This is a genomic window from Sorangium sp. So ce887 (assembly GCF_051521455.1).
Lineage (GTDB): Bacteria > Myxococcota_A > Polyangia > Polyangiales > Polyangiaceae > Sorangium.
In genome coordinates, this window is the sequence record NZ_CP150354.1 from 3457672 (window position 1) to 3515342 (window position 57671).

Sequence of the window (57671 nt, forward strand, 5' to 3'; positions counted from 1 at the left end):
CGGCGCCGCCCGCTCGCTCCTCTATCCTTCTCGCGGCTCCGATCGCCAGCGCGTCCGGCTTCACCAGGTCTTCCCGGCGGAGCCCGGCCACCTCGCAGGCGTCGACCTCGCGCAGCAGGCCGTCGGCCGTGACGTCCCGCGCCGCGATCTCCTCGGCCGTCGCCCGTCGCAAGAGGGGGCCGAGCGGGTGCTCGAGGAGCGCTCGAGGCATCCTCACGGGCTCACGGCCATCTCGCTGGAGAGCCGCTCCTTCCGGCGGCCCGCCGCGGCCTGCACGCCTGCCCGTGAGGCACTCGAGAAACACGAGACCCCAGGCGTACAGGTCCGAGCGCGCCGTCGGCGGGAACCCCCGGCGCTGCTCGGGCGCCAGGTAAGCCTGCGAGCCCACGAGCTCGCGGCCGGACACGGGCGCTTCCTCCTGGCCTGCTCGCGCGACGGCGGCGACCGCGCTGAAGCCAAAGCCGAGCACCAGGGCGCTCCGCTGTGCTTCCGAGGGCACGACCATCACGTGCGCCGGCCTGAGATCCCCGTGGACGACACCCTGCCGGTGCGCGCAGCCCAGCGCGTCGAGGACCTGCCTCATCAGGTGCCGCGCCTCCGGCGGCTCGATCGGGCCTTGGGCCGACAGCAGCTCGGCCAGGCTCTGTCCGGGCACGCGCTCGAAGACAGCATAGAGCTGACCCTCGTCGGCCTGCCCCGCGTCGATGGGCCGGACGATGCCGGGATGGTGAAGCCGCGCGCAGCGGCGCATCTCCCGCAGAAATCGCGTGCTGCGACGGCGCGCCAGATCCGCGGGGCCGTCGTCCCGGGAGAGGCGCATGATCTTGAGGACGACCGGCTGCCCGCTCGCGATCTGCCGCCCCTCGTAGACGACGGCGAGCCGGCTCTCCCGGAGCAACGAGAGGATCTCGTATCGGCCCTGGAACACCGTCCGTGGAGCGAGGGTCTCCTGGTTCATCACAGCCCTTCTCGTCGCTGCCTCCTCGCGGGGCAGCCTCGGGCGAGAGATCACGCGCCGCCAGATGGCCGCGGCGATCTCGGCTGCTCAGCTCGCCCTGCGCCTCCGCCGGGGGGGGCTCGACGAGGTGGTCGGCCCGATGCCCGGGTCGACGAACCTCTGCTCCTGGCCGAGGCATCGTTCGGATGACCGAATGCCGTATTCTCCCGCGGCATCTCGGCTATCCTGGACGCCGCCCGGCCGATGTCGACCCCACGCGACCGCAAGCGAACGCGCCCCGGCCCCGGCTCGCCGGCGCTCGTCCTGCTCGCCGTGCTCCTCGCGGGGTGCGCCGCCAGCCCGAGCAGCGCCCCCGGCCATCCGGACCGCGCGGCGCTCGCCGGGAGCAGGCCCGCGGCGCAGCGAGGCCAGGTGCCGGTGACGGTCACGGCCGACCGCGGCGCCCTGCGCGACGGCATCGTCTCCCTCGGCGCGCCGTTCCCGCGCGGCTTCCTGAAGTACATGGGCTACCGCGCAGAAGGCCGTTCTCCCCAGCCATGCTGAACACCCTTCTCCGCCTCTCCCCGCTCCGCCCCGCCGTTCGCTTCGAGACCGTCCAGCGGCGCGACTTCACCGAGCAGCGCCTGCGCGAGCTCCACACCCTCGCCAACGCGCTCATGGCCGAGGACTTCGATCACTTCCGCGTCCACGCCGAGACCAACGATGTCGTCCATGTCTTCCGCCGCGCCGACTCGGGCGCGATCGTCGGATTCCAGTTCTGGAAGACCGCGCCCCTCGCCCTGCCGCGCAGCCGGGCCATCGTCGGCGGGAAGCTGCGGATCTCGCCCGAATTCCGGACCCGCGGGCTGCACCTCGCCTCCGGACTCCTGTTCTTGATCGAGACGAAGCGCCGCGCGCCGCGGACTCGCCTGTACCGGCTCTCGCTCGCCAGCCTCTTCGGGTTCGTCTCCATCACCGAGGCGCTCGCGCGCTACGAGCTCTTCGATCCGAAGCGCCGGGGTACCGCCGAGGACGAGGCCGTGCGCGAGGCGCTCCTCACGCTGGCCAGGGAGAGCGACTACCGCGTGGACGACGAGACCGGCCTCGTCTTCGTCGACATCTTCATGACCGAGGAGACGCTGCGCCGCTATCCAGCGCGCTACTTCGACCGCCCTGCCGCGAGGCGCTACGCCGCGGTCAACCCCGGCTTCCGCACGAACGGCTGCTACGTCGGCTTCTGGTTCCGCTTCACCAGTGATAACCTCCTCGCCATGACCCGCGCGGTCGTGAGGAAGCTCTTCCGCCGAGTCGCCCCCGGCCATCCGCCGCCCGACGCTCGATAGCGTATCGCGATGGCGGCGCGATGGCCCTGCGGAACAGGCGATCCTCCAATCCGGCCACCCTCGCGCTGTACGGGATCGGCCATCCGGCGCGAAAATCCCCGGGACCTCCTCCGATCCGCCACATCTCGCGCGCGGCCCGGCCACGGCGCCGCGCCACGCTCCGTCTCATGACCGACCTCTCTCCCACCGGCGTCGTGGTCCGCCCGGGGGCCGCTGGCCGCCTGCGCCGGCTCGGCGCCGCCGCGCTGTCCCTGCTCGTCGCGACGGCCGTCTGGCTTCCCAGTCTCCAGCTCTTCTTCCGGCACGAGCCGGGCGAGCACCGCGCTTCCGGCGCGCTCTCGCCGCGCGGAGAGGCGCTGCTCGCGCATCAGCTCTCGCTCTGGGACGAGGACGGCGCCGCGCAGCACGCGGCGCTCGCGCGGATGCGGGCCACGAACGCCGAGTGGGATTTCATGGGACGGACCTTCCTCGTCCTCGGCCTCGCCAACGCCGCGCTGCGGGATCCAGGCGCCGAGGCGCGCCACCTCGCCGTCATCGACCGGATCGTCGACGAGACCCTCGCGCTCGAGCGCGAGCGGGGGATGCTGCACTTCATGATGCCCTACGCCACGCGGGGGCCGTTCGTGCAGCAGCCTGCGCGCAGCCTCTTCGTGGACGGCGAGATCGCGCTCATGCTGGGCGCCCGCGCGCTGGTCGCGCGCCGCGCCGATCACGAGGCCGAGCTCGACGCGCGCGTCGCCGAGATGCGGTCGCGCATGGAGCGGAGCCCCATGCTGTCGGCCGAGAGCTACCCCGACGAGTGCTGGACCTTCTGCAACACGCTCGCCCTCGGCGCGATGCGCATGGCCGACGCGCTGCGCGGCGAGCGCCGAGGCCTGGATCTCGGCCGCCGCTGGCTCGCGGTGGCGCGCGCCCGCCTGGTGGACCCGACGACGGGGCTGCTCGTGTCGAGCTACACCCACGACGGCAGGATCCTGGACGGCCCGGAGGGATCGTCCCTCTGGCCTGTCGCGCACGCGCTGCTCCTGATCGACCCTGATTTCGCGCGCGATCAGTACGCGCGGGCGCGCCGTGAGCTCGGCGCGGAGCTCCTCGGCTTCGGCTGGGCGCGCGAGTGGCCGCGGTCCTGGTCCGGCCCGGAGGACGTGGACTCGGGCCCGATCGTGCCCCTCGTCGGGGCCAGCGCCGGCTCGAGCGGCCTCGCGCTGCTCGGCGCAGCGGCCTTCGGCGACGCGCCGTACCTCGGGGCGCTGCTCACCTCGCTCGACCTGGCCGCGTTCCCGATCCGCGAGGGCGGCCGGCTGCGCTACGCCGCGAGCAACCAGGTCGGCGACGCGGCGCTGCTCTATGCGCTGAGCTTCGGCCCGCTCTGGCAGCGGATCGCCGCCGCGGGAGGCGCCCCGTGAGCCGCCTGCTCGCCCTCGGCGCCGCGCTGCTCGTGGCCGCCTTCGCCGCCTGCCACCTGCTCGGCCTGCGCGAGCACGTCTCCGTGCTGAGCGGCACCGCCCCGCCCGGCAGCGGGGGCGACGCCTCGCTCGGCGTCGCCTACGCGCTCTCGTGGTTCGGCGGCGTGGTCTTCGCGCCGATCCTCGCGATCGCGGCGGGCGTGCTCGCGGCCGTCGATCGGCTCCGATCGCGATAGGCGGGCTGCTCTGCCCGCAGCACAGCGGCAGCAGCCTGCTGCCTGCGAAACAGGCGAGCCGCCGGGCGGGCTTGCATGGCGCGACGCCGCCCGGAGGCGCGCCGCGCGCAGGACGACAGGGCGACGCGCAGGCCGGCGTGCGCCATTCCACCTGCGGAGGTGGGGAGAAGAGCATGGAATGAAACGTGCTCTGCCGCGACTCCCGCGACGCGCGAAGACCCATGCGTCGTGTCTGCGGATGAAAGGGAGCTGATCTTGGACCTCGAACTCACCGGCAAGCGGGCCATCGTCACCGGCGGTAGCCGTGGCATCGGCAAGTCCATCGCGCGGGAGCTGGCGCGCGAGGGCGCGGACGTCGTGATCGCCGCGCGCGGCAAGGACAAGCTGGAGGCGACCGCCGCCGAGCTCTCGGCGGAGACGGGCCGCCGCGTCGTCCCGCTGGTGGTCGACACAGGCAACGAGACCTCGGTCAACGCGCTCGTCGAGCGCGCCGTCGCCGCGCTGGGCGGCGTGGACATCCTGGTCAACAACGCCGCCTTGCCGGGCGGGATCTCGCCCGCCACCCGCCTCGACCAGATCCTCGACGCGCAGGTGATCGAGGACATCAACATCAAGGTCGTGGGCTATCTGCGGACCGCGCGCGCCGTCGCGCCGCACCTCATCGCGAACGGCTGGGGCCGCATCATCAACATCGGCGGGCTGGCCGTGCGCAAGACCGGCCGTCCGGTCGCCACCCTGCGCAACGTCGGCGTGGCGGCGATCACGAAGAACCTCGCGGATGAGCTGGGCCCGAAGGGGATCAACGTCACGGTCGTGCACCCCGGCGCGACGCGCACCGAGCGCACCCGGTCCGAGTCCGAGAAGGATCTCGCCGCCTCGGTGAGCATCGGTCGCATCGTGGACGCCCGCGAGGTCGCGTGGGTCGTCACGTTCCTCGCCTCGCCGAGGAGCGTCGCGATCAACGGCGATGCCGTCGTCGCCGGCGGCGGGAGCGTCGGGCCGATCTATTACTGATCTGCCGCCGCTCGGCCATCGAGGGGACCGTGACGCCGAGCGGCACGGAGCCCCGGCGGAACAACTACAGAGGCACGGAGAGCACAGGTCTCGGCATCTCTCCCTCTCTCCCTCTGAGCTCTCCGTGTCTCTATGGTTGAATCTGTCTCTCTCCTTTCTTCCCAAGACGCTTCACTCCGCTCGGCGTGCCCGGTTGACATCCCGAGCCACCCTGCCCGAAACTCCACGGGCAACTCCCGAAGAAATCACGGAACACCATGACCCTCCCGACCACCCGCCTCGGCCGTACCGGCCTCACCGTTTCTCGCCTGTGTCTCGGCACGATGACGTTCGGCTTCCAGACGGACGAGGAGACCTCCCGCGCCATCCTCGACAAGGCCGCCGGCGCCGGCGTCAACTTCCTCGACACGGCCGACGTCTATCCGCTGGGCGGCGGCCTGGAGGCCGCCGGGCGCACCGAGGAGATCGTCGGCCGCTGGCTCAAGGGCAAGCGCGACCGCTTCATCCTCGCCACCAAGTGCGTCGGCCGCGTCGGCCCGAACGAGTGGGATCAGGGCGCCTCGCGCAAGCACATCCTGGACGCCATCGACGCCTCCCTGCGCCGGCTCGGCACCGACTACGTGGATCTCTATCAGCTCCACTCCGACGACCGCAACACGCCCATCGACGAGACGCTGGAGGCGCTCGACACCGTGGTTCGCTCGGGCAAGGCGCGGTACATCGGCGTATCCAACTACCTGGCGTACCGCCTGGCGCGCGCGCTCGGCCGCTCCGAGGCGCGCGGGCTCGCGCAGCTCGTGTCCGTGCAGCCGCGCTATGCGCTGCTGTTCCGGGAGATCGAGCGCGAGCTGCTCCCGCTCGCGCAGGAGGAGGGCCTCGGCGTGATCCCGTACAACCCGCTCGCCGGCGGGTTCCTCACGGGCAAGCACCGCCGCGGCGAGCCGACGCCGGGCACGCGCTTCACGCTCGGCGTGGCGGCGACGAACTACCAGCAACGCTACTGGAACGAGCGCGCGTTCGCGACCGTGGAGAAGCTGCAGGGCATCGTCGCCGAAGCAGGCCAGTCGCTCACGACCGTCGCCGTCGCGTGGGTGCTCGCGAACCCGGTCATCACCTCGGCCATCATCGGCGCCAGCCGGCCCGACCAGCTGGACGCCACGCTCGCCGCGGCCGAGCTCGCGCTCGATCCGCAGCTCAAGGCCCGGCTCGACGAGGCGACGGCGGAGTTCCGCCGCGGCGACGCGCAGCGCTGAGCCCAGTCGCCGAAGTGCTCCCCGCCATGGCGCCGCCAGGGCCCGCAGCCAAGCCTGGCCCACTCCTGAGCAAGCTGGCAGTCGCCGCCGGCGCCGTGCAGCCCCCGCGCCGAGCGGCTGGTCGGTCCGGTCCCGCTGTTCGACGGCGCGGAGCCCCTCCCCATCGCAAGCACGCTGCACCAGGCTCTGGGTGGGTAAGGGCCAAACGACCGCAGTCATAGAGCTTGGCCGGAGGGCGCGAATGGCTGACACGACCGACATCAACAAGGCGGGCGCGGATGAGTTTCAACGGGTGAGCCAGGTGAGCGAGCAAGGCGCGCAGATCATCGTTCAGAAGCGCGAGGAGCTGGGGGGGTTCAGCAGCTGGGAGCAAATCCAACAGGTGACCGGCATCAGCAATATGATGATAGAGAGTCTGAAGGACGCGGGCTTCTACGTGGAGCACGCGAGCACGCCGGCGCGCCGTACACAGCGTCGGTGATGCAGCGAACGAGCAGCCTGAGGCTGCTCTTGAGGCTGGGCGCGTCGAGACACCCGACGAGGCCTTGAGCGGCATGGGTCAGCCCCGCCGGGGAGAGAGCGCGGTGGGGCTGTTGTTCGCCGCGGCGAAGCGGCTTCGTTCGACACGGTCGCGACGCGGCTTCGTCCATGCCGCCCCGTCCGCCCTGGTCGCTTGACGCGCGCAGGCACGCAGGTTGGCATCGCGGACCTGCCGGGGGTAGGCTCGTCGAGCGCGCACACAGGATCCGTGGCAAGGTGCTTGCCCGCCCGGCTCGCACGAAGCGGCGTACTGGGAGGCCAGGCAGCTTGATGACGGGAGGGCTCATGACCGATTCCATCGTTGCCACGCCGTGTCTGGAGATAGCGGGGCCGTCAGCGACCCCCGGACCGGATGCCGAGGCCGAACCATCCGCTGAACAAGGCACGATTCAGAGGATGTTGCGGGTGGACCCGGCGATGCGCGAGCCCGACGCCGAGGCGACGCTCATCCTGTCCCTGGCATCGGCGTGGATGTACTCGGATCTGGACACGCTGGAGAAGGCGATGGCCGTCTACGGCGACTGGGACCTCGCGAGGATCAGCGTGCGGAACGATGCGCTCTTCCTGGCGAGCGACGTGTGCTTCATCCAGAGCAGGTGCAGGCGGCTTCTCATCCTGTGCGTCAAGGGGACCGACCCGGGGAACCTCTTCAACTGGCTCACGGACGCGAGCGTCGCGTCGCAGCGATTTTATTCGCTCGGACACGTCCACGGCGGCTTCGCCCGCAACGTCGATGTGATGTGGTCGATCATCGAGAAGCATCTCGGCGCGGCGCTGCGCGGCGAGCACATCCGTGATGTCCTCCCGGGCACCGAGGTATCCCCGCGCCCCGACGTCGCGTCGACGCCTGCTGCCGGGCCTGCGCCCGAGGCCCAGGGCAAGCTGGAGGCGCTTTTCATCACCGGTCACAGCCTGGGCGCAGCGATGGCGGCCCTCATCGCCGCGCGCCTGTTCACGGACAGCAGGTACGGGGAGCTCCGGCAGCGGCTCCGCGGTGTCTACACCTTCGGGCAGCCCATGATCGGCGACGCGGGCTTCGCTGCCAAGGCCGGAGAGCTCTTCGGGGACAGGCTGTTTCGATTCGTGTATGCCAACGACATCGTGCCGCGCCTGCCGCCGCTCTCGACGGGGTACTTCGTGCACTTCGGGAGGGCGTACCGCTCGAGGGGGCAAGGGTGGACGTACGAGGGCAAGATCGCGGGCCAGACGCGCACGCTCCTCGTGAGCGCGGCGGTCGGCATCTTCGCCTGGGTGAAGGATCAGCTGCCCATCATCCGATGGGTGCCGGTGCCGTTCTCGTGGGGCGATCACTCTCCGGCCAACTACGTGGAGGCGTCGCAGCTAGGTACGGCCCAGCCAGCCATCTTCCGATTCAGGCTTGAGTAGGCGGGCACCGCGCCAGAGCACGGGAGCGCCCGCGTCCGTCGCCTCCACCAGCGCGCGAGGCGGCAGCGACCGGAGGGGCTGTGATGAACCAGGAGACCCTCGCTCCAAGGACGGTTTTCCAGGGCCGATACGAGATCCTCTCCCTGTTCCGGGAGAGCAGGCTCGCGGTCGTCTAACCTACTGCATGCCCGTCGAGCGGAGGGTAGAGCTCCTTCGCGTGCCCGAACCCATGGCCCGAGCCGACCGGGAGGCCTGCCTGCGCCGCGTCGAGGAGGCCCGCGCGGCTGCCCTGGAATCCCAGCCGGACTCCACTGGCTCCCGTTCCCCGCATTAGAAGACCAATGCAGGTGCCCGACGAGGCGCTTGACCTGTGTGAGAGCTCTATGATTTCCCAAGCCGCACGAGCGCAGGATCAGGCGCCGGTGTCCGGCGGGGCGACCCGGGCACGCCCGTGGATCACGCCGCGAGGCGCAGCATGGCCACGGTCGTCGGCGCCGCGGTGGTCAGGTGGATGCCCACGGCCGGCTGCCCTGGCTATGCGTAGTGGTGCCCCGCGCCCTCGGTCGACAGCGGCAGCTCGACGCAGAAGGTCGAGCCCAGGCCGACCTCGCTCGACAGGCGAATTCGTCCGCCGTGCGCCTCGACGATGGTGCGCGCGATAAAGAGGCCGAGCCCGAGCCCCCCATAATGCCGCGACGAGACGCCGCGGCGAAATCGCTCGAAGAGCTGCGTCCGCACCTCGGCCGGGATCCCGATCCCGTGGTCCGTCACCGAGAGCCGTGCGACCTCACCTTCCGCGGTGATGGTGATCTCGATCGGCGCGCGTTCCCCGAACTTGATGGCATTGGTCAGGAGGTTGGTCACGACCTGTTCCAGGCGGTACCGGTCCCACCAGCCGGTGACCGGCTGCTCCGCGCGCACAGCGAGCGCGCTGCCCGACTGCTCGAGCTGGTTGCCGAGGTGGGTGACGATCTCGGCGACCAGCTCGCGCAGATCGACGGGCGCCCGGTCGAGCTCGAGCCTCCCCGCCTGGATCCGGGAGACGTCGAGGAGCATGTCGACGAAGTTGGCGAGGCGCTTGATCTGGCGGCCGGAGAGGGCGACCGCCGATCGCACACGCGCGACGTCCATGCCCCGCGAGAGCCTTTGCCCCAGCGATTGAATAGAGAGCTGCAGGGTGGTGATCGGAGTGCGGAGCTCGTGCGAGGCGATGAGGAGGAACTCGTCCCGCAGGCGGATGGCCTCCTCCGCCGCCGCGCGCGCGCGCCGCTCGTCCAGGAGGAGCCGATCGCGTTGCTGCTCGGCGTGCACGCGCGCGGTGATGTCGCGGAAGCTCCAGACCCGCCCGGCCACGCGCCCTCCGAGGCGCTGGGGCTGCGTATAACACTCGAAGATCCGCCCGTTCCGGAGCGGGAACGTATCGAAGGCGCTCGCCTCGGGATCGGTATAGAGGTCCTGGACGCTTTGCAGGAATAGCTCGGGCTCGCGGAGCTGGCCGCCGGCGAACGCGAGGAACACGTCGGCCGATCCGCTGGCGAGGACATCGGTGGGAATGCGCCACATCTGCTCGAGCCTGTGGTTATGGCGCACGATGCGCCTCGCGCCGTCGACGACCAGGATGCCGTCCGCCGTCGATTCGAGCGTAGCCTCGAGGAGCGAATAGGAATGGCGCAGCACGTCCTCGGCGTGCTTGCGGGAGGTGATGTCGGTCGAGATACCGCAAATGCCCTCAGGTTCTCCGGCGGGGCCGCGGAGCGGGAACTTGAGGGAAATGTACGTGCGTACGCCGTCGCTCTTGGGGGCCAGCTCGTCGAGCTCGATGGCCCGATTCTGCTGCAGGACGAGAAAATCGTTGGCGCGATACTCATCGGCCTGCTCGCGTGGGAAGACGTCGCGGTCGGTCTTGCCGATGACCTGCTCGCGGCGCATCTGGAAGAGCTCTTCGAACCCGCGGTTGACGAGCATGTAGCGCCCCTCGATGTCCTTGGCGAAGACGACGGCGGTCGTGTTGTCGACGATGGCCTGAAGCAGATGCTGGCTCTCGCGGAGAGCGGCGTTCGATCTGGCCAGCTCGGCCGTGCGATCTCGCACCCGTCGTTCCAGCTCTTGATGGGTACGCTGCAACTCCGCGTTCCTTTCTTCGAGCTCATTTTGCGCCTCGCGCAGGCTCAAGTGCGTCTTGATCCGCGCTATCACCTCTCCAGTCTCGAATGGTTTGGTGATGTAATCGACGCCCCCCGCCTCGAACCCCACGAGCTTGTCAGCCGCGTCGGAAAGACAGGTCATGAAGAGCACCGGGATGTCCCGGGTGCTTTCAGCTGCCTTCAGGCGCCGGCACGTCTCGAAACCGTCGATATCCGGCATCACGACGTCCAGCAGAATCAGGTCGGGTTGCATGAGGCGGGCCCGCTCCAAAGCCTCTTCACTGTCCTCAGCGATGAGCACCTGATGACCCATGCATTCCAGATGATCCATCAGCACGGTGAGATTGGCTGGCACGTCATCCACGATCAGGATAGTGTAGGTGCGAGCATCGGATGCTGTGGCTCTGCTCATGGTCGCTGGTCGCCCCCGATGCTCCGCGGCTCCACCCCCAGCCTCGCCTTCGGCTCCACCCCCTGCAGGTGCTCCTCGACCAAGCTGCGGATCGCCTTGGACTGGCAGCCCTGCGCCAGGCGATGCAGGCGGTCGGCGAAGGGGCGATAGCGTTCGTCGAGGGTGGTCAGGTAGGCCGCCCGCTTTCGGATGTCGCGCATGTTGCCGTTCAGGGCCAGGGCATGCAGGACTTCCATCTCCTCTCGGGGCGGCGCCAGGAGCTCCGCGTCCGCCCCGTCCCCGGCTCGCTCCTCGGCCGGTCTGCCATAGACCCAGGTCAACCCGAGCTGGGCGCCGATGATCCGCAGCAGGCTCTCCTGGTCGATCGGCTTGGCGAGGAAGGCGTCGGCGCCGGCTGCGACGCTCTCAGTCTGGTCTTCCTCGTTGGCGCTCGCGGACACCGCGATGAACGGCAGCCGCGCGAGCCCCCGAGCCTGGCGATCGCGACGAATGCAATGGATGGCTTCCGGGCCGCCCATCACCGGCATGACCAGATCCATCACCACCAGATCCGGCGACGCCGCCATCGCCTGATCGAGGGCCTCCGGGCCATTGGTCGCCTCGCAGACCTCGAAGCCCAGGCCGCTCAGCAGGTCCGAGAGCACCGCCCGATTGACCACCACGTCGTCGGCAACCAGCACCTTCCGGCGCGGCCCCTCGTAGCCGATGGCGTCCCGCTCGGAGGGCCGGAGGGGTGCTGCGATCTCGGCCACTGGCAGGGTCACCTCGAACCAGAAGCGGCTGCCTTCGCCGGGCCGGCTTTGCACGTGGATCTCGCTGCCCATGAGGTGCACCAGATGGCGGCTTATCATCAGCCCAAGGCCGGTCCCGGCGCGGCGCCGCACATCCCCCACCCGTTCGAAGGGCTGGAAGAGCCTCGCCAGCTGCTCCGGCGTCATTCCGACGCCGGTATCCTCCACCTCGAAGCGCAGGCGCGCCGCGGTCCCATCCTGGGCCAGCCCCTGCACCCCGAAGCGCACCCGCCCCCGATCGGTGAATTTCACCGCGTTGCCCAGGAGGTTGAGCAGCACCTGACGCAGGCGCTTCTCGTCGGCCAGCACCGCCTGGGGCAGGTGGGGCGTGGTCTCATAGGTGAAGTAAAGGCTCTTCTGCTCCGCTCTGACGCGGATGATGTCGGCGACGACCGTGACGAAGGTCGAGAGATGGATCGGTTCGGGGCAGAGATCGAACTTGCCCGCCTCGATCTTGGCCAGGTCCAGGAGGTCGTTGATGAGGGTCAAGAGGTGCTGGCCGCTCTGCTGGATGGTATTCAGCCCCGTCGCCTCGCGGCTCTCGAGCCCCGGGGAGCGCTTGAGGATCTGGGCATAGCCGAGGATGGCGTTCAGTGGCGTGCGCAGCTCGTGGCTGATGTTCCTCAGGAACTCGGTCTTCGCACGGCTCTCGGCTTCGGCCGTCTTGCGGGCCTGGCGTTCCGCTTCGGCCTGCTTGCGCTCGGTGATGTCGGTGGAAATGCCGCAGACGGCATAGGGCTGCTGCGCCGCGTTGCACAGCGGGTATTTGAGGGCGATGTAGGTGTGCAGCCCCTCGTCCTGGGGGACCTCTTCCTCGGCCTGCAGCGCCGCTCCGGTGGCCAGCACCTCCTGGTCGACGGCGCGGAAGGCATCGGCCCGCTCCCTGGGGAAGACATCGTAGTCGGTCCGGCCGACGATCGCTTGCTCACTGACGTGGAACAGCTCGGCGTAGCGCCGGTTGATCATCAGGTAGCGCCCCTCGAGATCCTTGAGGTAGATGACCGCTGTCGAGTTATCTACAATCGACTGCAGCAGCTCTTTGCTGTCCCGCACGGCCTGCTCCGCTCGCCGGCGTTCGCTGTTCTCCTGGAGCAGGTCGGCGTAGAGCGTGGCATTGGCGATCGATATGGCGGCCTGGGCCGAGAGCAGCTCCAGCACTGAAAGCCGGTCCGGGGTGAACGCGCCGGCGACGAGGTCGTTTTCCAGGTAGAGCAGCCCCACGAGCTCCGCCTGCCGCAGGATGGGCAGGCAGAGCGCGGATTTGGGGCGCCGAGAGAGGTAGTCGCCGGCGATGATCGGATTCCGTGCCGTCCCGTCGTCCAGGATCACCTTCTCCCGGCTGTGCCGGACGTAGTTGAGGAGGGACGCCGGCAGGTCCGAAGGGGAGGCTTCGGGCTCGTGGGGAATACGCACGTCGATCTGGGGCCCCTCCGCCTTCGCCTCGGCAGCCAAGAACAGGGTCTCGGCGCGGGCGAGGAGCAGGCAGCCCCGCCTCGCGCCGGCGTTCTTGACCAGGATGCGCATGAGCGCGTCGAGCAGGCGGTCGAGGACGATCTCACCCGAGATGGCCTGGGAGGCCTTGAGCACCGAGCCGAGATCGAGCGCGGTGCTGGCGGGCGCGGCGGCCTCCGGGCACGTCGCGCCGAGGAGGATTTCGCTGGGGACGAGGTCGGGGTACGCGCGCTCGAGGCGCCGCATCGCCTCGGTCGCGCCCCAGCGGCCGTAGAGCCGGTGGGCCTCGGTCAGGTAGGCGCGGGCGATGGTGGTCTTGCCGAGAGCGCGAAAGGAGAGGCCGGCGAGCTCGTTGGCGAGCGCCTCGTCATGGAGGTAGCCGCCGCGCTGCGCGAGGGCGATCGCCTCGTCGTAGCGATCGCCGGCGGCCCGCGCGTCACCGCGGGCGCGCTCGAGCTCGGCGCCGAGCAGCACGCTGCGGTGCGCCAGGTTCTCCGGACACAGGCTCGCCCAGCGCGAGAGCCTCTCCGCGAAGAACTCCGCGCGGGCGAGGAAGAGCGCGCGCTCGTCCGAGGAGACCCTGTCCGCCGCCTGTGTGAGCGCGATGCCGGCGTAGCCATGGAACGCGGGGTTGGCGTGCCAGGCCGCCACGGCCGGGATCTCGATGTTCAGCGTCAGCGCGAGGCGTGCTGCGTCCTCGAACGCGCCCTGGAACACGCCGAGGAGCACGACGAAGAAGTGGGCGAAGAAGAGTGAAGCCTGGTTGTCGATCCGGCGGGCCTCCTCCACGACCTCGTCGATATCGACCCACTCGCCCTTGAGCGCGGCGGGGCGCGCCGTCTCGACCGAGAGCTGGTGCGCGAGCTGTCCGACCGCGCCGGTCACCCAGGTGATGGCGTTGGACTTGTCGAGCCGGTGTATCGGCTGGTAGCCCGCCGTCTCGGCGAGGAGGTCGGAGAGCGGGAGGCCGCGCAGGAGGCTGTTCGTGCTCAGGTTGACCGTGTTGTAGAACGCCCAGATATACTGGCCGGTCTCGAGTCCGGCGTGCATGCCGACGCGCAGCGTCTCCCTGTAGGCGGCGTAACCCTCCTTCCAGTGCTGAATGAAGGCACCCCACATGTTGCAGAGCATCGACTCGGACTTCTTGTCCGGGTACCGCTCGGCGAGCTCTACGGCGATTCGCGCGAGTCGATAGCCGAGCTCGATGTCCCCGCGCGCGCAGAGGAACATCCCGAAGTTCACGCAGCCGTAGATCGAGGTCTCCGACAGCCCGTGGCGGAGCGTGTTATCGAGGATCTTGGCGACGGTGATGCCGAAGTTGCGCGAGGCGAGGAAGTAGCAGGGAACGAACAGCTCCAGGAGCACGTCCTGCATGGCGCCGATCTCCGGGTCCCGCAGCGGCGGCAGGCCCCGTAGCGCCTCGACCGTTCGCTCCCGGACCAGCTCCATCGTCGCGTCGATCTGGGCGTCGACCATGGCTTGGTCGGGGAAGAGGGGCAGGTCGAGCCCGAACGGGCGCAGGGCGGCGAGTCCCTCCGCGAGCGCGGCGGGCAGGTCGTTCTTGAGCACCTGCACGTTCATCTTGAGCCGCAGCACCTCGGTGCGATCGAGCCGGCTCGCAACCCGCTCCAGGCAGTCGGAGAGGATCGCCAGCGCTTCGTCGTGCCGGCCGCTGAGCGAGAGCATGAGCGCGGTCTTCTTCGCGTACTCGAGGCGGAGCGGGTGCTGCGACGCCCAGGCGTCCTCCGGGAGGCGCAGGAGGCCGAATTGCAGGTAGCGCAGCGCGGCGCCGAAGGCCGCCGAGTCCGCGGCGCGGCCCGCGGCCTCGAGGCTCATGCGAGCGAGCTGCAGGCGCTCCGCGGGGGCCGACACGAGGTCGCCTGCGCTGTTCAGGTGGCCGACGACGTCGAAGAGGCTCTGGCTGTCCGAGAGCTCCAGCTTGTCCGCGAGCAGCCGGCCGATCCGGAGGTGGAACGCGGGCCGGTACGCCTCCGGGATCATCCCGTAGACGCCCTCCTGGACCTTGTCATGGGCGAACCGGTAGCGTTCGCGCCCGGCGATCACGTGCCCCTCGCTCACCGCGGGATCGAGGCGGGCGTACGCGTCTTTCGGCGAGCATTCGCTCAGCGCGGCGAGCACGTCGAGGTCGAACCGGTTGCCGATCGCCGCGGCGAGCTTGAGCGCCTTCACCGTCGCCGGTGGCAGGCGCGCGATGGTCCGCACCATGAGGTCGACCACGTTGTCCGTGTACCCGAGCGCGTCGATCGCGGCGAGGTCCCAGCGCCAGCCCGATCCGGTCGTATACGCGAGGACGCCATGGTCGTACAGCGACCGGACGAACTCCTTGACGAAGAACGGGTTGCCGCCGGTCTTCGTCTGCACCGCATCGGCGAGCGGCCCGCAGTCGCTGCGCTTGAGGCTGTCCGAGAGCATCTCGATCAGGTGCGGGCGCGCGAGCGGGCCGAGGACGATGTTGCATACGACGAGCCCGGCCTCCTCGATGGCCCGAACGAACGGGTGCGCGGGCGATACCTCGTTGTCGCGGTAAGCGCCGCAGAAGAAGAGCGCCTCGAGCGAGGTGTCGGCGAGGAGCTCGCGGAGCAGCCCGAGGCTCGCGGGGTCGATCCATTGCAGATCGTCGAGGAACAGGACGAGCGGGTGGGCGCGGCGCGCGAACACCGAGACGAACTGCAAGAAGCACCGGTTCAGGCGGTTCTGCGCCTCGAGCGGGCCGAGCGTCGGGACGGGCGGCTGCGCGCCGATCACATGGGAGAGCGACGGGATGACGTCGCAGACGACCTGCGCGTTCGGCCCGAGCGCCTCGAGGATCGCGCTCCGCCACCGGGAGATGCGCGCCTCACTCTCGCTGAGGATCTGCCGCACGAGGCCGTCGAACGCCTGGATCACCGCGCTGTAGGGCGCGTCGCGGTTGTACTGATTTGATTTGCCGCTCGTGAAATAGCCCTTCTGCCGCGCGAGCGGCCGCAGGATCTCCAGCACGAGCGAGGTCTTGCCGATGCCCGAGTAGCCGGAGACGAGGACGCTCTCGCGGCTGCCCTCGAGCGCGCGCCCGGACGCGGCGGTGAGCGCCTCGATGTCCTGCTCGCGGCCGTAAAGCTTCTGGTGGATCCGGAACAGGTCCTGGCGATCGCGCTGGCCCGCGACGAAGGGCTCGATCGTCCCTGTGCCGCGCAAGGCCTCGCGGCAGCGGTCGAGGTCGGCGAGCAGGCCCTCGGCGCTCTGGTAGCGGTCCTCGGCGTTCTTCGCGAGCAGCTTGAGCACAACGCCGGAGACGGCCTCGGGGATCGTCGGGTCGACGCGAGACGGCGGCGCGGGCGCGAGGGCGAGGTGCGCGTGGATGAGCTCCATCGGGTCCAGGGACTCGAAGGGGCGCTGACCCGTGAGCATCTGGTAAAGGATGACGCCGAGCGCGTAGAGGTCTGTCCGGTAGTCGACGCCGCGGTTCATGCGGCCTGTCTGCTCGGGGGAGACGTAGGGCAGCACGTCGGCGATCACCGCCGGCGCGTAGAGCCGTTCGTGCGCGCGGGTGATCTCGGCGTCGACGCCGAAGCTCGTGATCTTGACCGCGCCGCGCGCACCGACGAGCACGTTGTGCGGGCGCAGATCGCGGTGGATGAGCCCCGCCGCGTGCACCGCGGCGAGGCCTTCGGCGAGCGCCGCCGCGAGATCGAGCGCCTCGCAGATCGGCATTCTGCACGACGGGCGCGCGGCGAGGATCCGCGCGAGATCGCGGCCCGGGAAGTCCTCGAGAACGACCATCAGGGCGCCGGCGCGCTCCTCGACGCCACGCAGCGCGACGAGGCGGGGTGAGGCGAGCTGCGCGATGCGCTCGCACTGGTGCTTGAAGCGCGCGACCTCGGCCCGAGTGGCTCTTTCCGCGCGCAGGACTTTCAGCAAGACCGGGACGTCCTCACCCTCGCGGCACGCGCGAATCAGGCTAAAATCGGCGGTTTCCTCGATCTTCTCGCGGAGTGCATAGCCTGTCCCGACGATCATCGACACCCCTGCTCGCTCGCCAGCGTAATGCAGCTCACGCGACCCAATATAGGCGGGAGGGGAGACTTGGCACAGGGATTGGGCCGCACCACCGGGGCTTGGCGCTGCCCACGCCCGCCCGCTCGCGCGCCGCGACAGGAGCTTTCACCGAGCTCAAGCCTCCACTTGTTCCGTGGTGGACTGTTCGATAACTTTCTTTAACGTAATCACGAAGCATGCCGCTCAACCCAGCGGTGCATCTTCTGCCGCGTGCAGCAGCATCTGAACGGGTGAGCGTAAAGCTGGTCGTACTCCCGCCAACTCGTGTCCAGTTCGCTAACGAACTGCTGGCGGCTCTTTCAGCTGCAGTGCCCTATGCGTCGGCGGAGAAAGCGCGTGATTCCAGGCGAGCAGAGAGGATGTCCTTCATGAGCGTCCTTCGGGTGAGCGAGCGCTACCATCACCCGCAGGAGAGCTCCTGTTCACGGGCTTCGTGCAGCGGAGCACCCTCGCGGCACCCGCTCGCCCGGATCGTCAACCCCCGAGCGGCGTGTCGAGCGCCTGCCTGCGCGACAGCGTCCGGAGCTTGCTCAGGGCGTTCTCCTCGATCTGCCGGACCCGCTCCCGGCTCACCGAGAACATGCCGCCGATCTCGGCGAGCGTGTGCGTCTGCTCGCCGTCGAGGCCGAACCGGAGCCGGAGCACCTCGCGCTCGCGCGGCGTCAGCGACTCGAGCAGCGAGCGAACCTGCGTGTGCAGGCGGCGGTGGACCAGGAGCTCGTCCGGCGCCGCATCCTCGCTCGCGAAGAAGTCGCCCGCGCGCGCACCGTCGTCGTCGTCCCCGACCGGGGCGTCCAGGTACACGAGCGGCAACGCCATCTCCCGCAACGTCTGGAGCTTCTCCATCGACAGCCCGCTCCGCTCGGCGACCTCCTCCGGCGCCGCCTCGCGCGCGTTCTCCTGCTCCAGCTCCTTGCGCGCCTGCAGCGCCCGGCGACGGGTCTCGGCGAAGTGGACCGGCACCTTGATGACCTGGCCCTGATAGATCAGCGCGCGCGCGAGCGACTGCTTGATCCACCACGTGGCGTACGTGCTGAACCGATAACCGCGCCGGTAATCGAACTTCTCCGCCGCGCGCATCAACCCGAGGTTGCCCTCCTGGATGAGGTCGAGCAGCGGCACGCCGCGGTGCCGCAGCTGCCGGGCGGCCGCCGCCACGAGCCGCAGGTTCGCGCGGACGATGTCGGCCCTCGCCGCCGCCGCCGCGCGGCGGGCGCCGCGCATGGCCGCCAGCGTCCCCTCGATCGCCTCCCGGCCGGGCCCGTCGGCCGCGGCCGCGGCCTCGCACAGCGCGCGCTGGAGGCGCTCCTCCACCGCGGGGCCCAGGCGCACGTCGGTGAGCCCGGCCGACAGGTCGGCCCGGGCGCGCTGCCCGCCCGGCTCGGCCTGGCCGGCCTCCGCCGCGGACCGCGCGAGCCCGAGCAGCCGCGCGAGCCGCACGGACGCCGCGTCGCGCAGCTCGTCGTCCGCGTCCGCGTTCAGCAGCAGATCGCTCGCGCCCAACCGACCTTCCTGCAGGTCGTCCGCGAGCGCCGCGAGCTCGCGCAGCGCCACGGGCGACGCGACCCAGGCCTCGATCCCCGCGCGATCCGCCGACTCGATCCGCCGGCCGATCTCCACCTCGAGATCCCGGCTCAGCGGCGCGTTGCGCGAGATCTCCTGAAGGTAGATCTCGGTCACGTCCTCGCCCGGCCGCGCCGACGGCGCAGCTTGCCCGCCAGCAGGCGGCTCCCGTCGCGACGGCGCAACCCGGCCGAACCCGGCGTCGAGCTGCACCTCGGCGCGCGCGTCCCGCTCCTCTGGAATTGTCGTTTCGGTCTCGCCCGCCAGGAGCGAGCTCATGGGCCTCTCCTTCATCTCGATCGCTCCACCATGGTGCCGCGCCGCGGTGGTCCGCCCGGCCTCGCACCGGAGCACGAAGCCCTGGGGGACAATCCCCAGGAGGGACCACCAAACGACGCCGGCCGTGCCACGGCAGAGCAAAGGGGCTCCGCCGGTCCGTGCACCGTAATCACTCGCCGCGCTCGGGAAAGGGGCCAGCGCATGGAGGCTCCAGATTGCCTGCCAGAGCAGCCCCGCGCCAGGTCGCTCCTGGTTCGCGCTCGCGTTCGCGCTCGCGTCCGCGCTCGCGTCCGCCTTGGTCCGCCCGGTCGAGAGCCGCCGGACGTCACAGCAGCACGGCGAGGGGGAGCACGGCAGGGCGCCGTGAGGCCTCGCGCCGGAACACCCGCCGCACGCCGCGGCTGAGCGCGTCCTCCAGCGCCGGTCCCAGGGTGCGCGCCGCCGGCGACAGCGCCGCGAGCGCGTCGCGCGCGCTCTCGAGCGCGGCAGCGAACAGCGGGCCGCCCTCCTCGAAGTGCGCCACGCCGCGCCCGAGGAGCTCGGGGCCGCGCAGGATCTCGCCCGTCTTGCGGTCGGCCACCACGAGCACCATCACGAGGCCCTGATCCGAGATCTGCTCGCGCTCGCGCAGCACGATCTGGGAGACGTCGAGCCCGCCGCGCGCGTCGAGCCACACCCGCCCGCTCTTCACCGCGTCCCCGGTGCGCATCTGGCCGGCCTCGATGACCAGCGACTCGCCGTCCTCGATCACGAAGACCCCCGACGCCGGCACGCCCATCCGGAGCGCCGTGCGCGCATGGGCGAGCAGCATCCGGTACTCGCCGTGGATGGGGACGAAGTGCTCCGGCCGGACCGCGTCGAGGAGCATCTTCTGCTCCTCGGCCTGGGCATGGCCGCTCGCGTGGATCGGATCGAGGCCGCGATCGATCACCACGGCGCCGCGCCTCGCCAGGCGGTTGGCGAGCTGGCTGACGGCGATCTCGTTGCCGGGGATCGCGCGCGACGAGAAGATCACCGTGTCACCCGGGTCGACCCGCAGCCGGTGGTGGTCGCCCACGGCCATGCGCGCGAGCGCGCTGTTCGGCTCGCCCTGCGCGCCCGAGGCGAGCACGATGAGGCGCTTGGGCGGGAGCGTGGCCGCCGTGGCGTCGTCGACGAGCACGCCGGGGGGGATGGTCAGGATGCCGATCTCCTGGGCGATCCGCGTGTTGGTCGCGAGGCTGCGCCCGGCGAGCACGACCTTGCGGCCGAGCTGGGCGGCGAGGTCGAGGACGCTCTGGACCCGGTGGACGTTGGAGGCGAAGAGCGCGACAAGGATGCGCCCCTTCGCCTCGCGAAACGGCCGGACGAACCCCTCGGCCACGGCGGTCTCGCTCACCGACCAGCCGTCGCGCTCGGAGTTCGTGGAGTCCGACAGGAGGGCCACCACGCCGGCGCGGCCGTACTCGGCGAAGCGGCCGAGGTCGAGCCGATCGCCGCCCACGGGGGTGAGATCGATCTTGTAGTCGCCGGTGTGGATGACGATGCCCTCGCCCGTCTCGATCGCGAAGCCGACCGCGTCGGGGATGGAGTGGGTCACGCGCAGGGGCTCGGCGCGGAACGGGCCCGCCGTGAAGTGCTGCTGCGGCTCGACCTCGCGGAGCGGCACCTCGATGCCGTGCTCGACGAGGCGCTCGCGCACGAGCCGGAGGGTGAAGCGCGTCCCGTACACGGGGACCGGGAACTCGCGCAGCAGCGACGGCAGGCCGCCGATGTGATCCTCGTGGCCGTGCGTCACGAGCACCGCGTCGACCCCGCCCGCCTCGCGCACGTAGCTGAGGTCGGGGATCGCGACCTCCACGCCGAGCACCTGGTCGTTGGGGAACATGACGCCGCAGTCGACGAGCACGCGGCGGCCCCCCTCCTCGATCAGCATCGCGTTCATCCCGACCTCGCCAAGGCCGCCGAGAGGAATGATCCGGACTCCCATGGGCGCGCAGCCTAGCATCCTCGATCGCGCGAATACTCCCCCGCCGCCATCGCCGCGCGCGCGACCGGCCCTCGCGCCGGCTGCGGCCCGATCGGCGCCGGCCCACGCCGCGCCGCCGGCGCGGGGTAGGCCGCGCCCGGGAGAGCCGGCTCGCCCGCTTGGCGTGGGTGTGTGCTCCGGTCTGCGGATCGCCTCTCCCGCGCCACCGGAGGGACTCGTCCCTGGCGCCCTGCCCCTCGCACGCATCGTCCCCGGGACGTCCACTCCGCCATCGATTACTCGAACGGCCTCATCGTCGCCCTCGCCGGCCTGTCCGCGCGCAAGCCGTCGGCGAAGATCGCCGGCGTGATCCTCGGCGCGACCGATCTTGCCGACGTGCTCACTCGCCTCGAGCCGAGGCCAACCGTTCTCTGGCTCACCCACGCTCCGCGAGCCGCGGTATCGCGCCGACCGGACTCGCGATGACCGCACCGCAGCGCACATCACCATCCTTGCCGCAGCGAACTTACACGCTTGCCACAGGCGTTCCGCCCATGCAACCATCGACAAACCATGCGCAAGACCAGGATCGGAGATCTGCCCTTCACACTGGTTGAGCTGATGTACGAAACCGCTGATACCGTAATCTACCGCGCACAACGCGACGCAGACGGTACCCCGGTGACGATCAAGGTGATGAAGGGTGAGCACCCCGGTCAGCGGCACGTCGCGCAGCTCCGGCATGAGCTCGAGATCTCGCGCCACCTCAATCTCGATAGCGTCGTTCGCGCCCACCGACTGGAGAGCATCCCGGGCGGGGCGGCGCTCGTCATGGAGTACTTCGCCGGGGTGCCGCTCGACAAGCTCGCGCGCTCGACGCCGCTCGACCTGAGGACGAAGCTGCGTATCGCCTCGTCGCTGGCCGGCACGCTGGCGGCGGTGCACGGCAAGCATGTCATCCACAAGGACGTCAAGCCGCAGAACATCCTGGTCAACCCGGAGACGTGGCAGGTCAAGCTGACGGACCTCGGGAGCTCGACGCGACTCTCGGAGGAGGCGCTGGCGACGCAGGGCCCAGAGCTCCTCGAGGGGACTCTGGCCTACATGTCGCCGGAGCAGACCGGTCGAATGAACCGCGTCATCGACTATCGGACTGACCTCTACTCGCTGGGCGTGACGCTCTACGAGGTCTTCGCCGGGGTGCTCCCGTTTCAGGCGACCGACCCGGTCGACCTCATGCACAGCCACATCGCGCGGGTCGCGACGCCGCTGTGCGAGCGCTCACCGGACATCCCGAGGGGGGTGTCCGATATCGTGCAGAAGCTGATGTCCAAGGTCGCCGAGGAGCGGTACCAGAGCGGGACCGGGCTCAAGGTCGATCTCGACACGTGCCTCTCGACGCTCGAGGCGACCGGCCGGATCGCGCCGTTCGAGCTGGGGTCACGCGACATAGCGAGCGAGCTCAGGCTCCCGCAGAGGCTCTATGGACGCGACGCGCAGATGGCCGAGCTGCTCGCGGCCTTCGAGCGGGCGCGCGGGGGCAGGTGCGAGCTCCTGCTCATCGCGGGCGGCGCCGGGATCGGGAAATCGGCGCTCGTGAACGAGATCCAGAAGGAGGTCGCGCAGCGGCGCGGGCACTTCATCGAGGGGAAGTTCGATCAGCTGAGCCGGAACATGCCGCACGCGCCGGTGGCGGGCGCGCTGCGCCAGCGCGTCCGGCAGCTCCTGACCGAGCCGGCCGAGTCGCTCGAGCAATGGAAGGACAAGCTCCTCGCGGTCGCGGGGAAGAACGCGCGCATCCTCGTGGAGCTCATCCCGGAGCTCGGGCTCATCCTCGGGCCGCAGCCCGCCGTGGCGGAGCTCGGGCCGAACGAGGCGCAGAACCGCTTCAACCTCGTTTTCCAGGACTTCTTGCGCGTGATCACGACGGCAGAGCACCCGGTGGTGCTCTTCCTCGACGACCTCCAGTGGGCCGACCCGGCCTCGCTGAAGCTGCTGCAGGTCGTCCTGACCGATCCGGGCGGGGCCTACCTGCTCATCATCGGCGCCTACCGCGACCAGGAGGCGATCGCAGGGCAGCCGCTCATGACCTGGCTCGGGGAGCTGCGGGCCGCGGGCGTCCCGCGGCGCGAGCTCCTGCTCCCGCCGCTCTCGCTCGCCGACGTGCGCCAGCTCGTCGCGGACGCGCTGTGCGCGCGCCCGGAGCAGGTGCAGGCGCTCGCGGAGGTGCTGAACGCGACGAGCAAGGGCAACCCGTTCTTCCTGAGCCAGCTGCTCAAGGAGCTGTACGCGGCGGGGCTCGTGTCCTTCGATCCGGGGGCCGGGCGGTGGACGTGGGACCTCGAGCCGATCCGGCAGCGCTGGGGCGCGGTCAACGTGCACGATCTGCTCGTCGACAAGATGCAGCGCCTCGCGCCGGCGACGCAGCTCGTGCTCCAGCTCGCCGCGTGCATCGGTCACCAGTTTGACCTGAAGACGCTGTCGACCGTGCGCGAGGTGCCGCCGGCGGAGATCGCGGCCGACCTCTGGGAGGCGCTGCGCGAGGGGCTCGTGCTGCCGCTCGACTCCGACTACCGGCTGCTCCACACGTCCGACGGCGCGCCCGCGGAGCTGCCGCTCTCGGTGAGGTACCGGTTCCTGCACGACCGGGGGCAGCAGGCGGCCTACAGCCTGATCGAGGACGCGCGCAAGCAGGAGGTGCACCTCCGGATCGGCCGGCTCACGCGGGCGCAGCTGGGCGGCGAGCCGCGCGACGAGGATCTGTTCAAGGTCGTGAGCCACTGCAACCTCGGCGCGGCGCTGATCGAGGACCGGGCAGAGCAGCTGGAGCTCGCGCGCCTCAACCTGGCCGTGGGGAAGCGGGCCAAGGCATCCATGGCGAACGCCGCGGCGGCCGAGCACTTCAAGACGGGCCTGTCGCTGCTCGGGCCGGGGGGATGGGAGGAGGACTACGCGCTCTGCTTCGCCCTGCACCGGGAGCGGGCTGAGTCCGAGTGGCTGAGCGGCAACGAGAAGCAGGCGGAGGCCTCGATCCACGAGCTCCTCGGGCACGCGCGCTCGCGCCTGGAGCGCGCGGAGGTCTATAATCTCCGGATCCTCGTGCACACGATGCGCGGGGAGTTCGCGGACGTGCTGCGGGTCGGCCGGGAGGGCGTGGCGCTCTTCGGGATCGAGCTGCCGGAGCCGCTCGACGCGATCCATGCGGCGTTCGGGGCCGCGCTCGCGGAGGTGCCGATCCACCTGGCCGGGCGCCGGGTCGAGGATCTCGCGGACGCGCCGTGGGTCGGCGACGACGAGCAGCTGGCGGCGCTGCGGCTCCTGGCGGCGATGATCCCCGGGGCGTACACGCTCAACCCGGCGCTGCTCGCGCTCATCGCGGTCACGCAGGTCAACCTCTCGCTGAAGTACGGCAACTCGCCCGCGGCGGCGTGCGCGTACGGCCTCTACTGCCTCTTGCTCGCGGGGGGGATGGGGAGGCCCGAGGCGGCGCGGCAGTTCCAGGGCGTCTCGCTCGCGCTCTGCGAGCGCGGGGAGGGGGTGGAGCTGCAGTGCAAGGCGTACGTCGTGTGCGGCGCGCCGTCCCACCTCTTCGAGCCGGTCCGCGCGTCGGTCGCGTGCCTCGCCAAGGCGTACCAGGCCGGGCTGAGCTCGGGCGACTTCAGCTTCGGGGCGTACGCCTGCCTGAACATCGTGACGATCCTGCTCTCCTCGGGCCAGGAGCTCGGCGCGCTCCGCGAGGAGCTGACCGGGTTCCTGCGGTTCCTGCAGCGGACGCAGGACCCGCTCGGCACGCCGGTGCTCGTCGTCGCGCAGCAGATGATCGCGTGCCTGGAGGGCAGGACGAACGGGCGCCAGAGCCTGAGCGACGGGGCGTTCGACGAGGGCGCGTTCCTCGCGGGGCTCGCGCCCGCGCAGGAGCTGCCGCGGTGCTGGTACTTCGTGAACATGCTCGTGCTCGCGGTGCTGTACGGCGACCCCGCGGGCGCGCTGCTGATGGCGGCGCGGGCCGAGAAGCACAGCGCGAGCGCGATGGGCCTGTTCCTCGCGAACGACATCCCGTTCTACCTGAGCCTCGCGCTGCTCGCGCTGTGCGCGACCGCGACCGAGGAAGAGCGGGAGCGGCACCTCGCGGCCGTCGCGGAGCACCGGGCGAAGATCGCGGGCTGGGCGCAGCACGCGCCGGAGAACTACGCGCACAAGGAGCGGCTGATCGGGGCGGAGATGGCGCGCGTCCTCGGCAAGGAAGCGGAGGCGGCGGAGCTCTACGATCAGGCCATCCAGGGGGCGCGGGAGAGCCAGTTCACGCACCAGGAGGCGCTCGCGAACGAGCTGTGCGCGCGGTTCTACCTGCAGCGGGGGCGGGATCGGATCGCGCGGTGGCACATGACCGACGCGTACAGGGCGTACCTCCGGTGGGGGGCGACGGCGAAGGCGGAGCGCCTCGCGAAGGAGCACGAGCAGCTGCTCGACCCGGCGTCCCTCGGCGAGGCGCAGCAGACCCGGGTCGTCGGCACGACGGTGACGCGCAGGGGGAGCACCGAGTCGTTCGACGTCGCGACGGTGGTCAAGGCGATGCAGGCGGTCGCGAGCGAGAACGTGCTCGATCGGCTGCTCGACCGGCTGATGCGGAGCGTGGTCGCGAACGCGGGGGCGCAGCGCGGCGCGCTGATCCTCGATCGCGACGGGAAGCTCGTGATCGTGGCCTCCATGCGCGTCGATCCCGACGTGGTGGAGACGGGGCTGTCGATCCCGGCGCTCGAGAGCAAGGAGGTCGCGACGAGCGTCGTCCAGCTGGTCGCGAGGACGCGCGAGCCCGCCGTGGTGAACGACGCGCGGCAGGACAGCCGCTTCGCGGCGGATCCGTACGTCGCGGAGCGGAGGCCGCGCTCGATCCTGTGCCTGGCCATGGCGCACCAGGGGCGCTCGGCGGGGCTCCTGTACCTGGAGAACAACGTGGTGCAGCGGGCGTTCACGCCGGGGAGGGTCGAGGTCTGCGGGCTCCTCGCCTCGCAGGCGGCCATCGCGCTGGAGAACGCGCTGCTCATCGCGAGCATCCGCGCGGGCACCGAGGCGCTGCAGCGCTCGAACGACCAGCTGCAGCGGGAGCTCGAGCTGCGCGTGGCGTCCGAGGCGGAGCGGGTGCTCCTGCAGCAGGAGATGCTGCGCCGGCAGACGCCGATCATCCCCATCACGGACGACGTGCTGGTCATGCCGATCGTCGGAGCGATGGATGGCGAGCGCGCTCAGCAGGTGCTCGAGACGGCGCTGAACGGGTTCCATTCGAGGCAGGCCAAGGTGGTGATCCTGGACATCACCGGCGTGGCGCAGGTCGACGCGACGGTGGCCGACGCGCTGATCAAGACGGCCAAGGCGCTGCAGCTCCTCGGGGCCAGGACGGTGCTCTCGGGGGTCCGGCCCGAGGTGGCCCGCGCGCTTGTGGAGCAGAACGTCTTCCTCGGCTCGATCGTGACGATGGGGACGCTGCAGAGCAGCATCGCGTATGCGCTGGGGCCGAACGGGCTGTCGGGCTCGGTCGCGCGGCGGGCGGGGGCGGTGCGGCAGGCGTGACCGCGCAGCGCTGCCGCGCGCGGTCGATGTGACGCGCGCGGCAGCGCCGGCGGGGGTGGGTCAGGGCGTGCTGCTCGGATCGGCGGGGTCGCTGCCGGCGTCCCGCTCGTCGCCGTCGAGGAAGCCGTCGCTGTCGCGATCGATACCGGCGCGCGCGCCCGAGCCCGGCGGCATGCAGGTGTACGTCAGATGGTGGTGTGTCTGGGTGGCCAGCAGGCGGAGCACCGTGTCGCTGATGGGCGGGAGGATCTGCCGATCGGAGAGGAAGTGGCCATTGCCCACGTAGAGGAACCCGATCTCGTGCAGGAACCCCTGGGTCTTCGCCACGAGATCGCACTCCCCGACATCGGCGCGATCCATGAGCAGGTCGATGCGCGGCGCGGCCACTGTGCCGTTCGAATGGCTGAGCGTCACCTGCTGACCGACGACGGGCGCCATGTTGCTCTCGATGGCGAGCACGTAGGACTCGAGCTGCCGGCGCAGCACGTCGCCCGCGGGGGTGAAGGGGATGCCCGTGGGGTTGTTCGTGAACTGGTCGGAGAACCCGATCGCGGAGAAGAAGCGGTACATCGTGTCGACCGTGCCGTTGTTCAGGATACCGAAGCCGCGGATCTGGTCTCCCACGTCGTTGTTGTCGCGCGGGAAGAACACGAACGGGACATCCGGCAGGCCGAAGGCGCCGACCTTGGTGTACACGTTGCGGAGCTGGGGGATCTTGAAGAGCTGCGTCTGGAAGTCGAAGACGGAGCTGCCGTCGGTCCCGAAGAAGCCGGGGAAGTCGTCGCCCGGGTTCGCGTCGGGGTCGACCACGTGACAGCCGCCGCAGCTCGCGATCGAGTTGACCACGGGACCGTTGAAGAAGGTCTTTCCCGCCTGCTGATCGGGCGTGAGCGAGTTGTCGAGGGCCCTGATCGGGTTGGGCGGGTAGGTGACCTGGAGCATGAAGTCGGTGAACGCCTCCATGTCCTCCTCTTCGAGGAACTCGCTGCGTCCGAGCAGGTCCGTGAACCCCGCCTGGAACTGCCGGAACGCCTCGCGCTCATCGAAGGCCCCGTCGTCCGGCTGGGTGGACGGCTCGAGGTTGCCCCCCGTGCGGTCGCCGCGCCAGTGCATCGGGCCGTGGTTGGCGAGGCCGCGGAGGCTCTGCGTCACCATCGGCCCCTTCATGGGGTGGAAGATGGGATCCGTGATCTCCTGCTGGAAGATGACGTCGTAGAGGCCGAACGGGAAGGGGCCCGGATCCGTCACGACGAGCCCGTCCGGATTGCCGAGGTTCCAGGCCAGGTCGTCGAGGTTGCCGAACACGTGGCAGCTCGCGCAGGCCGAGTCTCCGTGGCTCGACGAGAACGACGCGTCATAGAGGAAGCGGCGGCCGTTCACGATGCTGGGCGGCTCGGGGTTGTGCATCGCGACGTGCCCCACCTCCATCTTCGATGTGGTGTTGATCACCGAGATCGAGTTGTCGAAGCGCGTCAGCACGTAGAGGCGATTCTTGCTCTCGTCGAGCACGATGCCGGTCGGCCCGCCGCCGCTCACCGGGATCTGGTTCGCGGTGCTCGGCACGAACGTGTCGTTCTCGAGCGCGGCGGTGCTGAAGACGCCGATCTTGCTCGAGCCGAGCGCGGCGACGTACAGCGTCGAGCCGTCGCTCGTCACGGCCATCTCCTGGGGAAAGGCGAGGCTCTTCGCGTTCTCGGCGTTGGGGATCGGCGCGCAGCACGTGCTGTAGTTGATGTGCTTGTTGAGGTGCCTCGGCGCGACGCCCCCCGGGCTGAGGACGGTGATCCGGCTCTCATGCAGGTGGCCGCGCGCTGTCTCACCGGCGAAGATGCCGGGCCCCTCGAAGCTCTGCTGGTTGAACGCCTCGGTGTTCGCGACGTAGACCTTCCCGCTGACCGGGTTGACGGTCATGTTGAAGAGGATCGTCCCGACGTCGGCGAAGAAGCCCTCATTGCCGCTGATCCACGCCGGGGGGTTCGCGTTGGCGTCGATGACGAAGACGTCCTTGTCCGGCAGCGAGAACCTCATCTGGTCGTCCCAGGTGCGACCCAGCTCGTCGTACCAGTGTCCGCCGTCGTATTTGACGATGATGGCGGTCTCGGGCGCCGGCTCTCCCTCGACGTTGGTGCTGGGGCCGGGCACGCCGTTCGGCCCGAAGCCGTCGGGAACCAGCGTCTCGTTGACGGCGGCGGTGCGGTTGCCGGAGTGGAACGCCGCCGCGTAGACCTTGCTGCCGTCCGGGGTCACGGCCAGGGCGCGCGGGGTGTCGCTGAAGAGGGTGATGATGTTGAGCGGATTACCCCCGAGGGACGACCCGAGCTGGGCTGCGTTGAAGACCCAGACGTCGGCGCGCCCCACGCCGGGCGTCGTGAGCTGTGGGTCGAGGGGGCTGTTCTGGCCGCGGTGGGCCGTCGTGATGAAGGCCCGGTTTCGCTCCGGACCGGCGAACACGATATCGCGCGGCTCATCGCCCACGAGGAGCGTGCGCACGACGCGCCCGGTGTAGCCGCCGAGGCCCAGGTGGACGACGCTCACGCTGTCCGACAAATGGTTGACGACCCAGACCTCGCTGTTGCTGCGGGCGGCGACGGCCACCGGCTCCACGCCGACCGATATCGACGTTCGGTGTTCCAGACCACCGCTCCCGATGCGGAACACCTCGAGGCGGTTATCCGGCGTGTTGATGGCGAAGAGCAGCTTCCCGTCCGGTGAGATGGCCAGCGGGCGAACCTGGCCGCTCTCGAAGGCGGTGAACGACGGCGCCGCGAGCGCCGGCGCTCCGGAGAGCGATATTGCAGTCAGGGATGCGACGAGAGCGCCTAACGTCGCCCACGGTGAACCGGGCAATCGAGTCATGGATGCCTCCGTGTGTCGAGTGGCTCCGCGGCCATGCAACGACAATCCAAGACTGTAAGACAAATTCAAATGATTGTTCAAGCATGCAACGAAGCGCGATGCGAATTTTTGCAAATGAGCGATCTCGCGTCAGTCCATGTCCGCTTCCATGTCCGCTTCCATGTCCGCTTCCACATCCACGCCGCTGATGTAGGCGTCGATAGGAATGACGCGTCATCGCGGCTGGTCGCGTGTGTGAGGCGGGAGGCGCGGAGGTGAGGCGGCGCGGTTGCTCGTCAACGTGTCAGTCGCGGGCACCGCGCGGATCGCCGGTGTCCCGCCTCGAGTCGCCTGTGCCCCGCCGCCTACCGGCCGCGGTGGGGCACAGGCGGAGCGGGGGGACGGGCTCATCTGTGTCGGGGAATACGGATGGCGCTCACGGGTCGCGCCTCGGCCGAGGGATCTCCGACGCGCGTCCCACCCGCAGGCGCACCGAACGGCGGCGTGTGCGGGAGGGGATTGGATCCAGCCCGAGGACGCCGTAGGCTGGAGGGCCCGTATCGACCACCGGACCCACCATCTTCGATCGCCGACGCATGAGCCGAGAGCCTGAGGTCATGTCGAGGAAGCGCCGGACGATCGCGTTTCTGATCAACAACGTCGTCGGCGACTACCAGTCGGAGCTGCGCGCCGGGGTCGAGCGCGCCGCCGAGGCGCACGACGTCAACCTCCTGACGGCCTTCGGCGACCCGTCCAGCGGCCTCCGGCCGGACGAGGCGGACCGGAGCACTTTCTATCACCTCATCGGCCAGGATACGGCCGACGGCGTCATCGTCGCCTCGTCGACGCTCTCCCACCACTACGGCGGCGTCGACGTCATGCGGGCGTTCTGCCGGTCGTTCGCGCCGCTGCCGGTGTGCAGCCTCGGGATGGCGATCGATGGCGTGCCGAGCCTGATGGTCGACAACGCGCTCGGGAGCGAGATCGCGGTCGCGCACCTGGCCGATGAGCACGGGCGCCGGCGCATCGCGTACATCGGCGGGCCGCTCAACAGCGAGGAGGCGCAGCTGCGCGCCGGCGGGTACCGGCGGGCGCTCTCGACGCGGGCCCTCCCGTGCGACGAGCGCCTCATGGCGGTCGGCGCGTTCACGATACCGACCGGGCGCGATGCGATGCGCGAGATCCTGGCGCGCCGGGTCGGCTTCGACGCCGTGGTGGCCGCCAACGACAGGATGGCGCTCGGGGCGATCGAGGTGCTCAAGGAGGAGGGGCACCGCATCCCGGAGGACGTCCTCGTGTGCGGCTTCGATGACGTCGGCATCGCGCGCTTCACGAAGCCGTCGCTCACCACCGTGCACCAGCCCATCAAGCGGCTCGGGAGGATCGCCGTGAGCACGGTCCTCCGCATGATCGACGGCGAGCCCGTCCCGGCGCTGGAGCTCGTCCAGGTCGAGCTCACGCGGCGCGAGTCCTGCGGCTGCTGGGTTCACGCGGGCGACACGATCCTGCCGCCGGCTCCGTCGTCGCGGGGCTATCCGGGCGCGGTCGCCGAGCAGCGGGCGTCGCTGGAGAGCGCGCTCAGGAGGAGCGTGGCGATCCCGATCGGCGCCCTCGACGGCTGGGCGGGCGATCTGCTCGTCGCGCTGGAGGAGGAGCTCGCGGGCGACAGGGGCCGGTTCCTGCGCGCGCTCCAGGAGCTGCTCGACGAGGCGAGGCACGAGGGCGTGCTCCTCGACCAGTTCCAGGCCGTGATCTCGCTCCTGCGCGCGCGGGTGCACCCGTCGCCGGCGGGCGGGGACGCGGCGGCCCTGGAGCAGCTCTGGCACGCCGCGCGGATCCTGATCGGGAGCGAGTCCGTGCACGTCGAGGGAGAGCAGCGGCTGAGCGTGGAGCTCGCCGCGATCGACGTCACGTACGGCGCGCGGGGCTTCTCCGCGTGCTTGAGCCTGCCCGTGCTCAAGGGCCTGCTGGCGTCGGAGCTGCCGAGGATGCAGTTCTCGCAGGTGGCCGTGTCGCTCTACGACGATGCCCAGCGCGCCACGCTGAAGCCGCTGTTCCTGATGGAGGACGGCCGCGAGGTGGAGGCGCCGCCGGTGAGCTTCCCGGCGCGCCACCTCGCGCCCCCGGGGTTCCTGGACGACGCGGAGCGCAGCAGCATGGTCCTCCTACCGGTCGCGTTCGGCGATGTGGAGAAGTTCGGCGTCGCGGTGCTCGACAGCCACGCCAGCGAGATGAGCTACGACGTGCTGCGCCTCCAGCTCGGCTCTGCGGTCAAGGCGGCGGCGCTGCACCGGGAGGTCGTGCGGGAGGTGGAGCTGCGCGAGCGCCTGGAGCAGGAGCGGGTGCGCCAGGAGAGCCAGGTCGCGGCGCGCATCCAGACCACGCTGGTGCCCAAGCAGCTCTCGATCGAGGGGCTCGAGCTCTGCGCGGTGATGAAGCCGGCGGCGGAGGTCGGCGGCGACTACTACGATGTCATCGCGACGCCCGGGGGCGGGTGGCTCGGGATCGGCGATGTCGCCGGGCACGGCCTCGCGGCGGGCCTCATCATGCTGATGATCCAGAGCATGGTGTCGGCGCTGACGTGCAACGACCCGAGCGCGAGCCCGGCGAGGATCGTCGCTGTGCTCAACAAGGCGGTCTACAAGAACGTCCGCGATCGCCTGGACCGCGACGAGCACGCGACGCTCGTGTTGCTCCGGTACGAGCGCAACGGGCGCGTGACGTTCGCCGGCGCGCACGACGACATGATCGTGTGCTCGGCGCGCACGCGGCGCTGCGCGTGCATCCCGAGCTCCGGGGTCTGGATCGGGGCGCTGCCCGAGATCGGCGCGATGACGCGGGATGACGAGCTCTTCCTGGGGGACGGGGACGTGCTCGTGCTCTACAGCGACGGCGTGACGGAGGCGCGCAACGCCCATCACGAGCAGTTCGGGCTGGAGCGGCTGTGCGCCGTCATCGAGGCTGTCCAGACGGCGCCCGTCGACGCGATCCGCGACCGGATCCTCGAGGAGGTAGAGGGCTGGTGCCCGAGCCCGGACGACGACATCACGATCGTCGTGGCGAGGTATCGCGCGCCCGAGTAGCGCCCGAGCAGCGCGCGGGGGCGGCTCGTGGCGGCCGGGATCGAGCATCGCGGCGACCGATCGAGGTGGCGCGGTGCGCCCGGCGCGCGGTGGCGCGGTGCGCCCGGCGCGCGGTGGCACGGTGCGCCCGGCGCGCGGGGCATCGCGAGCCGGTGGTCTCCTGGATGCGCTCGGTGAGGGCGTTGATGATCAGGGGGGTGAGCGCACCATTCCATCGATCGAGCTCCGCGGTTCTGTCGCGAAGCCAGCCTTGGTTCGCCGGGCTGGGGACGAGCGCCTTGGTCACGGCGACTTCCCCTGGCGGCCGCCACCCCCTCCGCCGCGTCCGCCACCCCTGCCGCCCCGTAAGTCCCTGAAATCGCGTCCATCCCCGCCTGGCACGTTGTTCGCGAAAGGGCTCCGGCATGCAGGCCACGGCGCTCACGTTCTCTCTGCTCGGGCTCGACGCCCACCCCATCCGCGTGGAGGTCGACTCGGGCCGCGGCCCGTCGTTCTTCCAGATGGTCGGCCTCGCCGAGGCGAGCGTCCGCGAGAGCCGCGTGCGCGTCCGCGCCGCGCTCCAGCAACTCGGCGTCGAGCTCGACGAATACGTGATCACCGTGAACCTCGCCCCGGCAGACCTCAAGAAGAGCGGCGGCGCGTACGACCTCGCCATCGCCATCGCCGCGCTCGCGGCGCTCGGCAAGGTCCCCGCCGAGGGGCTCGACAAGATCGGTTTGCTCGGCGAGCTCTCGTTGAGCGGCGCGGTGCGCCCCGTGCGCGGCGTCCTGCCGGCGCTGCGGGGCGCGGCGGAGCAGGGGATCCTGCGCGCGATCGTGCCCCACGGCAATGCGCGCGAGGCGGCGAGCGTGGCCGGCGTCGACGTGCTCATCGCGGAGCACCTCGGCCACGTCGTCGCGCACCTCCGCGGCAACAAGGCCCTTCCCGGCGCCGGATCCATGGCCACGATCGCCGCCGAGCCGGGAGCCGCGGCGGTGGACCTCGCCGAGGTCCGCGGCCAGCACGGGGCGCGCCGCGCCCTCGAGATCGCGGCTGCCGGTGGACATAACCTCATCATGATGGGCCCGCCGGGCAGCGGGAAGACCATGCTCGCTCGCCGACTGCCCACCATCATGCCGCCCATGTCCTACGAGGAGGCGCTGGACATCACGGCGATCCACTCGGTCGCCGGGCTGCTCTCCCCGGACAGGGGCCTTGTCGCGACTCGCCCCTTCCGCGCCCCGCACCACACGGTGAGCGCCGCGGGCCTCGTCGGCGGCGGAGATCCGATCCGCCCAGGCGAGGTCTCCCTGGCCCACCATGGTTGCCTGTTCCTCGACGAGCTCCTCGAGTTCCGCCGCGGCGTCCTCGAGGCCCTGCGCGAGCCCCTCGAAGAGGGCACGATCGCCCTCTGCCGCGCCCGCGCCCGCGTCATCTTCCCTGCGCGTCCGGTCCTTGTCGCCGCCATCAACCCCTGTCCGTGCGGCTTCCACGGCGATCGCGGGAACCGCTGCGTCTGCTCGCTCGACCGGGTGCGCGCCTACCGCGCGCGGCTGAGCGGGCCGCTGCTCGATCGCATCGATCTGCACATCGCCTTGCCTCCCGTCGATGTCGCTCACCTGTGCGCGCCGCTCCGGGCGTCGGGGGCCGACGGCCGGTCGTCGCTGCACGCGCCCGAGAGCTCCGCGGCGGTGCGAGCGCGCGTGGTCGAGGCCCGGGCCGCGCAGCGCGCGCGCTTCGAGGCGGGGGAGGTCGCGGCGACGCACAACGCCGAGCTCGGCCCGCGCGATCTCGCGCGCGTCGCCATGCCGGACGTCTCCGGCGCGCGCGTGCTCGCGTCGGCCGTGGAGCGGCTCGGCCTCTCGGCGCGGGCGTACACCAAGGTGCTGCGGGTCGCCCGGACGCTCGCCGACATGGACAGGACCTGCGCCGTGCGCGCAGCGCACGTGGCCGAGGCGATCGGCGCGCGGCTGTTCGACCGCGAGGCCGCCTCCGGCCCGCCGCCTGCCACCGCCGCAGCGGGCGCCTGAGCCTGCCGCGCGATCCAAGACCATTGCGCCCGCGGCGACGCAGGCGCGATCGCGGCCGCCCCGACGGCCGCGCTGAATCGGCTGTTCGCGCGCTCGGGGGCGCGCACGTTCAACACGCAACACGCAACACGCAACACGCAATGAACGCACGTCGAAAGGCAGAGACCAAGATGATGACCGAGATCGCTGAGAAGCTCCGCACCATGAAGACCGTCGTCGGCACCATCGAGAAGCAGTTCGGGAAAGGGGCAATCATGGTATTGAACGATGAGAACGAGACCCGGGACATCGGCCTGATCCGGACCGGATCGCTGTCGCTCGACGCGGCGCTCGGGGTCGGCGGCTACCCGCGCGGGCGCATCGTGGAGATCTACGGCCCGGAGTCGTCGGGGAAGACCACCCTCACGCTCCACGCGATGCGGGAGGCGCAGCGGATGGGCGGCGTCGCCGCGTTCATCGACGCCGAGCACGCGTTCGACGTCACGTATGCGCGCTCGGTCGGCGTCGACATCGACAGGCTCCTCGTCTCGCAGCCGGACAACGGCGAGCAGGCGCTCGAGATCGTCGAGATGCTGGCGCGCTCGGGCGCCGTCGACGTGATCGTCGTCGACTCGGTGGCTGCGCTGACGCCCAAGGCCGAGATCGAGGGGGACATGGGCGAGTCGCACATGGGCCTCCAGGCGCGGCTGATGAGCCAGGCGCTGCGGAAGCTCACGGGGATATGCCACCGGACGGAGACGACGCTCATCTTCATCAATCAGCTCCGGCAGAAGATCGGCGTCGTCTTCGGCAACCCCGAGGTGACGACCGGCGGCAACGCGCTCAAGTTCTACGCGAGTGTGCGGCTCGACGTGCGCCGGGTGGGTCCGGTGAAGGTGAGCGATGAGGCCATAGGATCGAGGACACGGGTCAAGGTGGTCAAAAATAAGATGGCACCGCCCTTCAGAGAAGCCGAGTTCGACATCCGCTGGGGAGCGGGCATCGACGGCGCGGCGGACCTCATCGACTACGCCTGCCTGCTCGGGGTCGTGGAGAAGAGCGGCGCGCATCTGTCGTTCGGCGGCGAGCACATCGGGCAGGGGAGGGAGCGCGCCCGCGAGGCGCTGATCGGCAAGCCGGCGCTCGCCACCTCGCTCCGCGCCGCCGTCGACGCGGCGGCGCCGCCGCGCCCCGGCGCCGCCCCGGCGATGGATGCATGAGCCCGAGCGGGCGGAAGACGACAGCAAACGACGGCAACGACAGCAACGACACCAACGACAGCAACGACGGCAACGACGGCAACGACGGCAACGACAGCAACGACAGCAAACGACGGCAACGACGTCAAACGACTTCAAACGACAACAACGTTACGATCTGGAGCACGTCATGAACGAAGGACTGAACAAGGTGATTCTCATGGGCAATCTCGGCTCGGATCCGGAGCTGCGCTACACCGGCAACGGCACGCCGGTGCTCCAGCTGCGCATGGCGACGAACGAGTCGTTCGTCGACAAGAACAAGGAGTCCAAGGAGCGCACCGAGTGGCACAACATCGTGTTCTGGGGGCCGCGCGCCGAGGCGCTCGCGAAGGTGCTGACCAAGGGCGACGGCGTGCTCATCGAGGGCGGGCTGCGGACATCGAGCTACGACAAGGACGGGATCCGGCGCTACCGCACCGAGGTGATCGCGCGGGATCTCCGCTTCACCGGGCGCCGGTCCATGGCGCAGCCGCCGCCGGAGCTGGAGGACGACGGCGAGGCGACGCAGCCCGGGGTGGGGGTGCCGACCACCGCGCGGCTCGGGATGAACGGCGCGCGGGGACGGCCGCCGGAGGTGCCCGTGCTGGATGAGCTGCCGTACTGAGGGCGGAGGAGAGACGGGCGAGGCGGCTGTCGCAGGCCGCCTCGCGAGCCTGCGCTCACGCGGAGCGCGCCGCTGACCGGGAGCTCGCGCCGCGCTGGGCCATGCACCTCGCCGCGGCGCTGTTCCCGGCCATGCACCTCGCCGCGGCGCTGTTCCCGGCCATGCACCTCGCCGCGGCCCCCTTCTTGGCCGCGCTCCCAGCAGCCGCGCTCTTCTCGGGCGCGCGCTTCGCCGCCGCGCTCCTGCTCCTCACGCTGCCCGATCGCCTCGCCACGCTCCGCCCCCCCCCCCCGGCGCGCACCTTGGGCGAGCTACTCTTCGTCTCGGTGGCGGCCTCCGCGCTTCGCGCCGCCCGCTCGGCCTCGCGCTGGGCCTCCTCCCGGTCGACCCCGACCCCTCCGTCCCTGCTCGCGGGCTTCTTGCGGCGGCTTCCCTGCTCGCTGGATCGCTTGCCAGGGACCGGCTCGTCGCCGGGCCAGAGAAGCGCGCATCCTTCTCATCAGGACGGCTCGACTGCTTCTTCAATCGTGGATCTCCCGTGGACCTCGATCGATCTCTCGGGCGGCTGGAGCCGCGCGACTCACCGCCAACCGCCCCTCGCTCCTCTCGCGCCCTGGGACCCACCCCATTGAGCCCCAGCGTAGAGCGAGTGGAGTGTTGCTGGATTCCAGCAGGACCTGTTTCCGGGATCGATGTCTCACGAGGTCGTCCCTCACGGACGCCGGCGCGCGGCGTCTGCCGCAAGGTGCCAAAAGATGTCTGAGTCGATGACTCACGGCGGCGATCATACGGTGGACACTATCCGGCGGTGCCGGCTGAAGAGCTCTTGTGTCCTACATGAGCGCATGAAAATGAATCAGTGAATCGGGAAATGTTCGAAGTGTGTTGACGGAGACCATGTTTGGGAAGTAAACATTGGACGCTAGGCTCGACGCGACCAGGTGCGATTCTCTGGCTACAACCAATCGACATCCTCTACCGAATCTGCTCGGCCTGCGGAACTGCAACGTAGTAACCGTCAACCGAGGTAATTCATGTTCAGCAATGTGGCTCGTTTCCTGATGGCGTCTGCTGCTGTTTCGCTCGTCGCTTTCGGCTCCACCCCCGCGGATGCGTGCTCGGATATCTCCGACGGCGCGCTCGATATCATCAGTGGTGCCCTACCTACCCCTCCGGGCGTGACGATCGGCGTCGGGGCTGGGTTGTTCACATGGACTCAGAGGCTCGTGTACGGGGTCTCGGGGCAGGATATCAACAACCTCTGGAACTCGACTAGCCCGACCTCGCTGAAATACTACGACGAATTCGTCCTCGGGACCCATGCGACGTCGATCACGAACGCCACCAGTATCGCGGCGGGCGACGTCCTCGTCATAGGGAGAGGCACGACGGGATCGTACGGCGGGCACACCGTGATCGTCACGGGTGCGGCGCTTGAGCTCAATACGGTGGCGAACCCGGCGTTGAATCCGATCAAGGCGAGCACGAGGCAGTGGGCGCTGCCGATCGCCGACTCCACCAGCACAACCCATGGTTGCAACCCCGATTATCCCGACAGCCGGTGGACGGGTACTTGCGCCGGCGGCACGTTCACCCCTGGTCTGGGGACGGCGTATATGCGGATCTACAGCGATCTCTCGGGAAATCTGTCGGGTCTCACGGGAAGTCTGTCGGGCCAGGGCCACAGCTGGAGCGTCACCTCGGGCGCGACCGTTTACGAGGCCAGTACGCGGCCCTACGTGATCGGTCGGGTGACGCCCTGTCCTCTCTTCTGAGCTGAGCCTCTCCTCCACGAGCTGCGTCATCCAGGAGGCTCGTGCCTCCTGGATGACCCTCTGGCGCCCTCTTCGGCGGGAATAGACGCTCTCCGGAGCGGCTCTCTCTGACGAACGCCGCGAGCGGTCCGAGACCGGTGCTCGTGGCACGACGTGCCCCGTCAGACGCGGCCTATCGCATGCCCTGCTTCTGATCTGCCGCGGGCACGCGGCAGAGCTGGGCGATGCCCTTCCCGCTCAGCTTCTCGCGCGTCAGCTCGAACTGCGGCACATACATGCAGAAGCGGCCGCCCTTCTCGGTCGCGATGCTCGCTCGACGCGAGATCATGCCCTCGAGCTCCGAGCGGGTGACGGCCGTGTCCGTCTTCAGCGTGTCCGTGACCCGGAGCTCGGGCGCATTCGGGCAGCTCATGGAGGCGGAGACCGTGAGGTTGGGCTTCACCCGCTCCTGCTCGCCAGCCCCTGACCCAGCCTGACCACCGCCTTGCGCACCGCCGGCCTGGCCGCCGCCCTGAGCACCGCCGGCCTGGGCGCCTGCGTGGGCCTGGCTGCCGCCTTGAGCGCCGCCGGCCTGGGCCTGGCTGCCGCCCGCAGATCCTTGCGCGGCGCCGCCGGTCTGGCCCTGCGCACCCGTGCCGCCTCGTCCCTGGCTGCCGCCACCAGGCTGGCCACCCGACGGCTGCTGCGCCTTGCCCGCCGCGGCGGGCTCGATCCGGCCGTTCACGGAGGCCGTGTAGGTGCACCCTTCCTCGACCTGGAACGCGATCTGCTCCTGGAGCTTCATCGCCTGCTTCTTCTGGCCTTGCCCCTGTTGCTGCTGCTGCGCGCGCTGCCCGCTGCTCGCGCCAGGCTTGTCGCCCTGCTGCTGCTGCGCGCCGCCCTGCGCCGTCCCGCGGGCGCCGCCCTGCTGTTGCTGCGCGCCGCCCTGCTGCGCGCCGCCCTGCGCCGCTCCCGGCGCGCCCGATTCGCGCTGCTGCGGCGGGCTCGTGCTGCCCGTCTGAGCGGCCGCGAGCGCCGGCGCGACCGCGAGCGCGCCCATGACGAGCGCGACATGGATGGACCGATTCGATTTCATATTACCCCCCGTGGAACCTGCTTCCGATCGTGTTCGCCACCGTCGCGGGCCGATCGCCCACTACGCGGCTTGCTCCCAGACCTTCCTCGACAGCGCGTCCTTGATCCACGCGAGGTGCCGCTGCTCATCGCCGTAGTTGCGCTCGACGATGACCCGCGCCTCGGTCGTGAGCGTCTCGTCCAGCGCCGCCTGGTACTGCCGGTTCGTGAGCTCCTCGTTGCCGCGCATCGCGAAGAGCGCGCTCTGGTCTCCCATGCTCGTGATCGCCGTGAACCCTTCGATGAGCTTGCCCTTGAGGTCGCGGGTCTGCGCCGGGATGCCGCCGAGCGACGCCACATGCGCGCTCAGATCCACCACGTGACGCCCGTGATCGTCCCTGAACCTTGCGAGCATCTCCCTCGTATGAGCGTGCTCGCACGCCTCGATGGCCTGGTCGTAAGCGGCGATCGCGTCGCGATCGAGCTGGATGAGATCGTTGAGCACCTCGATGACGTCTCTCGCCATGATCGACACTCCTTCCGGGGTCGCGCTCCGCGCACGGACCCCCTCGCCGACCACCTTGGGCATTTGCGCGGGGACGCAAGCCGTGCGCAGGCTGCGAGCCGAGCCGGGCGCCGCCCTGGCCGCGCTCGGCTCGACGGCCCGGTGGGAGGCCGCGGCGGTCGGCCGGGAGCGGCGGCCCGACGGCGCGATCGGCCCGGCAACCTCGACCTGGCACGGACCGTGAACCCTGTCGGGAAACCCTGACAGCTTCCGTGGACCGGCGCGACCCGCGCCGGCGCCGCGGGGAGATGGGATGTGCCTATGAAACGCTCTCTTGGCTCCTCGCTCCGCGGCGCGCTCGCGCTGCTCCTCGTCGCCGCCTCCGCGGCGTGCGCCGAGGGGCTCGCGAACGCGCCCAGCATCAACCGCGAATGGACCCCGGACGACCGCGAGCACGACGCCATCGCGAACGGCCCGCGCTCGTGCCCGAGGGAAGGCCAGGATCCGCTCGCGCCCCCCGGGGAGCAACGCGAGATCTGTCCCAAGGTCGCTCCGCCGACGATGCCCAACATCGCCGCCTCGCCCTGACCACCTGTGGCGCGCCGGAGAAGGCCTCGCAGAAGGCCTCCGGACGCGCCCGCTCGCACGGACGCGCCCATTCGCGCGGGCGCAGGAGCCCGCCCCGAGCGCGGCGGCCGAGAGGCCCTTCTCATGCAGGGAGCCGGTCGCGCACCGTGAGCCGGTCGCGCACCGCTGCGCTCGTCACAGAAAGGCAGAATGTCGCGGCTGAGGCGAACTGCCTCATGCAGCAGGAACGATCGCCTGGGGCTCTCGTCCCTCTTACAGCTCGGGCGCGCCGGCCTCCGCCGTGGAACCGGCCGCCGAGGGGCGGCTCCGCGGCTCGCCGGCGGGGCACTCGCGGAGCCCGGCGGCCGCGGCGGCGGGGGTGGGCTGGCCGGTCCGGCGATGCTGCGGCGCGGCCGGGATCGTGACGGGCTGCTCGATGAGCTCCGGCGCGAGCGCGCCGCAGGCGGGGGCGAAGCGCGGCTCGCCGGGCTTGCGATCCTCGGCCACCTTCCACGTGCGCGGCACCGCTCTCAGTCCGACGGGGTAGACGGTGAGCCCCTCGCTGTGGACGTGAATCCGCAAGAAGTTCTTGTAGTCCTCGATCTGGAGCGCCGAGAACGCCTCGTTGCCGTGCCGCCGCGCGAGGTTGAGCGAGATCAGGAGATAGACGCCCATCAGCGTCGACCCGACCACGGCGCCGGTCACGCCGACGAAGAGCATCACGCCGACGAGGCTCCACATGGACTGGAGATCCCGGACATCGACGCCCAGCAGCGCGGCGCCGGCGTAGGCGAGCCCCAGCGCGGCCGCGAGGTGCGCGAGCGCGTGGAGCGAGCCGGCGAGGTAGCGATACCAGCTCTTGTGCGTGTCGGTGAAGACGATGAACACGAGCAGGACGACGAGGACCCACGCGACGGCGCCCGGACCGGGGCGGGGCAGCGTCAGCGAGGAGAGCATGTAGACGAAGGCCGCGGCGGGCCAGAAGCCGAGGTTGTACCGGGCGAACAGGAGGTTGCGCCAGGTGAGCCGGCGCGACTCCGACTCTGACGGAAACGAGGCCTTCAGGGTATAGGGGCGCTCGTCCGCGCCCTCGCCGGAGCGGACCACGGCGACCGACTCGCCGTGGGTCGGGTGGAGGAACGCGCCGCCGCCGCCGGCGATGATGTTCTGCCGGCCGTCCGCGGACTCGTGGCGTCGATAGTGGTGCAGATCTCCGGCGATGCGCGCGACGACCTCGACCCCGGGCCGCGCGACCTTGAGCTGCTTCTCGAAGAACGCGAGGTTGTTCTGGAGATCGGTGCTGTAGATGGCGCCCTTCACCCAGTCGGGCTCGGCGGTGCAGAGGACCACGCGATCGCCGTCGCGCATGTCGTGCCTCGCCAGCTTGCAGAAATACTCGATCTGCGGTTGATCGATGTCAGACTCCAGGTGGATGTCCACGCCGAGCAGCCAGAAGCCGTGGGGGAGCCTCAGCGCGAAGTAGCTCCGCGACTGGAGCGTCTTCCACGCGCCGAGCGTGCGCTTCTGGCCGAAGAGGCGCATGAAGCTCATCAGCCCGTCGTACCAGTCGTGGTTGCCGGGGATCGCGAACAGCTGCGGCGCCTCCTTCACGTCGGCCTTCGGGAGCGCAGCCGCGTAGGGCTCGACGAGGCGCGTCCAGTACGCCTGGCGCGTGGCCGAGGGGTACACCTGGTCCCCGCCCATGATCAGCACCTCTCCGCGCCTCGTCTCGCGGCCGCCGAGCGAGAGCGTCGGCCGGGCGAGCAGGCTCGCGATCGCATAGGTGGGGTTGAAGCCGTCGCCCATGTCCGCCACGTAATCGATCCAGATCTCGTCGCGCGGGAGGCCGTTTCGGACGGCGTAGTCGAAGGGCGGCTGCGGTCCGGCGATCGCCTCGATGAGCCGGAAGTCGCCGCGCGCGCCCATCAGGTGGGAGACGGCCATGTCGAGCGCAGAGCGGGCCAGCTGGAAGGGGCTGTACCAGCTCGTCATCGAGCTCGCCTGGAGCCTCTCGAGCTGCTCGTGATCCGGGCGATCGGTCATCTATCCCCTCCCCGTCGCTCGACGCTATCACCGCCGGAGCGCGGCGTCGCCTCCGCGCCGCGAGCCGCCAGGCTGCGCGGCGGCATCGTTGTCAATCGCGCGACGCGAGCTCACCCGGGTAAGCCGGACGACCAGGGAAGCCGCGACGGCGGCGCGCGATCAGGCGCCGTCCTTGAGGCAGCTGGCGAGCTCGCTGAGGAGCTTGTCGGTCGCCTCCAGCCCGCTCGTGAAGACCTCACCGTCCCTGGCGCGACGGGAGAGCCGCATGTCGGGTGAGATCCGGTAGGGCGAGCCCTTCGGCTGGACCAGCCTGAGGACCTTGGCGTGGTCGAGCGGGGTGTCCTCGCGCAGGTGCAGCGTGACCCCCTTGGCGCTCGCCTCGCACGCGAGCGCCTTCAGCCGGCGCAGCTCGGTCTTGAGCCGCATGAGATGCACGAACCGGCGCGCCTCGATCGGTGGCGCGCCGAAGCGGTCCTCCACCTCGATCGCGAGATCCTGCACGTCCTCGGCCGAGCCGGCGCCGGCGAACCGCTTGTAGAGGGAGAGGCGTACGCCTACGTCGGAAATGTATTCCTCTGGCAGAAGCGCGTCGGCGTCGAAGGAGAGCTCGGTGTCGACGTCGTGGATGACGGGCTCGCCGCGGAGCTCGTGGACGGCTTCGTCGAGCATCTGGCAGAAGAGCTCGAAGCCGACCTGGGCGACGGTGCCGCTCTGCTCGGCGCCGAGGAGGTCGCCGGAGCCGCGCAGCTCCAGGTCGAGCGAGGCGATGTGGAAGCCGGAGCCGAGCTCGGTGTGGCGCTCGAGGGCCTCGATGCGGGCGCGGGCCTCGTCGGTCATGGCGTTGGGGGGCGGGACGATGAGGTAGCAGTAGGCCCGCTCCTTGGCGCGGCCGACGCGGCCGCGCAGCTGGTAGAGCTGCGAGAGGCCGAACATGTCGGCGCGATCGATGAGGATGGTGTTGGCGCGGGGGATGTCGAGGCCGCTCTCGATGATGGCGGTGGCGCAGAGGACGTCGTAGCGCCCCTCGACGAAGTCGAGCATGGCCTGCTCGAGGTTGTGCTCGCTCATCTGGCCGTGCGCGACGCAGATGCGGGCGCTCGGGACGAGCTCGGCGAGGCGGGCGGCGCGCTCGTAGAGGCCCTCGACGCGGTTGTAGACGTAGAAGACCTGGCCGCCGCGGCCGAGCTCGCGGAGGACCGCCTCGCGGAGGACGGCCTCGTCGTGGCGGGTCACCACGGTGCGGATGGCGCGGCGGTCGACCGGCGGGGTGGTGATGATCGACATGTCGCGGAGGCCGGAGACCGCCATCTGGAGGGTGCGGGGGATGGGGGTGGCCGAGAGCGTGAGCACGTCGACGTTGGTCTTGAGGGCCTTGATGCGCTCCTTGTGGGTGACGCCGAAGCGCTGCTCCTCGTCGACGACGAGCAGGCCGAGCCGCTTGAAGTGGATGTCCTTGGAGAGGAGGCGGTGCGTGCCGATCACGACGTCGACCCTGCCGTCCCGGAGGCCGCGGGAGACCTCGTCCTGCTCCTGCTTGCTCTGGAAGCGGGACATGGCGCGGACCTCGATGGGGTAGGAGGCCATGCGGGATTTGAAGCTGAGGTAGTGCTGCTGCGCGAGCACCGTGGTTGGGCAGAGGACGGCGACCTGCCTGCCGGCGCAGGCGGCGCGGAAGGCGGCGCGGATGGCAACCTCGGTCTTTCCGAAGCCGACGTCGCCGCAGACGAGGCGGTCCATGGGACGGCCGGACTCGAGGTCGGCCGCAACCTCGGTGATGGCCCGGGCCTGGTCGGGCGTCTCGTCGAAGGGGAAGGTCGCTTCGAAGGCGTGGTAATCGTCGTCCGTGGGCGGAACGGGCTCGGCGGTGGCGGCGCGGCGCTCGGCGTACAGGCGCAGGAGCTCGTCGGCCATCTTGCGGACGCTCTTCTCGACCCGGGCCTTCGTCTTGGCGAAGGTCTGCCCACCGAGCCGGTCGACCTTGGGCGCGCCCTCGCCGCCGCTGAATTTCTGGATCTGGTTGAGGCGGTAGACCGGGAGGTAGAGCTTGTCGCCCCCGGCGTACTCCACGGCGATGAGGTCGACCGTGGTTGAGCCGACCTGCTTGTGGACGAGGCCGAGATACCGGCCGATGCCGTGCTCTACGTGGACGACGTAGTCGCCGACACCCAGGTTGCGGAGGTCCTCGAGGAAGGCCTGCGCGGGCTTCGTGGACGAGGCGGCGGCGCGAGCGGCGCGGCGGTGGGCGCGGGCCCCGAAGATTTCCTCCTCCGTGACCAGAGCGAGCCCCTCGGCAGGAGCGATGACGCCACGCGCAAGGGAGCCCGTGACGACGAGGGCGGTGTCGCGCGGAGAAGCCGAGCTGCTGCCATCGAGGAATCCGGGGTCGAACGGACCGAGGTTGGCCTTCACCCGCACGTCTCGGTGGCGGAGCAGGGTGACCAGGCGCTCAACCTGGGTCTGTGCGCGCGCGGCGATGAGCACCCGCAGGCCCGCCTCTTGCCAGGCGACCACGCGGCGGACGAGCGGGTCCAGGGCGCCGTGCTTGCCGCGTGAGGCGCGGGTCGCCTTGATGGCGCGCTCGAGGTCCGACTGGTCCCGCATGGCGAGCGAGGGGGCGTCCTCGGGGACCATCTCGAAGCGCTCCAGCGAGTCCTGATTTTCCACGGCACCCTCAACCCCGGTGCGGTGCAGCGCAACCCCGGTGCGGTCCCCGAGCCACGATGCGACGTGCGCCTCGTCCTCGTAGAAGGCCCCGAGCGGGAAGTGCGGTTCGCGATCCTTGTGGCTCCGGTCGGCGGCGGCGCGGCCGAGCTCGTCGCGCAGGGCGGCGGTGAGGGAGGCCGGGTCCTCGAGGACGACGAGCGCCTCGCTGGGCAGGTACGAGGCAAAGGGCGCGAGGTCGACGTAGGCGGGCAGGTAGCCCTCGGCCCCGAAGAAGGCGCGGCCGCTGGCAACGTCGTCGACCAGGGCGCGCGCCTTGGTCGAGGGAAAGTCGATGGCGTCGCAGGCGGCGCGGACACGCTGGCGGGCGCGCTCGACGTTGTCCGGCGTGAGGATTGCCTCGCGCGCCGGCGGGAGCCAGACCTCCTTCACGTCGGCGACCGTGCGCTGATCGTCGGGGTTGAAGGTCTTGATCGACGCGATGACGTCTCCGTAAAAGTCGATGCGCACCGGCAGCTCGGCGGAGGGCGCCCAGACATCGAGGAGGGCGCCGCGGACGGCGAACGTCCCGGGGTCTTCCACGAGGGGGCTGCGCACGTAGCCGGAGGCGCCGAGACGGGCGGAGAGCGCGTCGCGATCCATCTCCTGTTCGGCGATGACGAGCTCGGCGTGCTCGGTGACGTCGTCCTTGGGAACGACCTTGCGGGCGAGCGCGGCGATGGGGCAGACGAGGACCGACCACGGTAGGTCCATGCCGAGGTGGAAGAGCGTGGCGAGGCGGGTCTGGGCGCCGCGGCGGTCGGGGTTGACGTCCGCGTAGGGGCTGGCCTCGTTGGGCACGTAGAGAAGGACGCGGCCGGATGCCGTGGCGCCGGCGGCCTCGGCGGCGTCGGCGTCCCGGTCGGCGAGCAGGAACGAGGTGTCCGCCGCGAGGGCGCGGGCACTGTCGACGTCGGGGGTGAAGGCAACGATGGGGCGGCCGACGGCGGCCGCGGCGAGGCGACGGATGACGAGGGCGCCGGCCGAGCCGGCCGAGCCCGTCACGTGGCGTGTGCCAGGCGGCGCTGCGGCGAGCTCTGCGGCGAGATCGCGGGGCGTGACGACGCGGCGGTCCGCGGGGAGGTCGAACGACGGGAGCGGCTCGCGGTCGCCCGGCGTGGAGGCGGGGGGGCCGCTGGCGGCGGTGTCGTTCGAGGCGAGCTCGTCGAGGTCGCCTGCGAGCTCGCCCATCGTGGCGGTGAGTGAGGAGTTCGTGGAGGAGAGGAGGGAGCGCTCGGGGGGCATCGGCGCAGCGCGGTCTAGCATGGCGAGGGTGAGCCGTGAGCCGTGAGCCGACCGTGCTGGGCGCGTGGGCGTGGGTACGGCCGGACCGGAGCCGAGGGGTCGACCTCGCCCCGCGCTAGCCCGTCGCGCCGGCCGCCCGTCGCGCCGCGCGCCCCCGCCCGCGCCCGCGCGCCCGAACGACCGCGCGCACCCGAACCGACCGTGGTTGCGCGGTTGCACGGTTGCCGCCGATCGCGCCCACCCGACCGTCACCCAACCCGGCCCACCGGCCCACCCGGCCCGGCCCAGCGGCCCACCCGACCGGGCCCAGCGGCCCACCCGACCGGGCCCAGCGGCCCACCCGACCGTGGTTGCGACTCGAACTCGAACTCAAACTCAAACTCAAACTCGCCGGCCGTGCCGTCTGACCGTGGTTGTGACCCGTAGCCTGGTTACGCCGAGCCCAGTCCAGATCCCGGTGCCCAGACCGAGTAAGGTGAACGGGTAGCTACGCCGAACCGCTGTGATCACGCGACCTGAAACGGACGTCGTGAGCCCGTGAGCAAGCCCAAGTGAGCGTGAACGTGTGGCCCTGCGCACCACCCCTACAGTACGGCAATACGACCCAGACCCTGGTTGTACGACGGGAGAGGCACCACCCGTGGCACCCGCTCGCCCCTCGCCGATTTCGAGCCGTGCTCGCTCTGCGCCTATGCTGCAGCGCGCTCGCCCTCGTCAACGGCAGCTCCGTGGAACACGCGCATCCACCACGTCCCTGCAGGGAAGATTATGCTGCGCGCGCCCGCACGCCATTGTTCGATTGATTTGCGATACGCGGCGCGGAAGGCGCGCACGGCGGCAATGGCATTGTTTAGCGCGTCGGTTCGCCCGCGACCAACCGCGAATGTCGGATTGAGTTCGCGAAGCGGCTCGATGGTCTTCGCGCGCTTGTAAGGGGAAATCTTGCTTGCACGTGCACGTCCGAGGAAGCCGATCCCCTGTTGTTCCAGTGTCGCGTGAGCCCGTTGCTCGTATTGATCGAGCTTTGCCGCGATCTCGTGGCGAAACCTATCAGCATCGCTGTTCGCGATCACAGGTGGAACTGTGATCGAAATTGCAGCTTCCTCCGGCCATTCGGTGTTTTTCGAATTGAAGTATATCTCAGGGCGTTGGGCTCGCAGTGTACCGCAGCCGAGTTCTCCGACGAGCACCTTCGCTCCTGGCCATTGGTGTGCATGCTGCACGAGGCCGGCGACCACCGGATTCGCGAGCGTGTAGGCGATCTTCTCAACCAGCGCGTCCCTTGTTGCTAGGTGTACCGCGCTTGTCGCCCCGTGGTCCCATACCGGGCCTTCCCACGCTCGCAGGACTTTGGTCCCGAGCGCGACGAGGCGGTGAAACCGCTGAAGGAATCGTGGGAGCTCGCCACGCGTGTCTGTGACGACAAGATGAAGATGCGTGGACATCACGCAGAGCGCATGCACGAGGATCCCATAGCGTTGGGCCGAGAGCGCCAGGGTATAGATCACGAGTTGTGTGATGGCGGAATCGGGGCGGAGGAGGAAGTGTCTCCGCAGGACACGGCGGGTGAGGAGGTAGGTAGCGCCGGGGACGATAGCGCGGGGCTGGCTCATGTTCATCGGCGATATCAAGAGCCGTGCCATGCGAGAACGCGGCTGTTCCGGGCGACTGACGCGCTTGGGCGGGTGGCGGCCGCCACCCTCTCCGCCAGCTATCGCCGCTGTCGCGCAACATGGGTCGGGTCCGGCACGGCAGGTCCGGCACGGCAGGTCCGGCACAGGCACACGCAACGTGGGTCGGGTCGGGGTCCGGGATCCGGGGTCGACCGCGACCGCACACGCAACGTGGGTCGGGTCGGGGTCCGGGATCGACCGCGTTGCGCCGCGCCGTTGCGCCGCGCCGCGCCCCCGGCCTGCCTTTCTCTACAAGCGGACCCCGCCTCCCAGCGACGCCCCCCACACGGTCGCCCCTCGCTGGCCAGCCAGCCCGGAGGGGGCATCCAGGTTGACGGCAACCTGGGAGCGCACGAACATCGCCTCGAATTCTGCGTTCGCGTACAAGATGGCCGCCCACTGCGAGAAATCCCGTCCGGCGAGCGGTGCCGTTTGCGCGAACATCTGCACCCGCAGCCCGGGCGTCAGCGGACCCATCCTGAAGCCCGCGTACGCGGCGGCCACCATCGCCAGCCGCGACGGATTGGAGTTCACGGAAATGAGCACGGCCGGATCCAGCTCGGCGCCAACGACCACCGGCGCAGACAGATCCATCCGGCAGCGGAGCAGCAAGGCGATCGGGATCGCATTCGGCGCCCACAGCCAGTAATCCGCGAACCCGCGCGCCGCCGTCGCGACCGCGTAGTTGTACTCGGTTTCCGTATTCTCCGGGATCGTGCCAGGGAAGGTTGTCAACGGCGGTGCAACCCCGATCCCGGCGCGGAACGAGCGCTGGCGTTCCTCGACCAACGCCGCCTGCACGGTAACGAACGGGTTCCCGAAGCGAAACGACGAGCGCCTCGCCTCGCCCTCCACCTGAAACGTGGTCCAGGCCGAGGTCACGTCCGTGGTTGCGCTCAGCCAGCCGTTCAGACGAACGCCCGCCGACACCTGCGGCGCGACATGGATCGTCGCCAGCTCCCTGTCCTGCGGCGATGCCGTAAAAATGCCGTACAGCGCAACATGGCCGCGGTCCTCGAGCCGCTCCGGCAGCTCGCCCGTCCCCTGCGCCCAGCTCGGCGCCGCCGCGAGGGCGCCTCCTACTGTGGCAACCACGGTCAACGCGAGCGTGCGCCCGCTCACCTCGTCCTCCTGAACTTCTGCACGCCGCGACCCCGCAGGCTGGTCACGTAGACGCTCCCGTCCTGACCCACCGCGATCCCGTGTCCCCAGTCGATCTCCCCGGGGCCGTCCCCCGAGGTTCCCCACCGGTCCACGATCTCTCCATCGAGGTTGATCCGCACTACATGCCCCCGCGGCCGCTCCGGATCCTGGTCCCCCCCGTCGACCACGTAGATGTGCCGATCGGGCCCGAAGGCGATCGCCCACGGCCGCCCCAGTGCGGCGCTCTTCCACTGCGCAAGGTAGTCGCCGTCTGCGCTGAAGACCTGCACGCGCGCGTTTTCCCGGTCCGCCACGTAGACCCGCCCCTCGTCGTCGGTGACGATGCCGTGGGGCGTGTCGAGCTGCCCCCGCCCGAACCCCTTCTCGCCCCACTCCATCAAGAACTCGCCGTCCTCGGAGAAGCGCGCGATGCGAGCATGGTTGTAGCCGTCCGCCACGTAAACGTCGCCGTCCAGGCCGAAGGCGACGTTCGTTGGCCGATCGAGCTGCTCCGGGCTCGCCGCGCACCCGAGCCCCGCGAGCGACACGAGGATCCACGCGTCTCGTCCCTTCATGGCGCCTCGCCGAGGGTCATCACCACCTTCCCCTCCGCCGTCAGCTTGAACACCCGGTTCTGCTCGGAGTCCGTCACCCACACGAAGTCGTTCCGATCGACCTCGATCCCGTGCGGATAAACGAACAACCCCTCTCCCCACGCATCGAGCAGCTCCCCCGTCCCGGCATCGAACACCAGGATGGTCGCCTCGCTGATCGGCGCGTCGTTCCCCGACGTGCGCCCGGCCGCATGGCTCACCAGCACGCGCCCGCGCGCGTCCACCGCCACGTCGAGCGCTGGCCCGAACACCATCCCCTCCGGGACACGCGGCCACCCGTCCACCACCTCATACGGCCCCGCAGGCGCGTCGTCCGCCACCGGCGGCCGCGACGTGCACGCTCCCGAGAGCGCGCCCACCGCGAGCGCCAACCCCACCGCCAGGCGGCGGCAGCCGCGCTGGGCCCCGAACGCCGCCGTCTCGCCGCAAAGCAATCCCATACCCTTCAAGGATAACAGTGTTATGCTGAGTGCGTCAACAGGCGGAGCGCGGACGTGGCAGGATCGTGGGTATGGGTGTGATGGACGCAGATGAGCCGGTGGAGCGCGTGTTCCAGGCGCTCTGCGACGGCCGGCTGGCGCGCGACGAGCTGACTGCCCGCAAGATCGCCGCGTTCCTGGGCCAGACGACCATGGTGCTGTATCACCACTTCGGCTCGCTCGACGGGTTCCTCATCCGCGTCGACGGGGCCGGGTGGCGGCGGCTCGCGGAGCTCCTCGAGGCGCGGGCGCGCGCCGGCGCCGACGCGCGGTCGCTCGCCGTCGGTTATGTCGAGTTCGCGCTGCGCCACCCGGATCTCTACTGGCTGATGGCCGAGCGCCGCTTCGACCGCGCCCGCCTGCGCGAGGAGGGGCGCCTGCGGCTCGCGCGCCCGCTGTGGAGCGGCTTCGTCGAGCTCTTGCGCCGCTACGGCAGCGCGTGTCCGGCGGAGGACACCCACGTGCTCTTCGCGGGCCTCCACGGCATCGCGATGCTCGCGCTGAGCGGGCGCGCCAACCTCGGTGAGGGCCCCGTCAACCCCGGTGAGGGCCCCGCCAACCTCGGTCGGGACCTCGCCGCCAACCTCGGTCAGGACCTCGCCCCGGACGAGGAGGTGGCCTTCGCCGCGGCGCGCCGCCTCGCGGATCTCGTGCTCCCCGCCCGTCCCCCCGACCCGCCCGCCGCGCAGGCGATCGACGGCCGCGGCCCGCGGCGCAGCGCCTGAGCCGGCCCTCTCAGGCAACCGCCGGCGCCCGAGGACCCGACCCGCCATCCGCACGCGACGCACGGGGCGCCCCTCTCTCCACGGCCGGGAAAAATGGGAAAGGGCGTCGAGGCGAGCCTTCGCGCCGGGCGCATCTGCCGCGCCGACGCGCGGCCTGCGTCGATGTTGCCCGAAAACGACCGCGGCGCATCGGGCCGCTCCACTGGACGGGCCGTGCAATGTCGGGGAAATCGGCACGTCCTGCGAGCTCGCGGCATCTATCTCGGTTCGGAGGTGCTTATGCGCGCGCGACGCTGGGTCGCTTGGTTGCTCGGTGGGGGGCTGCTCACCGCCGGCGTGGGTTGCGGCAGCGACGAACCGGAGGCGCCTGGCGCAGCTCGGCTCGCGATCGCCGCGAGCGCGGACCGCGCCGTGCATTCCCCCGACGCGCTCGGAGCCCAGAACCAGGCGGCGATCGCCGCGAACGCGGACGCGAGCCTCCTCGTCGCGACCTACACCGATCCGCGCGGCGCGCTCGCGAGCCCGCCCAGCCTGTCCGGGGTTGCGCGATCCGCCGACGGGGGCAGGACCTTCGCCGAGTTGGTCGGCCCGAACGGCGAGCGCACGCTGCCCTCGGCGCCCGGCGGCCAGGTGCTCGGCGCGCCCCGCGTCGTCCACGATCCGGGCCGCGACGTGTTCATCAGCGCCTCCACCTACGTTCGCCCGGCCGATGGCCTCCAGGGCCTCTGCATCCATGGCTCGAACCCCGGCAGCGCGGCCGGGACCTCGTGGTCCGCGCCGGTGGAGGTCGCTCCCACGTTCGTCGCGGGGGAGAGCGCCGAGCAGGCCTCCATCGACGTCAACGGGGCGACCGGGCGCCTGTCCGTCACCTGGGTCCAGCGCGGCGGCGCGTCGCCGAGGATCCTCTACAGCCACTCCGACGACCTCGGCCTGACCTGGTCGCCCGCAGCCGTGCTCGCGCAGGCGCCGGCCGGCGGCGATCTCGACGGGCCGGGCGCGCGCATCCTCCCCGGGCCGACCGACCGGGGTTCGGTCGTCTATGTCGTCTTCCGCGCGATGGAGCCGGGGACCTCGCTGCGCAACCTCGGATGCCGCCGCTCGACCGACGGAGGCGTCACCTGGGAGCCGCTCGTCCTCCTCGATGCGACAAGCTACCCCCCTGAAGACCAGGTCCTCGGCGTCGACCACGCAAGGAGCTCCCCGTCGATCGACATCGACCAGGCCACGCGGCAGGTCTACGTCGTCTACCAGCGGAGCGGCGACGGCGGGACGGGCGACATCGCCCTGCGCTCCTTCACGGAACGGTGCGCCGCCGGCAGCGCCGTCCTCCTCAACAGCGATCCAGGGCGCGATCGGGCCCAGTTCTTCCCCTTTGTCGCCGTCGACCGATCGACCGGCACCGCACACGTCGTCTATTACGACCAGGACGTCGCCGGCTCGGGCGACCTCACCGAGCTCATGCACACCGCGTCGAGCGATCAAGGCGCCTCCTGGAGCCCGCCTGCGCCGATCTCGGACCGCCCGTTTCACGCGGGCCACGGCAACGACGCCTCGCGGCAGAACCTCGGCGAGCGCATCGGCGGCGTGGCGCTCGCCGGCGAGCTCTACAGCGTCTTCAGCAGGACGGCCGCCCCACCGCGGTTCGATGAGGGACAGCCGACGTCGACCTCCATGATCGCGCCGAACGTTCACCTCGATGTCCTCGACGAGCTCGCGCGCGTCCCGCCGCTGCGCGCCGCCGGCACCCGGGTTGCGGATACGGCGTGCGGCGCCCTCGCGAACGAGCGCATCGATCCGGGAGAGCTCATCGAGGTCGGCGTCTACCTGGAGAACTACGTTGCCAACCCGGTCTCCGGCAGGACGACCCTCTCCGAGATCACGGCCACGCTCGCCACGGAGACGCCCTCCGTCACCGTCGTGAGGGCGAGCGCGACCTACCCCGAGCTCGAGCCGCTCCGCGTCGCCGCCAGCGACGCGCCGTTCCTCCTCACGACGACCCGGGACTTCACCCCGGGATCGCCGATCGAGCTGACGCTCACGGTGCGCTCCGCTCAGGGCACGATCGCGCTCCCCATCGCGCTCGAGACCGGCGTGCCGGGCGCCGCGGACGTCCTGCTTCGCGAGGACTTCGACGCCGCGAGCGCGCCCGCGCTGCCCTCCGGCTGGCAGTCGGTGCGCGACGGCGGACCGGCCTCCGCCGCGCCGTGGGTCGTCGCGCAGACGCTGACGCCCGGCAACAACGCGGCATTTCACGGCGAGGAGCCGGCGACGTCGCACGTCGCGCTGCTGTCTCCCGCCGTGACGATCCCGGAGAGCCCCGGGGAATCCCATGTCACGCTCGACTTCGATCTCACCTACGAGCTGGAGGACGATCCGCACCGGCTCGTCCAGGCGTTCGACGGAATGACCTTGCGCCTGGAGGATCTCACGGCCGGCGCCGCGCCGCGGGCGGTCCTCGCCGAGGCGTTCGCCGAGCGGATCATGACCGGTGCGAGCCACCACTTCCCCAAGCACCTGCCCGCCCGGGACGACCCGGGCTACCTCGGGGATCACTCGGTCTGGTCCGGCAGCTCCGGCGGGAGCAAGCGCGTGTCGATCCGCTTCCCTGGCGCGGGGCTGCGCGGGCGGACCGTCCAGCTCCGCTTCGACTACACGCAGGACGACAGCCTGGTCTGCACGGACATCGGGCGTCCCGGGCCTTGTGGCGTCGCGATCGACAACGTCGTGCTCGCGGCGGTGCCGGTCGCGTCCGGGGCCTGCGGGGCGGATCTCGCCATCACGGCGGATGCGCCGGATCCGGTGTCGCCCGGCGCGCAGTTCGTCACGACGCTCAGCGTCTCCAACGCGGGGCCGGGCGACGCGAGCGACCTCGTCGTGACGCACGTCCTGCCGTCCGGGGCGAGCCTCGCCAGCGCCTCCGGGACCGGCTGGACGTGCGACCCGGCGACCGAGGGGCTCGTGTGCCGGCGCGCGTCGCTCGCCGCGGGGGAGAGCTCGTCGATCGCGGTCACCCTGGTCGCGCCCGCGCTCACCCCGCCCGCGGTCGCCCTCGAGATCGACGGCAAGGCGAAGGTCACCGCGAGTGAGCACGATCCGGCGCCGGAGAACAACGAGGGCGAGACGCAGACGACCGTCTCCGTGCCGACGCGCCTGATCGGCTTCCTGACCGTGCTCAGCGAGCGCACCGCCGGCGGGGAGGTCGCCTACACGTTGCTCATCAACAACACGGGCGGCCGCCTGCAGCGCGACAACGCAGGGTTCGAGTTCGAGGACGTGCTCCCGCCGGAGCTCCTGCTGCAGGGCGCGGTCGCGGAGAAGGGCGCGGTCACGTCCGACCCCGTGACCAACACGATCGGCTGGGACGGCGATGTCGCGCCCGGGGAGTGGGTGATCCTCACGATGCAAGCGGCGCTCCGGCCGCTCACCGACGGGCTCGTCGTGACGAACCAGGGCACGATCTCCTTCGACGCCGACTCGGACGGGGTCAACGAGTCGAGCGTGCTGACCGACGAGCCCTTGTTCGCCGGCGCGACCGATCCGACCGTCTTCACGGTGAGGCCCGCGATCTGCGGGGACGGCGTGCTCGGGCGGGGTGAACCGTGCGACGACGGCAACCTCCTCGACGGGGACTGCTGCTCGTCGCTGTGCGCCGCCGCGCCGACGACGGTGCTCTGCCGCATCGCGAGCTCGTCCTGCGATCCCGGGGAGTACTGCGACGGCGCCGGGCGCTGCCCCGCGGACGTGGTCCTGCCGGACGGGTCCATCTGCGGCGACTTCGACCTCTGCAATGGCATCGAGCTTTGCTTCGAGGGGAATTGCGTGAGCGACATCCCCCTCGACTGCGATGATGGGGATCTGACGACCACGGACGAGTGTCACCCTCTCTTCGGCTGCCGCAATCTACCGGGCACGGCGCCGGACATTCCCATTGACGGGACCGGTGGCGGCTCGGGCGGCGGCAACGTCGGTGGCGGCCGTGACCCGCCAGGCGGCGGCAACGCAGGCGTGGGCGGCGACGTGAGCGGCGGTGACAGCGGTGGCGGCCGTGACGCGCCAGGCGGCGGCAACGCAGGCGTGGGCGGCGACGCGAGCGTCGGCGGCGACGGCGGAGGCCGGGATGCGGCGGGCGGCGGCAACGCAGGCGTGGGCGGCGACGTGAGCGTCGGCGGCGACGGCGGAGGCCGGGATGCGGCGGGCGGGGCAGGGGGAGGAGACCACGCCGAGGGAGGAGCGCCGCCGGGGGCGTGCAGCTGCTGCTTCAGCTTCAACTGCACGCTTGCCGCCGTGGGCGGCGAGACGGAGCACGCGCCGGGCACCTCCCGCGCGCTCGCGCTCTTCGGCCTCCTCCTTTCGCTCGGCAGCGCGCGCCGCGCCCGCCGCCGTCGCTGCTGACGGCGGCGCCCCCGCGCCGCGCGCGCCCCCGCGATCACTTGTAGAGGAAGACCCCCTTCAGGTCCTCGGTCTGCGCGATGGGCGTGCTGTCCTTCTTCGAGGTCGCCCTGAACTGATAGATCATCCCCGAGTCCAGCGCTGGACCGTCGTACGCGACAGAGACGTTCTCGCTCCCCGACACCCTGGGCACCTCGAGGTTCTCCCAGATCTTCGCCCCGAGCGCGTCGAACAGCGTCACCTCGTAGAGATCCTCGCTGGAATCGTCCTCGAAGACGAAGGTCGGTGTCCCGCTCACCTCGTCGAGCGAGCTCGCGCCGGGCGAGACGACGGCGAGCGCGCCGGTCACCTTGAACGACTCCTGGACAGGGTGGTCCTCGCCGGAGACCGTGATGCGCACGATCTCGGTCCCGCCGATCGACGTATCAGGATCCCGCACGAGCGCGTCGTTCTCGAACGCGGCGAGGATCACGTACTCGCCGTCAGGCACCCCGGCGATCGAGAACTCGCCGGTCACGTTGCCCTGCCGGAGCCCTCGCGGGGTCTCGCCGCGGGCGGTCATCTCATCGAACGTATCGGCCACGACCAGGATGACCGAGGTCCCGCTCCCGCCGGACGCATTCACGATCTCGACCTTGCCGCTCACGATCGCCGTGGCGTCTCCCGTGGCGTGCAGATCGACGCCGGTCGTCTCCTTGCCCGCGCTGACGGTCGCGCTCGCCGTGTCGAGCGCGAGGCCGGCGCCATAGCCTTTCACCGTGACCTCGCCCGCGGCCACGTTGAAGATCGTGTAGCTGCCGTCGAGATCGGCCGCGCCGGTGGCGCCGCCCGCGACGACCAGCGTCCCGCCGGGCTGGTCGGCGAGGACGACCCCGGAGATGGAGCCGAGGCCCTCGCTGTCCGACAGCGGCAACAGCGCGATCTCGGTGGCCGCCGACGCGATGGCGAGCGGCTTGCCCGACGCGGTCGCGAGGTCGATCGGCAACGCGACCCGCGGCGCCTTCGGGAAGGTCTCGTGAGCGAGCGCGTCGGCGCGCAGCGTGACATCGGTCTTGACCGGAGCCCCGCTCGCGTCGCGCCGCGCCGGCACGGCGAGCTCGTAGCTGCCGTCGGCCCCCGTGATCGCCACCCGGGAGATCACGGCGTCGTTCGGGTCCCGCGCGAGCACTCGCGCGCCCGCGATGCTCTTGTCATCGAGCGAGTTGTAGACGCGGCCCTTCAGGGTCACCGGGTCGAAGCAAGCGGGCTCGGCGCCCTCCACCTCCTCGCACACCTGCGGCGCCGTGCACCCCGTCTGCTCGGCCACCGAGCAGCTCTTCGGCTGGTCCTCGTCGTCGTCGCCGCCACACCCCATCGCCGTCACGGCGCAGAGCATCCCAACAGCCATCGAGCGCATCCCCATTGACTCGTCTCCTTTCAAACCAAGTGTCGTCACCGCAGGCACAACTTCTCAGCTCGCGGGCGTTCGGCGCTGCGTCCCCCAAGCTCGTCTCCGGTCCGTGCGGAGGGACTACACCACGAAGGCGCAGCGGGAACAGAGGAGCATGAGAACAGACCTCTGTGTATTCTGTGTTATTCATGGTTTTCCCTGGTTTCACGAGGGAAGGAACCACAGGGGCACAGAGAGCACAGAGGAGAGAACGAGGACGTTCGTGTACTCTGTGTCTCTATAGTTCAGACTTTTTCGCTCACGAAACCAGGGATGATCGTGGGCGATACGATCGCTAGTTCACAATGGGCTGGCAGCAGCCGGTGATGCAGTAGTGGTACGCGTCACAAGGCTCCTGGCCGGCGAGCCCGCACGGCTGGACCTCCGGCGCGCACTGGCCTCCGCTGTCGCCGCCGGTCCCGCTGCCGCCGGTCCCGGCCGCGCCGCCGCCCACGCCGTCGCCGCCGGTCCCGGCCGCGCCGCCGGCCCCGCCGCCGCCGGCGCCGGTGCCGGCCTCGAAGCAGTCGGCGGGCAGCGTGTCCTTGCCGAGGCACAGCTCGCAGCGGCCGCAGTCGTTGAGGCAGGCGTCCACGGGCATGCACGGCTCGCAGCGGCTCGGATCGGAGATGCCGTCGCGCGAGCACGAGCCTTCGCCGGTGCCGTCGGCGTCGGAGCCGAGCCAGACATACGCCCCGCTGCCTGCCGGCAGCTCGCAGCAACCGAAGCAGTCGCAGCCGTTCGGCGTGAGCGGACCGCAGACGTCGTGGCAGGTATCGGACTGCTCCCTCTTGAGCTGGCTGCAGCTCTTGCCGTCGGCGCCCGGCGTCGAGGCGCCAGGGTCATGGGCGCACATCGCCCCGTTGCTCGACTCCGGGTGATATCCGGGCGCGACCTCGTTCGGATCGCACTGATGGTTCCAGTGGCAATCGTCGTTGCCGGCCCCGGAGTCCTGATCGAAATAGCAATCGACGGTGCACGCCGGCCCTGCCTGGCCGGGGATCCCGCCGTAGTAGCTGTCCTCGGTGTTGTCGCACGGGCCGAGGCAGTCCGGATCCTGCGCGTCGAGGAGCCCGTCCTCATCGTTGTCGATGAGATCCCCGCACTGGTACGTCTTGCCCTGGCACTCGACGATGCTGGTCGGGAGCGCGACGCCTCCGCCGCCCGCGGTGCCCGTGCCGGCCCCGCCGCCGCCGCTCGCGCTGCCGCCACCGCTCGCGCTGCCGCCGCCGCT

At 70.6% G+C, this 57671-nt stretch carries 36 protein-coding genes (2 of these 36 only partly in view); 20 read left to right on the forward strand and 16 right to left on the reverse strand.

Annotation, left to right across the window (positions count from 1 at the left end; translation table 11 throughout):
• Positions 1-898, reverse strand: the 5' end (the start) of a protein-coding gene (locus WMF36_RS13100) for an nSTAND1 domain-containing NTPase (RefSeq protein WP_437579926.1). It extends 4706 nt beyond the left edge of the window; 898 of the gene's 5604 nt are visible here — the first part of the coding sequence; the start codon lies at positions 896-898; its stop codon lies beyond the left edge, outside the window.
• A gap of 303 nt (positions 899-1201) precedes the next feature.
• Here WMF36_RS13100 and WMF36_RS13105 point away from each other — a divergent pair, with 303 nt between their 5' ends.
• The 8 genes from WMF36_RS13105 to WMF36_RS13140 all read left to right on the forward strand — a co-directional run bounded on the left by WMF36_RS13105 (position 1202) and on the right by WMF36_RS13140 (position 8115).
• Positions 1202-1501, forward strand: a complete 300-nt coding sequence (locus WMF36_RS13105) for a hypothetical protein (protein ID WP_437579927.1) — start codon at positions 1202-1204, stop codon at positions 1499-1501.
• Complete coding sequence (locus tag WMF36_RS13110) at positions 1495-2280, forward strand: hypothetical protein (RefSeq protein ID WP_437579928.1); 786 nt, start codon at positions 1495-1497, stop codon at positions 2278-2280. The genes WMF36_RS13105 and WMF36_RS13110 overlap by 7 nt, the downstream gene beginning before the upstream one ends.
• 167 nt (positions 2281-2447) lie before the next feature.
• Positions 2448-3686, forward strand: coding sequence for a hypothetical protein (locus WMF36_RS13115; protein WP_437579929.1), 1239 nt, complete (start codon positions 2448-2450; stop codon positions 3684-3686).
• Positions 3683-3922 carry a hypothetical protein gene (locus WMF36_RS13120; protein WP_437579930.1) on the forward strand — a complete coding sequence of 80 codons (240 nt, stop codon included), beginning with the start codon at positions 3683-3685 and terminating at the stop codon, positions 3920-3922. The genes WMF36_RS13115 and WMF36_RS13120 overlap by 4 nt, the downstream gene beginning before the upstream one ends.
• 255 nt (positions 3923-4177) lie before the next feature.
• Positions 4178-4936 carry an SDR family NAD(P)-dependent oxidoreductase gene (locus tag WMF36_RS13125; RefSeq protein ID WP_437579931.1) on the forward strand — a complete coding sequence of 253 codons (759 nt, stop codon included), beginning with the start codon at positions 4178-4180 and terminating at the stop codon, positions 4934-4936.
• A gap of 257 nt (positions 4937-5193) precedes the next feature.
• Entirely contained in the window at positions 5194-6189 is a 996-nt protein-coding gene (locus WMF36_RS13130) for an aldo/keto reductase (protein WP_437579932.1), read from the forward strand.
• Positions 6190-6430: 241 nt separating this feature from the next.
• Positions 6431-6670 (forward strand): ComEA family DNA-binding protein, encoded by a 240-nt coding sequence (locus WMF36_RS13135; protein WP_437579933.1) that lies wholly within the window; start codon positions 6431-6433, stop codon positions 6668-6670.
• Positions 6671-7125: 455 nt separating this feature from the next.
• Positions 7126-8115, forward strand: a complete 990-nt coding sequence (locus WMF36_RS13140; protein ID WP_437579934.1) for a lipase family protein — start codon at positions 7126-7128, stop codon at positions 8113-8115.
• 534 nt (positions 8116-8649) lie between these two features.
• Here WMF36_RS13140 and WMF36_RS13145 read toward each other — a convergent pair.
• From WMF36_RS13145 to WMF36_RS13160, 4 genes are all read right to left on the reverse strand, one after another.
• On the reverse strand, positions 8650-10671 hold the full coding sequence (locus WMF36_RS13145) for an ATP-binding protein (RefSeq protein ID WP_437579935.1): 2022 nt from the start codon (positions 10669-10671) through the stop codon (positions 8650-8652).
• Positions 10668-16931: an AAA family ATPase gene (locus WMF36_RS13150; RefSeq protein WP_437581902.1), complete on the reverse strand. Its 6264-nt coding sequence runs from the start codon at positions 16929-16931 to the stop codon at positions 10668-10670. The genes WMF36_RS13145 and WMF36_RS13150 overlap by 4 nt, the downstream gene beginning before the upstream one ends.
• A gap of 513 nt (positions 16932-17444) precedes the next feature.
• The gene (locus tag WMF36_RS13155) at positions 17445-18812 is read right to left on the reverse strand and encodes an RNA polymerase sigma factor RpoD/SigA (RefSeq protein ID WP_437579936.1); all 1368 of its coding nucleotides are present in this window, start codon (positions 18810-18812) and stop codon (positions 17445-17447) included.
• Positions 18813-19137: 325 nt separating this feature from the next.
• Positions 19138-20781, reverse strand: coding sequence for a ribonuclease J (locus WMF36_RS13160; protein ID WP_437579937.1), 1644 nt, complete (start codon positions 20779-20781; stop codon positions 19138-19140).
• 600 nt (positions 20782-21381) lie between these two features.
• Here WMF36_RS13160 and WMF36_RS13165 point away from each other — a divergent pair.
• Positions 21382-26328, forward strand: a complete 4947-nt coding sequence (locus WMF36_RS13165) for an AAA family ATPase (RefSeq protein WP_437579938.1) — start codon at positions 21382-21384, stop codon at positions 26326-26328.
• 60 nt (positions 26329-26388) lie between these two features.
• Here WMF36_RS13165 and WMF36_RS13170 read toward each other — a convergent pair whose 3' ends face one another.
• Positions 26389-29184 (reverse strand): beta-propeller fold lactonase family protein, encoded by a 2796-nt coding sequence (locus WMF36_RS13170; RefSeq protein WP_437579939.1) that lies wholly within the window; start codon positions 29182-29184, stop codon positions 26389-26391.
• Between the two features lie 575 nt (positions 29185-29759).
• Between WMF36_RS13170 and WMF36_RS13175 the strand changes: the two genes are divergently transcribed.
• The 7 genes from WMF36_RS13175 to WMF36_RS13205 all read left to right on the forward strand — a co-directional run bounded on the left by WMF36_RS13175 (position 29760) and on the right by WMF36_RS13205 (position 37875).
• Positions 29760-32246 carry a SpoIIE family protein phosphatase gene (locus WMF36_RS13175; RefSeq protein WP_437579940.1) on the forward strand — a complete coding sequence of 829 codons (2487 nt, stop codon included), beginning with the start codon at positions 29760-29762 and terminating at the stop codon, positions 32244-32246.
• A gap of 404 nt (positions 32247-32650) precedes the next feature.
• The gene (locus WMF36_RS13180; RefSeq protein ID WP_437579941.1) at positions 32651-34255 is read left to right on the forward strand and encodes a YifB family Mg chelatase-like AAA ATPase; all 1605 of its coding nucleotides are present in this window, start codon (positions 32651-32653) and stop codon (positions 34253-34255) included.
• Between the two features lie 170 nt (positions 34256-34425).
• Entirely contained in the window at positions 34426-35454 is a 1029-nt protein-coding gene (gene recA / locus WMF36_RS13185) for a recombinase RecA (RefSeq protein ID WP_437581903.1), read from the forward strand.
• Positions 35451-35627 (forward strand): hypothetical protein, encoded by a 177-nt coding sequence (locus WMF36_RS13190; RefSeq protein ID WP_437579942.1) that lies wholly within the window; start codon positions 35451-35453, stop codon positions 35625-35627. The genes recA and WMF36_RS13190 overlap by 4 nt, the downstream gene beginning before the upstream one ends.
• Positions 35624-36100: a single-stranded DNA-binding protein gene (locus tag WMF36_RS13195; protein WP_437579943.1), complete on the forward strand. Its 477-nt coding sequence runs from the start codon at positions 35624-35626 to the stop codon at positions 36098-36100. Before WMF36_RS13190 ends, WMF36_RS13195 begins: the two co-directional genes overlap by 4 nt.
• A 101-nt stretch (positions 36101-36201) precedes the next feature.
• Entirely contained in the window at positions 36202-36732 is a 531-nt protein-coding gene (locus tag WMF36_RS13200) for a hypothetical protein (protein ID WP_437579944.1), read from the forward strand.
• Positions 36733-37134: 402 nt separating this feature from the next.
• Entirely contained in the window at positions 37135-37875 is a 741-nt protein-coding gene (locus WMF36_RS13205; protein WP_437579945.1) for a hypothetical protein, read from the forward strand.
• A 172-nt stretch (positions 37876-38047) separates the two neighbouring features.
• Here WMF36_RS13205 and WMF36_RS13210 read toward each other — a convergent pair whose 3' ends face one another.
• Together WMF36_RS13210 and WMF36_RS13215 are read right to left on the reverse strand one after the other, a co-directional pair.
• The gene (locus WMF36_RS13210; protein ID WP_437579946.1) at positions 38048-38950 is read right to left on the reverse strand and encodes a hypothetical protein; all 903 of its coding nucleotides are present in this window, start codon (positions 38948-38950) and stop codon (positions 38048-38050) included.
• Positions 38951-39010: 60 nt separating this feature from the next.
• The gene (locus WMF36_RS13215; RefSeq protein ID WP_437579947.1) at positions 39011-39454 is read right to left on the reverse strand and encodes a PA2169 family four-helix-bundle protein; all 444 of its coding nucleotides are present in this window, start codon (positions 39452-39454) and stop codon (positions 39011-39013) included.
• A gap of 82 nt (positions 39455-39536) precedes the next feature.
• Here WMF36_RS13215 and WMF36_RS13220 point away from each other — a divergent pair, with 82 nt between their 5' ends.
• Together WMF36_RS13220 and WMF36_RS13225 are read left to right on the forward strand one after the other, a co-directional pair.
• Positions 39537-39677, forward strand: a complete 141-nt coding sequence (locus WMF36_RS13220) for a hypothetical protein (protein ID WP_437579948.1) — start codon at positions 39537-39539, stop codon at positions 39675-39677.
• Positions 39678-39754: 77 nt separating this feature from the next.
• A complete protein-coding gene (locus tag WMF36_RS13225; protein ID WP_437579949.1) occupies positions 39755-40021 on the forward strand; it encodes a hypothetical protein in 267 nt (88 codons plus the stop codon).
• A gap of 252 nt (positions 40022-40273) precedes the next feature.
• Here the strand turns inward: WMF36_RS13225 and WMF36_RS13230 are convergent, their stop codons facing one another.
• The 6 genes from WMF36_RS13230 to WMF36_RS13255 form a co-directional block, all read right to left on the reverse strand.
• Complete coding sequence (locus WMF36_RS13230) at positions 40274-42043, reverse strand: metallophosphoesterase (protein WP_437579950.1); 1770 nt, start codon at positions 42041-42043, stop codon at positions 40274-40276.
• 159 nt (positions 42044-42202) lie between these two features.
• Complete coding sequence (gene mfd, locus WMF36_RS13235) at positions 42203-46009, reverse strand: transcription-repair coupling factor (protein WP_437579951.1); 3807 nt, start codon at positions 46007-46009, stop codon at positions 42203-42205.
• A gap of 668 nt (positions 46010-46677) precedes the next feature.
• A complete protein-coding gene (locus tag WMF36_RS13240; RefSeq protein ID WP_437581904.1) occupies positions 46678-47601 on the reverse strand; it encodes a transposase in 924 nt (307 codons plus the stop codon).
• A 309-nt stretch (positions 47602-47910) separates the two neighbouring features.
• Positions 47911-48783 (reverse strand): hypothetical protein, encoded by an 873-nt coding sequence (locus tag WMF36_RS13245; protein ID WP_437579952.1) that lies wholly within the window; start codon positions 48781-48783, stop codon positions 47911-47913.
• A complete protein-coding gene (locus WMF36_RS13250; RefSeq protein ID WP_437579953.1) occupies positions 48780-49379 on the reverse strand; it encodes a hypothetical protein in 600 nt (199 codons plus the stop codon). The genes WMF36_RS13245 and WMF36_RS13250 overlap by 4 nt, the downstream gene beginning before the upstream one ends.
• Positions 49376-49858: a hypothetical protein gene (locus WMF36_RS13255; protein ID WP_437579954.1), complete on the reverse strand. Its 483-nt coding sequence runs from the start codon at positions 49856-49858 to the stop codon at positions 49376-49378. Before WMF36_RS13255 ends, WMF36_RS13250 begins: the two co-directional genes overlap by 4 nt.
• A gap of 71 nt (positions 49859-49929) precedes the next feature.
• On the opposite strand from WMF36_RS13255, the gene WMF36_RS13260 reads away from it, so the two are divergent.
• Positions 49930-50622 (forward strand): TetR/AcrR family transcriptional regulator, encoded by a 693-nt coding sequence (locus tag WMF36_RS13260; protein ID WP_437579955.1) that lies wholly within the window; start codon positions 49930-49932, stop codon positions 50620-50622.
• A 279-nt stretch (positions 50623-50901) separates the two neighbouring features.
• The gene (locus WMF36_RS13265) at positions 50902-55014 is read left to right on the forward strand and encodes a hypothetical protein (protein WP_437579956.1); all 4113 of its coding nucleotides are present in this window, start codon (positions 50902-50904) and stop codon (positions 55012-55014) included.
• Between the two features lie 34 nt (positions 55015-55048).
• On the opposite strand, the gene WMF36_RS13270 is transcribed toward WMF36_RS13265, so the two are convergent.
• On the reverse strand, positions 55049-56398 hold the full coding sequence (locus WMF36_RS13270; RefSeq protein ID WP_437579957.1) for a hypothetical protein: 1350 nt from the start codon (positions 56396-56398) through the stop codon (positions 55049-55051).
• Positions 56399-56735: 337 nt separating this feature from the next.
• A protein-coding gene (locus tag WMF36_RS13275) for a hypothetical protein (protein ID WP_437579958.1) crosses the window boundary here: on the reverse strand, positions 56736-57671 show its 3' portion. The gene runs 183 nt beyond the window's last position; the window shows 936 of its 1119 coding nt (coding positions 184-1119); its start codon lies off the right edge, out of view; its stop codon occupies positions 56736-56738.

What these genes read in the sequence shown, in the direction of transcription:
- WMF36_RS13255 (WP_437579954.1), bottom strand. Translation starts at nt 49,858, where the DNA reads ATGGGATTGCTTTGCGGCGAGACGGCGGCGTTCGGGGCCCAGCGCGGC.
- WMF36_RS13265 (WP_437579956.1), top strand. Translation starts at nt 50,902, where the DNA reads ATGCGCGCGCGACGCTGGGTCGCTTGGTTGCTCGGTGGGGGGCTGCTC.
- WMF36_RS13170 (WP_437579939.1), bottom strand. Translation starts at nt 29,184, where the DNA reads ATGACTCGATTGCCCGGTTCACCGTGGGCGACGTTAGGCGCTCTCGTC.
- WMF36_RS13135 (WP_437579933.1), top strand. Translation starts at nt 6,431, where the DNA reads ATGGCTGACACGACCGACATCAACAAGGCGGGCGCGGATGAGTTTCAA.
- WMF36_RS13180 (WP_437579941.1), top strand. Translation starts at nt 32,651, where the DNA reads ATGCAGGCCACGGCGCTCACGTTCTCTCTGCTCGGGCTCGACGCCCAC.
- WMF36_RS13200 (WP_437579944.1), top strand. Translation starts at nt 36,202, where the DNA reads ATGCACCTCGCCGCGGCGCTGTTCCCGGCCATGCACCTCGCCGCGGCG.
- WMF36_RS13215 (WP_437579947.1), bottom strand. Translation starts at nt 39,454, where the DNA reads ATGGCGAGAGACGTCATCGAGGTGCTCAACGATCTCATCCAGCTCGAT.
- WMF36_RS13130 (WP_437579932.1), top strand. Translation starts at nt 5,194, where the DNA reads ATGACCCTCCCGACCACCCGCCTCGGCCGTACCGGCCTCACCGTTTCT.
- WMF36_RS13250 (WP_437579953.1), bottom strand. Translation starts at nt 49,379, where the DNA reads ATGAAGGGACGAGACGCGTGGATCCTCGTGTCGCTCGCGGGGCTCGGG.
- WMF36_RS13225 (WP_437579949.1), top strand. Translation starts at nt 39,755, where the DNA reads ATGAAACGCTCTCTTGGCTCCTCGCTCCGCGGCGCGCTCGCGCTGCTC.
- mfd (WP_437579951.1), bottom strand. Translation starts at nt 46,009, where the DNA reads ATGCTAGACCGCGCTGCGCCGATGCCCCCCGAGCGCTCCCTCCTCTCC.
- WMF36_RS13240 (WP_437581904.1), bottom strand. Translation starts at nt 47,601, where the DNA reads ATGAGCCAGCCCCGCGCTATCGTCCCCGGCGCTACCTACCTCCTCACC.
- WMF36_RS13145 (WP_437579935.1), bottom strand. Translation starts at nt 10,671, where the DNA reads ATGAGCAGAGCCACAGCATCCGATGCTCGCACCTACACTATCCTGATC.
- WMF36_RS13210 (WP_437579946.1), bottom strand. Translation starts at nt 38,950, where the DNA reads ATGAAATCGAATCGGTCCATCCATGTCGCGCTCGTCATGGGCGCGCTC.
- WMF36_RS13140 (WP_437579934.1), top strand. Translation starts at nt 7,126, where the DNA reads ATGTTGCGGGTGGACCCGGCGATGCGCGAGCCCGACGCCGAGGCGACG.
- WMF36_RS13165 (WP_437579938.1), top strand. Translation starts at nt 21,382, where the DNA reads ATGTACGAAACCGCTGATACCGTAATCTACCGCGCACAACGCGACGCA.
- WMF36_RS13230 (WP_437579950.1), bottom strand. Translation starts at nt 42,043, where the DNA reads ATGACCGATCGCCCGGATCACGAGCAGCTCGAGAGGCTCCAGGCGAGC.
- WMF36_RS13105 (WP_437579927.1), top strand. Translation starts at nt 1,202, where the DNA reads ATGTCGACCCCACGCGACCGCAAGCGAACGCGCCCCGGCCCCGGCTCG.
- WMF36_RS13150 (WP_437581902.1), bottom strand. Translation starts at nt 16,931, where the DNA reads ATGATCGTCGGGACAGGCTATGCACTCCGCGAGAAGATCGAGGAAACC.
- WMF36_RS13205 (WP_437579945.1), top strand. Translation starts at nt 37,135, where the DNA reads ATGTTCAGCAATGTGGCTCGTTTCCTGATGGCGTCTGCTGCTGTTTCG.
- WMF36_RS13175 (WP_437579940.1), top strand. Translation starts at nt 29,760, where the DNA reads ATGAGCCGAGAGCCTGAGGTCATGTCGAGGAAGCGCCGGACGATCGCG.
- WMF36_RS13195 (WP_437579943.1), top strand. Translation starts at nt 35,624, where the DNA reads ATGAACGAAGGACTGAACAAGGTGATTCTCATGGGCAATCTCGGCTCG.
- WMF36_RS13155 (WP_437579936.1), bottom strand. Translation starts at nt 18,812, where the DNA reads ATGAGCTCGCTCCTGGCGGGCGAGACCGAAACGACAATTCCAGAGGAG.
- WMF36_RS13110 (WP_437579928.1), top strand. Translation starts at nt 1,495, where the DNA reads ATGCTGAACACCCTTCTCCGCCTCTCCCCGCTCCGCCCCGCCGTTCGC.
- WMF36_RS13260 (WP_437579955.1), top strand. Translation starts at nt 49,930, where the DNA reads ATGGGTGTGATGGACGCAGATGAGCCGGTGGAGCGCGTGTTCCAGGCG.
- WMF36_RS13160 (WP_437579937.1), bottom strand. Translation starts at nt 20,781, where the DNA reads ATGGGAGTCCGGATCATTCCTCTCGGCGGCCTTGGCGAGGTCGGGATG.
- WMF36_RS13115 (WP_437579929.1), top strand. Translation starts at nt 2,448, where the DNA reads ATGACCGACCTCTCTCCCACCGGCGTCGTGGTCCGCCCGGGGGCCGCT.
- recA (WP_437581903.1), top strand. Translation starts at nt 34,426, where the DNA reads ATGATGACCGAGATCGCTGAGAAGCTCCGCACCATGAAGACCGTCGTC.
- WMF36_RS13190 (WP_437579942.1), top strand. Translation starts at nt 35,451, where the DNA reads ATGAGCCCGAGCGGGCGGAAGACGACAGCAAACGACGGCAACGACAGC.
- WMF36_RS13270 (WP_437579957.1), bottom strand. Translation starts at nt 56,398, where the DNA reads ATGGCTGTTGGGATGCTCTGCGCCGTGACGGCGATGGGGTGTGGCGGC.